This is a genomic window from Weissella sp. ESL1177, assembly GCF_058107185.1.
In genome coordinates this window covers 921,876-979,546 of the sequence record NZ_CM176591.1, presented here as the reverse complement: position 1 = coordinate 979,546, position 57,671 = coordinate 921,876, and the positions used below count along the sequence as shown (strand labels likewise).

General features: G+C 36.8%; 54 protein-coding genes (2 of these 54 cut by a window edge). 49 read left to right on the top strand and 5 right to left on the bottom strand.

Going from position 1 to position 57,671, the window contains the following annotated elements:
• The 14 genes from AC3B5D_RS04655 to AC3B5D_RS04590 form a co-directional block, all read left to right on the top strand.
• Positions 1 to 1,130 carry the 3' portion of an NFACT RNA binding domain-containing protein gene (locus AC3B5D_RS04655; RefSeq protein ID WP_489841148.1) on the top strand. It extends 565 nt beyond the left edge of the window, so the window shows 1,130 of its 1,695 coding nt (coding positions 566-1,695); its start codon lies beyond the left edge, outside the window; it ends in the stop codon at positions 1,128 to 1,130.
• Positions 1,131 to 1,261: 131 nt separating this feature from the next.
• Complete coding sequence (locus AC3B5D_RS04650; RefSeq protein WP_489841149.1) at positions 1,262 to 1,900, top strand: copper homeostasis protein CutC; 639 nt, start codon at positions 1,262 to 1,264, stop codon at positions 1,898 to 1,900.
• 54 nt (positions 1,901 to 1,954) lie between these two features.
• Positions 1,955 to 2,371: a MarR family winged helix-turn-helix transcriptional regulator gene (locus AC3B5D_RS04645; RefSeq protein WP_489841150.1), complete on the top strand. Its 417-nt coding sequence runs from the start codon at positions 1,955 to 1,957 to the stop codon at positions 2,369 to 2,371.
• Between the two features lie 179 nt (positions 2,372 to 2,550).
• Positions 2,551 to 3,417 carry a DegV family protein gene (locus AC3B5D_RS04640; protein WP_489841151.1) on the top strand — a complete coding sequence of 289 codons (867 nt, stop codon included), beginning with the start codon at positions 2,551 to 2,553 and terminating at the stop codon, positions 3,415 to 3,417.
• A 180-nt stretch (positions 3,418 to 3,597) separates the two neighbouring features.
• On the top strand, positions 3,598 to 4,443 hold the full coding sequence (locus tag AC3B5D_RS04635) for a DegV family protein (protein WP_489841152.1): 846 nt from the start codon (positions 3,598 to 3,600) through the stop codon (positions 4,441 to 4,443).
• Positions 4,444 to 4,630: 187 nt separating this feature from the next.
• The gene (locus AC3B5D_RS04630) at positions 4,631 to 5,503 is read left to right on the top strand and encodes a DUF459 domain-containing protein (protein WP_489841153.1); all 873 of its coding nucleotides are present in this window, start codon (positions 4,631 to 4,633) and stop codon (positions 5,501 to 5,503) included.
• Between the two features lies 1 nt (position 5,504).
• Positions 5,505 to 6,122: a YpmS family protein gene (locus AC3B5D_RS04625; protein WP_489841154.1), complete on the top strand. Its 618-nt coding sequence runs from the start codon at positions 5,505 to 5,507 to the stop codon at positions 6,120 to 6,122.
• Positions 6,119 to 6,340: a YozE family protein gene (locus AC3B5D_RS04620; RefSeq protein ID WP_489841155.1), complete on the top strand. Its 222-nt coding sequence runs from the start codon at positions 6,119 to 6,121 to the stop codon at positions 6,338 to 6,340. Before AC3B5D_RS04625 ends, AC3B5D_RS04620 begins: the two co-directional genes overlap by 4 nt.
• Before the next feature lie 18 nt (positions 6,341 to 6,358).
• Positions 6,359 to 7,231: a ribosome biogenesis GTPase YlqF gene (gene ylqF / locus AC3B5D_RS04615; protein ID WP_489841156.1), complete on the top strand. Its 873-nt coding sequence runs from the start codon at positions 6,359 to 6,361 to the stop codon at positions 7,229 to 7,231.
• On the top strand, positions 7,224 to 7,985 hold the full coding sequence (gene rnhB / locus AC3B5D_RS04610; protein ID WP_489841157.1) for a ribonuclease HII: 762 nt from the start codon (positions 7,224 to 7,226) through the stop codon (positions 7,983 to 7,985). The genes ylqF and rnhB overlap by 8 nt, the downstream gene beginning before the upstream one ends.
• A 52-nt stretch (positions 7,986 to 8,037) precedes the next feature.
• Positions 8,038 to 8,904, top strand: a complete 867-nt coding sequence (dprA, locus tag AC3B5D_RS04605) for a DNA-processing protein DprA (RefSeq protein WP_489841158.1) — start codon at positions 8,038 to 8,040, stop codon at positions 8,902 to 8,904.
• A 125-nt stretch (positions 8,905 to 9,029) separates the two neighbouring features.
• Positions 9,030 to 11,174, top strand: a complete 2,145-nt coding sequence (gene topA / locus AC3B5D_RS04600) for a type I DNA topoisomerase (protein ID WP_489841159.1) — start codon at positions 9,030 to 9,032, stop codon at positions 11,172 to 11,174.
• Between the two features lie 27 nt (positions 11,175 to 11,201).
• Positions 11,202 to 12,131: a tyrosine recombinase XerC gene (xerC, locus tag AC3B5D_RS04595; RefSeq protein ID WP_489841160.1), complete on the top strand. Its 930-nt coding sequence runs from the start codon at positions 11,202 to 11,204 to the stop codon at positions 12,129 to 12,131.
• Positions 12,132 to 12,194: 63 nt separating this feature from the next.
• Positions 12,195 to 13,076: an aldose 1-epimerase family protein gene (locus AC3B5D_RS04590; RefSeq protein ID WP_489841161.1), complete on the top strand. Its 882-nt coding sequence runs from the start codon at positions 12,195 to 12,197 to the stop codon at positions 13,074 to 13,076.
• A gap of 167 nt (positions 13,077 to 13,243) precedes the next feature.
• Here the strand turns inward: AC3B5D_RS04590 and plsY are convergent, their stop codons facing one another.
• Positions 13,244 to 13,867 carry a glycerol-3-phosphate 1-O-acyltransferase PlsY gene (gene plsY, locus AC3B5D_RS04585; protein WP_489841162.1) on the bottom strand — a complete coding sequence of 208 codons (624 nt, stop codon included), beginning with the start codon at positions 13,865 to 13,867 and terminating at the stop codon, positions 13,244 to 13,246.
• 196 nt (positions 13,868 to 14,063) lie between these two features.
• Between plsY and parE the strand changes: the two genes are divergently transcribed.
• The 3 genes from parE to AC3B5D_RS04570 all read left to right on the top strand — a co-directional run bounded on the left by parE (position 14,064) and on the right by AC3B5D_RS04570 (position 19,561).
• Positions 14,064 to 16,091 carry a DNA topoisomerase IV subunit B gene (gene parE / locus AC3B5D_RS04580; protein WP_489841163.1) on the top strand — a complete coding sequence of 676 codons (2,028 nt, stop codon included), beginning with the start codon at positions 14,064 to 14,066 and terminating at the stop codon, positions 16,089 to 16,091.
• A gap of 5 nt (positions 16,092 to 16,096) precedes the next feature.
• Positions 16,097 to 18,556 (top strand): DNA topoisomerase IV subunit A, encoded by a 2,460-nt coding sequence (parC, locus tag AC3B5D_RS04575; RefSeq protein ID WP_489841164.1) that lies wholly within the window; start codon positions 16,097 to 16,099, stop codon positions 18,554 to 18,556.
• A 78-nt stretch (positions 18,557 to 18,634) separates the two neighbouring features.
• A complete protein-coding gene (locus AC3B5D_RS04570) occupies positions 18,635 to 19,561 on the top strand; it encodes a manganese-dependent inorganic pyrophosphatase (protein WP_489841165.1) in 927 nt (308 codons plus the stop codon).
• 156 nt (positions 19,562 to 19,717) lie between these two features.
• Here AC3B5D_RS04570 and AC3B5D_RS04565 read toward each other — a convergent pair whose 3' ends face one another.
• Positions 19,718 to 20,335, bottom strand: a complete 618-nt coding sequence (locus AC3B5D_RS04565; protein ID WP_489841166.1) for a GntR family transcriptional regulator — start codon at positions 20,333 to 20,335, stop codon at positions 19,718 to 19,720.
• A 245-nt stretch (positions 20,336 to 20,580) separates the two neighbouring features.
• On the opposite strand from AC3B5D_RS04565, the gene AC3B5D_RS04560 reads away from it, so the two are divergent.
• The 7 genes from AC3B5D_RS04560 (at position 20,581) to AC3B5D_RS04530 (ending at position 28,153) form a co-directional block, all read left to right on the top strand.
• Entirely contained in the window at positions 20,581 to 21,843 is a 1,263-nt protein-coding gene (locus AC3B5D_RS04560; RefSeq protein ID WP_489841167.1) for a quaternary amine ABC transporter ATP-binding protein, read from the top strand.
• Position 21,844: 1 nt separating this feature from the next.
• Complete coding sequence (locus AC3B5D_RS04555) at positions 21,845 to 23,572, top strand: ABC transporter permease/substrate binding protein (protein WP_489841168.1); 1,728 nt, start codon at positions 21,845 to 21,847, stop codon at positions 23,570 to 23,572.
• An 18-nt stretch (positions 23,573 to 23,590) separates the two neighbouring features.
• Positions 23,591 to 23,764, top strand: coding sequence for a hypothetical protein (locus tag AC3B5D_RS04550; RefSeq protein ID WP_489841169.1), 174 nt, complete (start codon positions 23,591 to 23,593; stop codon positions 23,762 to 23,764).
• Between the two features lie 242 nt (positions 23,765 to 24,006).
• Positions 24,007 to 25,374 carry an FAD-dependent oxidoreductase gene (locus AC3B5D_RS04545; protein WP_489841170.1) on the top strand — a complete coding sequence of 456 codons (1,368 nt, stop codon included), beginning with the start codon at positions 24,007 to 24,009 and terminating at the stop codon, positions 25,372 to 25,374.
• Positions 25,375 to 25,714: 340 nt separating this feature from the next.
• A complete protein-coding gene (locus tag AC3B5D_RS04540) occupies positions 25,715 to 26,560 on the top strand; it encodes a MetQ/NlpA family ABC transporter substrate-binding protein (RefSeq protein ID WP_489841171.1) in 846 nt (281 codons plus the stop codon).
• A 52-nt stretch (positions 26,561 to 26,612) separates the two neighbouring features.
• A complete protein-coding gene (msrA, locus tag AC3B5D_RS04535) occupies positions 26,613 to 27,143 on the top strand; it encodes a peptide-methionine (S)-S-oxide reductase MsrA (protein WP_489841172.1) in 531 nt (176 codons plus the stop codon).
• Between the two features lie 74 nt (positions 27,144 to 27,217).
• Complete coding sequence (locus tag AC3B5D_RS04530; protein ID WP_489841173.1) at positions 27,218 to 28,153, top strand: diacylglycerol/lipid kinase family protein; 936 nt, start codon at positions 27,218 to 27,220, stop codon at positions 28,151 to 28,153.
• Between the two features lie 83 nt (positions 28,154 to 28,236).
• Here the strand turns inward: AC3B5D_RS04530 and rnjA are convergent, their stop codons facing one another.
• Together rnjA and AC3B5D_RS04520 are read right to left on the bottom strand one after the other, a co-directional pair.
• The gene (gene rnjA, locus AC3B5D_RS04525) at positions 28,237 to 29,916 is read right to left on the bottom strand and encodes a ribonuclease J1 (RefSeq protein ID WP_489841174.1); all 1,680 of its coding nucleotides are present in this window, start codon (positions 29,914 to 29,916) and stop codon (positions 28,237 to 28,239) included.
• A 3-nt stretch (positions 29,917 to 29,919) separates the two neighbouring features.
• The gene (locus AC3B5D_RS04520; protein ID WP_489841175.1) at positions 29,920 to 30,132 is read right to left on the bottom strand and encodes a DNA-directed RNA polymerase subunit epsilon; all 213 of its coding nucleotides are present in this window, start codon (positions 30,130 to 30,132) and stop codon (positions 29,920 to 29,922) included.
• Between the two features lie 257 nt (positions 30,133 to 30,389).
• Between AC3B5D_RS04520 and AC3B5D_RS04515 the strand changes: the two genes are divergently transcribed.
• From AC3B5D_RS04515 to map, 19 genes are all read left to right on the top strand, one after another.
• On the top strand, positions 30,390 to 30,872 hold the full coding sequence (locus tag AC3B5D_RS04515) for a hypothetical protein (RefSeq protein ID WP_489841176.1): 483 nt from the start codon (positions 30,390 to 30,392) through the stop codon (positions 30,870 to 30,872).
• Positions 30,873 to 30,917: 45 nt separating this feature from the next.
• Entirely contained in the window at positions 30,918 to 31,505 is a 588-nt protein-coding gene (gene def, locus AC3B5D_RS04510; protein ID WP_489841177.1) for a peptide deformylase, read from the top strand.
• Between the two features lie 5 nt (positions 31,506 to 31,510).
• A complete protein-coding gene (locus tag AC3B5D_RS04505; RefSeq protein WP_489841178.1) occupies positions 31,511 to 31,798 on the top strand; it encodes a UPF0223 family protein in 288 nt (95 codons plus the stop codon).
• 3 nt (positions 31,799 to 31,801) lie between these two features.
• Positions 31,802 to 32,587 (top strand): inositol monophosphatase family protein, encoded by a 786-nt coding sequence (locus AC3B5D_RS04500; protein ID WP_489841179.1) that lies wholly within the window; start codon positions 31,802 to 31,804, stop codon positions 32,585 to 32,587.
• Positions 32,588 to 32,662: 75 nt separating this feature from the next.
• On the top strand, positions 32,663 to 34,507 hold the full coding sequence (typA, locus tag AC3B5D_RS04495; RefSeq protein ID WP_489841180.1) for a translational GTPase TypA: 1,845 nt from the start codon (positions 32,663 to 32,665) through the stop codon (positions 34,505 to 34,507).
• 164 nt (positions 34,508 to 34,671) lie between these two features.
• Positions 34,672 to 35,895, top strand: coding sequence for an FtsW/RodA/SpoVE family cell cycle protein (locus AC3B5D_RS04490; protein ID WP_489839301.1), 1,224 nt, complete (start codon positions 34,672 to 34,674; stop codon positions 35,893 to 35,895).
• Positions 35,885 to 36,196, top strand: a complete 312-nt coding sequence (locus AC3B5D_RS04485; RefSeq protein ID WP_489839302.1) for a YlbG family protein — start codon at positions 35,885 to 35,887, stop codon at positions 36,194 to 36,196. Before AC3B5D_RS04490 ends, AC3B5D_RS04485 begins: the two co-directional genes overlap by 11 nt.
• Entirely contained in the window at positions 36,196 to 36,750 is a 555-nt protein-coding gene (rsmD, locus tag AC3B5D_RS04480) for a 16S rRNA (guanine(966)-N(2))-methyltransferase RsmD (protein ID WP_489839303.1), read from the top strand. Before AC3B5D_RS04485 ends, rsmD begins: the two co-directional genes overlap by 1 nt.
• A 7-nt stretch (positions 36,751 to 36,757) precedes the next feature.
• Positions 36,758 to 37,234, top strand: coding sequence for a pantetheine-phosphate adenylyltransferase (gene coaD, locus AC3B5D_RS04475; protein WP_489839304.1), 477 nt, complete (start codon positions 36,758 to 36,760; stop codon positions 37,232 to 37,234).
• A gap of 1 nt (position 37,235) precedes the next feature.
• Positions 37,236 to 38,300 (top strand): SepM family pheromone-processing serine protease, encoded by a 1,065-nt coding sequence (locus AC3B5D_RS04470; protein WP_489839305.1) that lies wholly within the window; start codon positions 37,236 to 37,238, stop codon positions 38,298 to 38,300.
• A gap of 268 nt (positions 38,301 to 38,568) precedes the next feature.
• The gene (gene lplA / locus AC3B5D_RS04465) at positions 38,569 to 39,567 is read left to right on the top strand and encodes a lipoate--protein ligase (protein WP_489839306.1); all 999 of its coding nucleotides are present in this window, start codon (positions 38,569 to 38,571) and stop codon (positions 39,565 to 39,567) included.
• Between the two features lie 16 nt (positions 39,568 to 39,583).
• Positions 39,584 to 40,720 (top strand): thiamine pyrophosphate-dependent dehydrogenase E1 component subunit alpha, encoded by a 1,137-nt coding sequence (locus AC3B5D_RS04460; protein ID WP_489839307.1) that lies wholly within the window; start codon positions 39,584 to 39,586, stop codon positions 40,718 to 40,720.
• 2 nt (positions 40,721 to 40,722) lie between these two features.
• A complete protein-coding gene (locus tag AC3B5D_RS04455; protein WP_489839308.1) occupies positions 40,723 to 41,703 on the top strand; it encodes an alpha-ketoacid dehydrogenase subunit beta in 981 nt (326 codons plus the stop codon).
• On the top strand, positions 41,696 to 42,976 hold the full coding sequence (locus tag AC3B5D_RS04450) for a 2-oxo acid dehydrogenase subunit E2 (RefSeq protein WP_489839309.1): 1,281 nt from the start codon (positions 41,696 to 41,698) through the stop codon (positions 42,974 to 42,976). The genes AC3B5D_RS04455 and AC3B5D_RS04450 overlap by 8 nt, the downstream gene beginning before the upstream one ends.
• Positions 42,977 to 42,979: 3 nt before the next feature.
• Positions 42,980 to 44,386 (top strand): dihydrolipoyl dehydrogenase, encoded by a 1,407-nt coding sequence (gene lpdA, locus AC3B5D_RS04445; protein ID WP_489839310.1) that lies wholly within the window; start codon positions 42,980 to 42,982, stop codon positions 44,384 to 44,386.
• Positions 44,387 to 44,420: 34 nt separating this feature from the next.
• Positions 44,421 to 45,218: an alpha/beta fold hydrolase gene (locus AC3B5D_RS04440; protein WP_489839311.1), complete on the top strand. Its 798-nt coding sequence runs from the start codon at positions 44,421 to 44,423 to the stop codon at positions 45,216 to 45,218.
• Positions 45,219 to 45,391: 173 nt separating this feature from the next.
• The gene (locus AC3B5D_RS04435) at positions 45,392 to 47,023 is read left to right on the top strand and encodes a peptide ABC transporter substrate-binding protein (RefSeq protein ID WP_489839312.1); all 1,632 of its coding nucleotides are present in this window, start codon (positions 45,392 to 45,394) and stop codon (positions 47,021 to 47,023) included.
• Positions 47,024 to 47,313: 290 nt separating this feature from the next.
• A complete protein-coding gene (locus AC3B5D_RS04430) occupies positions 47,314 to 47,949 on the top strand; it encodes an NAD-dependent epimerase/dehydratase family protein (protein ID WP_489839313.1) in 636 nt (211 codons plus the stop codon).
• A gap of 19 nt (positions 47,950 to 47,968) precedes the next feature.
• On the top strand, positions 47,969 to 48,772 hold the full coding sequence (map, locus tag AC3B5D_RS04425; RefSeq protein ID WP_489839314.1) for a type I methionyl aminopeptidase: 804 nt from the start codon (positions 47,969 to 47,971) through the stop codon (positions 48,770 to 48,772).
• 50 nt (positions 48,773 to 48,822) lie between these two features.
• Here the strand turns inward: map and AC3B5D_RS04420 are convergent, their stop codons facing one another.
• Positions 48,823 to 50,748, bottom strand: coding sequence for a sucrose-specific PTS transporter subunit IIBC (locus AC3B5D_RS04420; RefSeq protein WP_489839315.1), 1,926 nt, complete (start codon positions 50,746 to 50,748; stop codon positions 48,823 to 48,825).
• A 233-nt stretch (positions 50,749 to 50,981) separates the two neighbouring features.
• Here AC3B5D_RS04420 and AC3B5D_RS04415 point away from each other — a divergent pair, with 233 nt between their 5' ends.
• From AC3B5D_RS04415 to AC3B5D_RS04390, 6 genes are all read left to right on the top strand, one after another.
• Positions 50,982 to 52,457: a sucrose-6-phosphate hydrolase gene (locus AC3B5D_RS04415; RefSeq protein ID WP_489839316.1), complete on the top strand. Its 1,476-nt coding sequence runs from the start codon at positions 50,982 to 50,984 to the stop codon at positions 52,455 to 52,457.
• 44 nt (positions 52,458 to 52,501) lie between these two features.
• Positions 52,502 to 53,485 (top strand): LacI family DNA-binding transcriptional regulator, encoded by a 984-nt coding sequence (locus tag AC3B5D_RS04410; RefSeq protein ID WP_489839317.1) that lies wholly within the window; start codon positions 52,502 to 52,504, stop codon positions 53,483 to 53,485.
• A 307-nt stretch (positions 53,486 to 53,792) separates the two neighbouring features.
• A complete protein-coding gene (gene treR / locus AC3B5D_RS04405; RefSeq protein ID WP_489839318.1) occupies positions 53,793 to 54,500 on the top strand; it encodes a trehalose operon repressor in 708 nt (235 codons plus the stop codon).
• A gap of 13 nt (positions 54,501 to 54,513) precedes the next feature.
• Positions 54,514 to 55,005: a PTS sugar transporter subunit IIA gene (locus AC3B5D_RS04400; protein WP_489839319.1), complete on the top strand. Its 492-nt coding sequence runs from the start codon at positions 54,514 to 54,516 to the stop codon at positions 55,003 to 55,005.
• A gap of 14 nt (positions 55,006 to 55,019) precedes the next feature.
• A complete protein-coding gene (locus tag AC3B5D_RS04395) occupies positions 55,020 to 56,531 on the top strand; it encodes a PTS transporter subunit EIIC (RefSeq protein WP_489839320.1) in 1,512 nt (503 codons plus the stop codon).
• Positions 56,532 to 56,552: 21 nt separating this feature from the next.
• Positions 56,553 to 57,671 carry the 5' portion of a glycoside hydrolase family 65 protein gene (locus tag AC3B5D_RS04390; RefSeq protein WP_489839321.1) on the top strand. It continues 1,191 nt past the right edge of the window, so only the first 1,119 of its 2,310 coding nucleotides appear in the window; its start codon is at positions 56,553 to 56,555; its stop codon lies beyond the right edge, outside the window.

The window sequence follows — 57,671 nt, the reverse complement described above, 5'->3', positions numbered from 1 at the left end:
AAATTGATGATCTTGCCCAACAGATTCAACGTCATTTTCAAGGATTTGCGCATGATTCTGCAGTAGAATTAGCAAATGTCTTGCAACAATCTGGCAATGCTTTAGTTCTAGCACAAAAATGGTTAGATCAGTTTAACGAACCAAAACCACAATTGATTATGACAGCAAAAGGTGTTAATTTTGCACCATTTGAATGGCAAACGATGATTGGTGAGAAAGTATCGTTTACAACATTAAGTGATATGTTGGATGCGTATTTTGCAGAAAAATCTGAAAGAGATCGTGTTCAACAACAAGCTGTAATAGTATTGCGTACGGTGCGAAATGAATTGAAGAAAAATAAAAATAAGATAAAAAAGCAGCGTATTGAACTGGCTAATGCTGATCATGCAGATGAATTTCGTATAAAAGGTGAGTTATTAACAACTTATATGACGCAAATACAACGAGGCATGACAAAAATAACATTGCCAAATTATTATGATGATAATCAGCCGTTAACAATTGACTTATCTAATCAAATGGGTCCTTCTCAAAATGCCCAAAAGTATTTTACAAAATATAACAAATTAAAAAATTCTGTGAAATATTTAAATTCCCAGATTAATTTAGCACAGCAAGAAATTGATTATTTTGAAACGCTACTCGCACAGATTGATATTGCTTCCCCCAAAGATATTGCAGAAATTAAAGAAGAATTGACACAAGAAGGTTATTTACGCGTTCAACATAAGAAAAAGCAAAAAACAAAGGTCAGTCAACCTGAAAAATTTTATGCAACAAATGGGACACTCATTGAAGTTGGGAAAAACAACTTACAAAATGAGCGTCTGTCGATGAAAACAGCGGCAAAATCAGATATATGGTTGCATACAAAAGATATTCCTGGATCGCATGTTATCATTCATGATAGTAACCCATCAGAAGATACGTTGTATGAAGGCGCTATGTTAGCAGCCTATTTTTCTAAAGCTAGAAATTCAGCAAATGTACCAGTTGATTATTTACCAGTTCGTAAGCTCAGAAAACCCAATGGCTCAAAGCCAGGTTTTGTTATTTTTGAAGGACAAACAACGATCACTGTGACACCAGAACAAAAAATTGTTCAAAAATTACGTCAAAATAATTAAGAAAAACTTTAAGGTCAGGTTAATGACGTGTATTAACCTGCCTTTTTTAGTATCTTATTTATAAAACGAGTTTAAAAATAACATGACGATGGCACAAATAATTTTTAAAGTGTACAACGGAGGAACTGGCAATGAAAAGAGAAGTGGCTTTAGCAGATTTAAAGACAATGACAACTGCAATTGCTGCAGGCGCAGATCGAATTGAACTAAATGCAAATTTAGAATTAGGCGGTTTGACACCAGACAGTCAAACAGTTTCGCAAGCAGTCGCACTTTCTAAGCAAGCACATATTGATTTAGTTGTCATGATTCGTCCACGTCCTGGTGACTTTAATTACACACATTTTGAAATAGATAAAATGCGTCAATCAATTTTAACTTTCAAGAAACTAGGCGTTAAAACGGTAACTTTTGGTGCTGTCAATGAACAAGGTAAATTAGCTCGTGATAGTATGTTAAAATTATTAGAGGCTGCCAGACCAATGAAGGTTGTTTATCATATGGCTTTTGATAGCATTAATTTGGATTGCCAGAAACAAGCATTGCGTTGGTTGCAACAATATGGTGTTATTCGTGTGTTAACACATGGCGGTAATTTGGATATGCCAATTAATGAAACCTTACCTCATTTACAAGAAATTATTGCAATGAGTCCAGAGGGCTTAACGATTTTGCCAGGTGGTGGTATAACTTATCAAAATGCTAACCAAATAGCAAATGACTTGGGTGTTAATGAAGTGCATGGCTCTAAAGTAGTGAAGTTATTTTAAATTTCTTTGTATTTTTAGGTTGAGTAGCATTTGTGCAATAATTTGGAGGTTGATATGAAAACTATTCTTGAAGCACTTTGGCAGACTGATAAGCAGTATAAAATAGCCCTAACAAAGATTACAAAAGATCATGGTATAACGATTGCAGAGTGGCAATTATTAAAACATCTTGATGATAAAATTGATACACAAGATAAACTATCTGCTGATACTGGTTTAGATAATTCGACGTTGTCACGACAATTACATTCATTAACTAAAAAAGAATTAGTGGTTAGTGAAGCCATCGGTCATGACCATCGACAATTAATCTACCGATTGACATTACGAGGTACTGATACATTACATGCGATTAATGAAAAACATCAGTCTTTCCATGATAATGTCTTTCAGTTGTGGTCAGATGAAGAATTAAGTATGTTACAAATTTTATTAAATCGACTAGGTAAATCAATCAGTAAACCCTTTTAAAGTGTAAAAAATTGCATACTACTGAAATCAAGTTCGATTTATGATATGATTTATTATCGAGTGATTAAGTCATTATTGATAAGTATAACTTTGTAGAAATTTTTGAAGAACACATTAATAGTACTTAAAAAGGCAACGTTATCGTTAACGTTTAGATGACTTTGAAAGGATTTAGTGAAATGAAACTTGCAGTCGTGACTGATTCCACCGCATATTTGGATCGAGCAGAAATTGATAAATATAATATTAAAGTAATGTCAATGCCAGTCATTATTGATGGCGTAACATATCATGAAGGCATAGATATTACTACTGAGGAATTTTATGAAAAATTAGTGTCATCGTCAGAGTTTCCAACGACGTCTCAGCCAGCTGTTGGTGATTGGTTGTCGTTATTTGAATCATTAAAAAGTGAGGGCTATGAGGGTGCAATTGTCATAGACTTAGCTGCAACTATTTCGGGTACGGTTAATACCGTTGCTGGGTTAAATGGGATGGTTGATGATTTTGAAATTTTTGGGTATGATTCGAAAATTACGGTTCGTCTAATGGGACATTTAGTCCTTAAAGCAGCACAAATGGTTCAAGCAGGTAAGGACATTAATGAAATATTAAATGTGTTAGATGAGTTATCTGCCACAATTGATGAATGTTTCATTGTTGATGACTTACAAAATTTGGTGCGAGGTGGCCGTCTCTCGAATGCCTCAGCCTTTATTGGTACGATGTTGAAAATTAAGCCATTATTGACATTTGACAATGAGACAAATCATATTGTACCATTTGAAAAAGTTAGATCGATGAAAAAGGCTATGCAACGAGCTGAAGTTTTGTTTCATGAAGCCAAAGAAAAAGCTGATTATCCATTACGTGCAATTGTCATTCAAGGAAATGATGAAGTCGCTGGTCAAGCTTGGCATGATGAATTACAAAAAAAGTATCCAGATATGCGTGTTGAATATTCATATATTGGGCCGGTTATTGGTGCTCACTTGGGAAAAGGTGCACTTGCGTTAGCTTGGTTACGTGATCCAGACTCACTATAAAGAATGGAGCTGTTGTCTTTCTAAAGTAAGATATGACAGCTTTTTTAGTATTTTGACATAAACGTTATTGTTTAGTTATTAAAACTAGATTATCTTTTTTTGCATATTACTTCATTGAAAAAGCGAACTAAAGATGAGATAATTGAGTATATTGAAAAGAGAAAACGGGGAATTGATGTTATGGCCCAAGTAAAAATTGTGACTGATTCAACAGCGATGTTGTTACCTCATGAAATTGAAAAGTATGATATAAAAGTTATTCCGTTAACAATTACGATTGATGGTGTTACCTACCAAGACGGCATTACCATTACACCGGAAGAATTTATGGATAAAATGGCAGCTTCTAAAAATTTGCCACAAACTTCACAACCAGCATTGGGTATGTTTACAGAAGTCTATGAGCCACTTGTAGCAGATGGTTCTGCTGTTATTTCAATCCACCTAACAAAGGGATTGTCTGGCTCAGTTGATGCTGCTCGTCAAGCAGCTATGATGGTCGATGGGGATGTCACTGTCATTGACTCTGATTTAATTGATCGCTCACTTGGTATGGTTGTCTTGGCGGCTGCTAAGAAGGCAGCGAGTGGTGCAACTCGTAACGAGGTAATCGCCGAAGTAGAGTCTGTTAAAGCCAAAACAGAACAATATGTCATGGTTTCAAAATTGGATAATTTAGTTGCAGGTGGTCGTTTATCTAAAACTGCAGGTTTATTAGCAGGAATGTTAAATATTCATGTTGGTGCTCATGTGGTTAAGGGCAATATTATTGTCGAAGCAAAAGGACGTGGCACAAAGTCAACCAAAGCCTATATCAAAAAAATTACTGATTTACTACAGACCGTACCGAATGGTGTACACGCTATTGGTATATCAACCGCTGGTATTCCTGAACAACGTGAAAAATTAGGTGAACAATTGCAAGCATTATTTCCTAATGTAGAAATTGTTTTACAGCAGACGACACCAATCGTTGCTACTCATACTGGTGATGCTGCCATTGGTTTTAGTTACCAATTAAATTAAAAAAGATTGGTTCATCTCAGTAACAATCTTTAAAAATAAACCATCAATCTACGACATCTCATGGACAGGTTGATGGTTTTTTGTGTGAAAAATCATTGCATATTTTAGTCATTTTTTCTTGCGGGTAAAAATATGGTAAAATATCTAACTAGGTTATTGTTAAGCATTGTTGAAGGGAGTTGTTGGTATGCGACGTGCATTTTTTTTATTTTTATCAACGCTAAGTGTTGTCCTTTTTTGGGGAGCTACGACAGTCAATGCAGCCAACAAAGATGTCATTAGGCTAGTTGCAGTAGGTGATTCACTAACAGAAGGTGTTGGAGATACGACAGCTCAGCAAGGATATACAAAACGAACGGCAAAGCAATTATCTAAAAAATATGATGTTACTGTTAAAACAGCTAATTATGGTAAAGCGGGTGACCGCTCTGATCAGATTTTAAAACGTATTAAATCAAATCCGCAAGCTGTTGATCAATTAAAGAAAGCTGATGTCATTGTAATGACTGTAGGAGGTAATGACTTACAACAGACACTGTTTAAATCAGTTTTCGCTAAATCAGAAACAGATGTGACAAAGCATGTGGAAAGAGCGATGCCAAATTATACCCAACATTTGATGGCATTGACTGCTTTTATAAAGAAACAAAATAAACAAGCACCCATTTATTTATTTGGTAACTATAATCCTTTATATGTTTATTTAGCAAATCGAGATGATTTAAATGATGATGTTAAAATATATAATGATATTAATGCAAATTTAGCATCGACTGATAAACAAATATACTATGTTTCAACGTTTAAGACGCTTACTTTTGGCCAGTATACGACTAAAGCAGCGCGTGAAAAATTACGATCAGCAGCAGAAAAGGCTAATCGGGGTTCCTTAAATAATAAAATGGTGACAGAAACCTTACAAAAGCAAACAGACAAAGAATTAAATCAGTATATTACGACACAAGATCATTATCATCCAAATGACCTAGGCTATGATAAGATGAGTCAGTTACTAGTTAAAAAAATTATATTAAACAAGCAGGACTGGTTAAAAAAATAATATGAAACAAGAAAATATACGATCAAACATAGATTCAGTTGTGCGTCAAGCACAAAAGCGAGGGTACTTAAAGGGAATTCTTAGTACGTTAGTCGTATTAGTTATTTTAAGTACAGTACTTATTTTTATGCCTCAAAGTCATCAACATGTGACAGATTCACGTCCTGAGATTGGTCGTGCATCATTTGAAGTTAGAATTAGCCGCAAGGAATTAAACGCTTTAGTTGAAAAATATATAAATGCTGATCCGTCACTACGACATCAATTCCGTTTTGAGATGCAAAAACAAGGGATGATGTTATATGGCACTTATAAATTATTTGGACAGTCAGTTGATTTTGGTATGCGAATGACACCAGAAGTGACAAAAAATGGGGGTATTTTATTACATGCTGATTCAGTCGCTGTTGGTCAGTTACCGCTACCTGTTAAATATGTTATGAATTATTTTGGCAAAAAGATTGATTTACCTGATTGGTTAGTCCTTGATTCACAGAAGAAAACATTATTGATTGATTTAGGTAAGGCACCAAAAGTACAAGGTGTACGTGTTAAGGCAATTCAAATTAATCCTAAACAGGATAAGTTTGTGTTTAGAGGAGGATTTTCAGACAAATGAGACGTTCTTTTTTTCAATGGTTAATGACGCAAAGGAATCCGGTAACAAGTGATGAAGTTGAAAATTTTGCGAATGCAGCATTTTATGATACACAATTTCCAAAACATTCAAATAATTTTGATTTAATTTCACGATATCTCGAAGAAAATGCATCGTATTTACACAGTATGTCGATTTTTGATCAGGCATGGGCAGAATACCAAGCATCAGAAGAATAATAAATTGGAGGTATTAACATGTCACAAATTATACAATGGTTCCCTGGACATATGGCCAAAGCATTTCGATTGATGCGTGAAAATTTAAAACACGTTGATATTGTTTTTGAATTGGTTGATGCACGAATCCCACTTTCTTCACGTAATCCAGAATTAGATGAGGTCTTGGGTGATAAGCCAAGACTATTAGTGATGACAAAAACAGATTTAGCAGATGCTGAACGAACAAAACAATGGCAAAACTATTTTGAATCTCAAGGATTAAAGGTTGTGTCTTTAGACACACGTGGGCACAAGACACCCCAAATCATTACAAAAGCAGCCCGTGCTGTATTAGCTGATAAATGGGCTAATTTAGCTGAAAAAGGTGTCCAAGATAAAGCAATCAGAGCATTAGTTGCTGGTGTGCCTAACGTTGGCAAGTCAACTTTGTTAAATCATTTGGTGACAAAAAATGTGGCCATAACAGGTGACCGTCCTGGTGTCACAAAAAAATTACAATGGTTAAAAACACCGACAAATTTAGAGTTATTAGATACGCCTGGGGTACTATGGCCAAAATTTGTTGATCAAAGAGTCGGGCAACATCTTGCGATGACGGGGGCAATTAAAGATCAATTAGTTAATTTAGATGATATTTCGTTAGTAATGTTAAATTTTTTTAGGGATTACAATCCACAAGCCATTGTGGAACGGTATCACTTGAATTCAACCATTTGGGATGAACAGTCAGATGTTGATATCTTGCTGACTATAACGCAGAAACTTGGCTTTAAAGATGATTACGACCGTGCTTCAGAACGGTTATTACTTGATTTAAGACGTGGCAAGTTGGGTAAATATACGTTGGAATTACCAAGTGATAAGATCGGTGAAGTTATTGATGAATAGCGTAGAAACGATTGCTCAGATTAAAAAAAAGTTAAATGGTATACCCGATGAAAGTGATTTAAAGCGGTGGCAACAAGATCAACGGAAAGGTGTGCAAACTTTATTAAAACAATTTAAAAAACAGCAAAATAAATTGTTTTTACAGAAACAAGCATTTGAAAAGCGCTTGATTTTTGAAAAAGAAGCTTGGCGTGCTCAGCAAGTTGTTGCAGGCGTTGATGAGGTTGGTAGAGGTCCCTTAGCTGGGCCTGTTGTTGCTGCAGCAGTAATTATTGATGAGTCGTTTGATTTAACGATTGTGCATGATTCTAAGCAATTATCTGGCAAAATAAGACAAGCCATTGATCAAGAGATTAGAAATAAAGTTGTCGATTTTGCATTTGGTATTGTTGATGCTGCTGATATTGACCAATTAAATATTTATGAAGCATCAAGAATTGCAATGCTTCAAGCAGTTGAAAATTTGACACAACATGTGGATAGATTACTCATTGACGCAATGACGATTGATTTAGCTTTACCACAAGAAAAATTAATTAAGGGTGATGATCGTAGTATATCGATCGGAGCAGCTTCAATTTTAGCGAAAAATTATCGTGATAGTCTTATGAAACAATATGCAAAGCAGTATCCAGGGTATGGATTTGAACGTAATGCTGGTTACGGTACTGCTGAACACTTGTCAGCTTTGGCTAAGCTAGGTATTACGCCCATTCATCGTAAAACGTTTGCCCCTGTTAAAAAATATTTATAAATAATACACAAATCACGTTGATAAACGTCTCTATCATTTAAGGGAGGTTATTATGAAGCAACGTGATTTTTTATTATGGTTATTATTAATACCTGGTCTAACTATTAAAGGCCGATTTCGCATATGGCAATATATGACTGTTAATAAAATTGCTAATTTATCTTGGCAATTGATTCTGCAAATTAGTCGTATGAATCATTCACAGGTACAGCGAGCAGTAGCATGGAAAAAACGAGACAATTGGCATGCTGACTTGCAACAACTTAAACAAGAAAAGTATATTACCATTTGTGATTCAGAATATCCTAAGTATTTACATGAGTGTGTTGATGCACCAATTTGTTTATTTTATAAAGGAGATCTATCGTTATTAGCACATCCTCTTGTTGCAATTGTTGGTGCACGTCAAGCAACCAATTATAGTGAAGTGGTCTTAAATTCTTGGATACCACAGTTAATCGCCGCTGGATTAACAACAGTATCAGGATTAGCATATGGTGTTGACGAATTAACTCATCGCCATTCAATTAATGCGGGAGGAAAGACGATTGGTGTTATAGGCACAGGTTTAAATCATACTTATCCAAAACGACAGGATCATTTACAACGAAATGTGGGACAGACTGGTTTATTATTAAGTGAGTACTTACCCTGGGAAGGACCTAAAAAGCATCATTTTCCAGAACGTAATCGTATTATTTCGGGATTAAGTCAGGTTTGCGTTATTATTGAAGCACAACGACGGTCTGGTTCGCTAATTACAGCAATGTTGGCACTCGAACAAAATAGAACTGTCATGGCTTTACCTGGGCGTATTGATGAAAAGAATTCTCGTGGAACAAATGAACTTATTTTAGCTGGTGCAATCCCTGTCATATCAGCTAGCCAAATTATTTTAGAATTTCAACATTTTTACTAATTATTCAAATGATGTGGTAAGGAGTATTTGGCAAAATTTCGTTGTATAGTGTATAGTACAATATTGTTAGGTATAGAGACTAATTGAAAATAAAAAATAATTTATAAGAAAAGAGGTGCACGCAAATGGCTTCACAAACTGCTGTTAAAGAAAAAAAGACGCGTGCGGTGAAAGCAACAAGTACTAAAACAAAATCTCGAGCGAAGACAAAGTCCAAACAAAAGAAAAATTTGGTTATTGTCGAATCACCATCTAAAGCGAAAACAATTGAAAAGTATCTTGGTAAAAACTATAAAGTTGTTGCTAGTATTGGACATATTAGAGACTTACCAAAATCAACAATGGGTGTTGATATTGAAAATGATTATCAGCCAAAATATATTAATATACGTGGTAAGGGTGATATTATTAAATCTTTGAAAAAAGATGCTAAAGCAGCTAAGCATGTTTATTTGGCTTCTGACCCGGATCGAGAGGGTGAAGCCATTGCATGGCATTTGTCTCACATTCTAGATTTAGATTTGGAAGCTAGTGATAATCGAGTTGTTTTTAATGAGATCACCAAAGATGCTGTAAAAGATGCTTTTAAGCATCCACGAAAGATAGATATGGATCTTGTTGATGCGCAACAAGCTCGTCGAATTTTGGATCGTTTGGTTGGCTACTCATTATCTCCTATTCTATGGAAGAAAGTGAAAAAAGGATTATCTGCTGGACGTGTACAATCAATTGCCTTAGGGCTGGTTATTAAACGTGAACAAGAGATACAGGCATTTGAACCAGATGAATATTGGTCTTTAGATAGTACCTTTAAAAAGGATCGGACAAAATTTAAAGCGGTATTTTATGGATTTGATGGTAAAAAAGCTGGTTTACCTGATAATGATGCTGTGCAATCAGTTTTGAAACAAATTGATAGAACAGCACCATTTCATGTCATAAATGTTGTGACCAAGGATCGTAAACGAAATCCACAACCACCATTTACAACGTCGACAATGCAACAAGCAGCCAATACACAATTAAATTTTAAAACACGTAAAACAATGATGGCTGCACAGCAATTATATGAGGGTATTAATTTAGGCGGGAAGAATGGTACAGTTGGTTTAATAACCTATATGCGTACTGACTCTATTCGTTTATCAGAAACTGCTAAGTCAGAGGCTGCATCATTTATTAATGAAGAGTATGGTGCAGACTATGCTGCAACAAAACCAGTTCAAGGTAAGCAACAAGAAGGGGCTCAAGATGCTCACGAGGCCATACGTCCAACCTCAGTATTTCGAACACCAGCTTCTGTAAAGGATAAATTAACAAACGATCAATTTAAACTTTACCAATTGATTTGGTCACGATTTGTTGCTAGTCAAATGACACCAGAAATTTTAGCAACAATGGCTGTAACGATTGAACAAAATGGTGTCACTTTCCGAGCAAATGGTTCACAAACAAAATTTGCTGGTTTTACCAAGGCGTATCCAGCTGCAAAAAATAAGGATAATAAGTTACCGAGTTTGACGACAGGAGACCAAGTGAGTCTTGAAGTTATGTCTCCTGAACAACATTTTACGCAGCCACCAGCTCGCTATACTGAAGCAACATTAGTTCGAGCATTGGAAGAAAATGGGGTTGGTCGTCCATCAACATATGCTGCAACGATTGAAACGATTCAACGTCGTGCATATGTACGCTTAGATACTAAAAAATTTGTGCCAACGGAGTTGGGTGAGCTAGTTCAAAATACTGTACAAGAGTTTTTCCCCGATGTGACTAATATTAAATTTACCGCTCAAGTAGAAACTGATTTAGATAGTGTTGAAGCAGGAAAAAAATATTGGGTAAAAGTCGTAGATGATTTCTTCACGCCATTTTCAAAAGAATTAGAAACCGCTGAAAAAGAAATGGAAAAAATTGTTTTAAAGGATGAATTGGCTGGTTTTGATTGTGAGATTTGTGGTGCCCCAATGCTTAAAAAATTAGGACGTTATGGTAAATTCTATGCTTGTTCACGTTTCCCAGATTGTCGTAATACGAAGACAATTGTGGAAGAAATTGGGTTGCTCTGTCCTAAGTGTGGTATCGGACAAATTGTTGAACGTAAGACAAAACGTGGTCGGAAATTCTATGGCTGTTCGCGTTATCCGGAATGTGATTTTGTTTCATGGGATAAACCAACTGAGAAAACATTACCAGATGGGACAACGCCAAAAGAAGATGATGAGCAAAAAGATACTGAACAAGTAAAACAATCAGAAACTGCTAAATAAGTATGAAAATCGAGGTTGTTGGTAGTTATGAATAAAACTGAGAATGCAAAACAACTTTTTCTAAATTATTTACGAATTGAAAGACAATATTCAAGTGAAACACAAAGGGCTTATGAGAGTGATATTACTGAGTTCCTCGATTTTTTAGTAACGACCCAAGAAAAAGAAAAGATTGATTTAGCCAGTATTACAACTTTTGATGTACGTGTGTTCTTATCTAACCTTTATGAAAAGGGAGATGAATCAAGAACAATTGCTCGTAAGGTAAGTTCATTACGTAGTTTTTATCGCTTTTTAATGAATAATGATATGGTGGCTGATAATCCTTTTGTTGGAATTGTGTTAAAAAAGCCGGGGCAGCATTTGCCACGCTATTTTTATCAAAAAGAATTGACAAGTATGTTTGAGGTTGTTGAAAAAGATAAAACAGTGTTAGGATTACGTAATCAATTGTTACTAGAAATGCTTTATGGCACAGGTGCTCGTGTATCAGAAATAACTAATATGACGTTAACAAGCGTTGATAGCCAGGCACGTATTGTGACGATTACCGGTAAAGGGAATAAAACACGCATTGTTCCCTTTGGTCATTATGCTGAAAATGCGTTAAAACAATATTTAGCAGATAGTCGACCAATATTAGTACAGAGGCAAAAAAACATCACAGGTAATACAGATTGTTTATTTTTAAACCAACATGGCCGTCCTTTGACACCAGCAGGCGTTGAATATACTTTGAAGCAAATTGGAAAAAAAGCTGGTTTGACCCAGGATGTTACAGCTCATATGTTCCGTCATACATTTGCGACGGATCTTTTAAATAATCAGGCTGATTTGCGTACAGTCCAACAATTATTAGGACATAGTAGTTTAAGTACAACGCAAATTTATACACATGTGACAACGGATGCACTACAAAGGAGTTATCGTAATTTTTTCCCTAGAGCGTCAGAATAAAATTGGTAAAGACCAATTTTATTTGGTATGATTAATATAATACTTAGTTATTGCGGAGGGGTTATGTCAGTTAAACTTGAAAATGAGAATATCACCGTCACTATATCAGAAATGGGTTCAGAACTTACGAGTGTCAAGAGTCGTGAATCTGGATTAGAATACATGTGGACTGCAGATCCTAATTTTTGGGGTCGTCATGCGCCTAATCTATTTCCTATCGTTGGTCGATTAAAGGGTGATCGCTATAAATATCGTGATAAGACATATTTTATGACACAGCATGGTTTTGCTCGTGATAATGAATTTGATTTAGTTGAAAAAACCAATACTATGGCGAGATTACGTTTGGTTGATTCAGAAGAAACGCAATCGATTTATCCGTTCCATTTTCAATTTGATATTATTTATCGATTAACTGAACAAGATACTTTAGGGATTACTTATGTTGTGACCAATACTGATACCCATGAAATTTTCTTTTCCGTAGGTGGTCACCCAGGATTTAGAGTACCTTTAGAAGCAGGTGAAAAATTTACTGATTATTATGTGAATGTTGATCCGGAGCGTAAATATAGTCGTTCTAAGTTAGTTGGACCATATTTAGATAATAATTTAGATACAACTTTTAATTCAGATATTCCTTTACGTTTGCGCTACGATGATTATAAAGATGATGCGATTATTTTGCGATTAGATGGTAATCCAGTGTCTATCATCCTCGCAAAATTAAGTGAGTCTCACGGTGTGACAATGCATATCCAAGATGCAAAATTTGTAGGTATTTGGACACCATATGGTAAAGAGGCACCTTTTGTGTGTTTAGAACCTTGGTGGGGCATAGCTGATACAGTAGATGCTGATGGCATTATTAATCATAAATATGCCATTAACAGTTTAGCACCGGCACAAATATTTACAGGTTCATTTTCATTATCATTCTTTTAGCATTTAGAAGTGAAACATGATTTTAGAATTTGATAATTATGCGATGACAAAAGGCCGTCAACCTACCAGTTATGGTGAGTTGATGGCCTTTAATACGTTATAGCAAATGATAAACGTTTTAATATTTTCGTGTACCTGTAAAAATTAGGTAAGATTATTTTAATAAATTATTTTTTTGACAACCAGTAGCCAAATCCAAATGGTACTTTTGACTCAGTACCATGAAAAATGCGACTGATATTGCCACGATGCCGATAAAATACAAAAATCGTTAGCACTAAAGCAATTGTTGTTAACAGCCAGTCATGTAACCAAAAGGCAGATAATAATGTTACAGTAGCAAAACCAAGCATTGAACCAACTGATACCATGCTAGTGATAAGGATAGCAGTTATAAAGGCAATGACAGCAGCTAAAAACATTGCTGGACTATACAGGAGCAAAACACCGACTGAAGTGGCGACTGCTTTGCCACCTTTAAAGCCGATCCACATTGAAAATGTGTGCCCCAGAATTGCACCGAGACCGACGACCATAAATGTCCAATGGGGTGCTGGCCCCCAAATAGCAGCCATTGCGGCACCTAGGATACCTTTGCATAAATCTAAAATTAGTACAATGGTACCAGGGAGTGGCCCTAAAGTACGGAAAGTATTTGTTGTTCCGATATTGCCTGAACCTAGCTCAAGAATATTTTTTTTATAAAAAATTTTTCCAATCCAAAATCCTGATGGAATCGCACCAAATAAATAGGCCAATACAAAACTAATAATAAAATGAAAAACCGTCACAACGATAGCTCCTTAGATATTTTTTCATGATTGTCAGGTTCTTATTAGATAAAGAACGTTATCTATTCTAGCATGTTTATGGTATTTGTAACTTTAATTTTTTTTAATAGTATTGCACCAAAGGTTAGTTTTGAGCTATTATGAAATTTGAAACGCGTTAAAGCGCAAGTTAAATTTATATGAAAGGGAAACGTCCATGACAAAGAAAAATGATTATTCGGATGATTCCATTACAGTTTTAGAAGGGCTGGAAGCAGTTCGCAAGCGACCAGGAATGTATATTGGATCAACAGATAGTAAAGGATTACATCATTTAGTGTATGAAATCTTTGATAATGCTGTTGATGAGGCATTAGCTGGCTATGGTAATGAAATCAATGTAACCATTCATGAAAATAACGCCATTACAGTGGTGGATCATGGTCGCGGTATGCCTGTTGGTATGCATGCTTCTGGTAAGCCAACACCAGAGGTTATCTTAACAGTCTTACATGCTGGTGGAAAATTTGGTCAAGGAGGCTATAAAACTTCTGGTGGCCTACATGGAGTTGGTTCTTCTGTTGTTAATGCATTATCAAGTGATTTAGTGGTCACAATTGTTCGTGATGGTGTGAAATACCAAGAACATTTTGTGAATGGTGGTCACCCAGATGGTACCTTAAATAAAATTGGTAAAACTAAAGAAAAATCAGGAACGACCATTACATTTAAGCCAGACAAAACAATTTTTTCAACAACGATTTATAATTTCAATACATTGGCTGAACGATTACGAGAATCGGCTTTTTTGTTGCGTAATGTCAAAATTACATTAACTGATGAGCGACCTGGTCAAGAACAAACAGAAATTTATCACTTTTCAGAAGGTATCAAAGCATTTGTTAGTTATTTAAATGAAGACAAAGATACCCTAGGCGACATCATGTATTTTGATGGTACCGCACAAGGGGTTGAAGTTGAAGTTGCAGCACAATATAATGATGGCTTTTCAGAAACAATGATGTCTTTTGTTAATAATGTGCGAACGCCTGATGGTGGTACTCATGAAGCGGGATTACGCTCAGCTTGGACAAAAGCATTTAACGAATATGCTCGTAAAGTTAATCTGCTAAAAGAAAAAGATAAGAATTTAGAAGGTTCTGATGTTCGTGAGGGATTATCTGCAGTGATTTCATTGCGAATTCCAGAAAATATACTTCAATTTGAAGGACAAACGAAAGAAAAGTTAGGGACGCCAGAAGCACGGACAATTGTGGACAATATCATTACTGAACAACTGGGCTTTTACCTGATGGAAAATGGTGAATTTTCGCAAAGCTTAATTCGTAAATCGTTACGTGCACGTGAAGCGCGTGAAGCGGCTCGAAAAGCACGTGATGAAGCCCGCACAGGCAAGAAAAAAGGTAAAAGTGAGCGCTTACTATCTGGTAAATTAACACCAGCACAGTCTAAAAATGCAAATCAAAATGAATTGTTCTTAGTGGAGGGTGATTCCGCTGGTGGTTCAGCAAAACAAGGTCGTAATCGTAAATTCCAAGCAATTCTACCTTTACGTGGTAAAGTTCTTAATACTGAAAAAGCAAAGTTAGCGGACATTATGAAGAATGAAGAAATAGCGACCATTATTTATACGATTGGTGCAGGTGTCGGTCCTGAGTTTAAGGTAGAAGATGCACATTACGATAAAATTATTATCATGACCGATGCTGATGATGATGGTGCTCACATTCAAACTTTACTATTAACTTTCTTTTATAAGTATATGCGTCCGTTAATTAATGCTGGTAAAGTTTATATTGCTTTACCACCATTGTATATGTTGAGAAGGGGCAAAGGTAAACAACAGCAAATCGAATATGCTTGGACTGATGCACAACTAGCGGAAGCTGAAAAGAAAATTGGTCGTGGTTATACGCTACAACGGTTTAAAGGTCTTGGGGAAATGAATGCTGAACAACTATGGGCAACAACAATGGATCCAACACAGCGTACATTGATACGTGTCAAAATCAATGATGCAATGTTAGCTGAAAAACGCGTGACAACATTGATGGGCGACAAGGTTGAGCCTCGTCGTAAATGGATTGAAAATAATGTTGCTTTTAATTTCGTTGAAGAAGGTGATACCTTACTTGATGAAACGGCTCAGTCTGAAGAGACAAATACCCAAAGTAATGAATTTGTTGCGCCAATAATCGAGAGCTGGCAAGACAAAAAGGAGTAAATTGAATGGTAGAATCTGGAAACATTCAAGAATTAAGTTTAGAAGCAGTCATGGGTGACCGGTTCGGACGATATTCAAAATATATTATTCAAGAGCGTGCATTACCAGATATTCGTGATGGACTAAAGCCAGTCCAACGACGGATTTTGTATGCAATGAATAAGGACGGCAATACGTACGATAAGCAATTTCGTAAATCTGCAAAATCAGTTGGAAATGTCATGGGTAACTTTCATCCGCATGGTGATTCATCGATTTATGAAGCACTGGTACGGATGTCACAGGATTGGAAGTTACGTGCACCTTTAATTGAAATGCATGGTAACAATGGATCAATTGATAATGATCCACCAGCAGCAATGCGTTATACCGAAGCAAGATTATCCAAATTAGCAGGAGAAATGTTACGAGACTTGGATAAAGAAACGGTTGATATGGTATTAAATTTTGATGATACTGAATATGAGCCAACCGTTTTACCAGCGCATTTTCCTAATTTATTAGTGAATGGTGCGACGGGTATTTCAGCAGGGTATGCGACAGATATTCCGCCTCATAATATGGGTGAGGTGATTGATGCATTAATCTATCTTTTAGCTCATCCTAAAGCAACTTTAGATGATTTAATGGCTTTTGTGCAAGGACCTGATTTTCCAACCGGTGGTATTATTCAAGGGATTGATGGCATTAAGTCGGCTTATAAAAATGGGCGCGGTCGTATTATTGTTCGTTCAAAAACAGAAATTATTCCCTTAAAGGGTGGTAAATCACAAATACAAATAAGTGAAATTCCTTATGAAGTTAATAAAGCTAATTTGGTTAAGAAAATAGATGAAATCCGTCTCAACAAGGAAGTATCCGGCATTATTGAAGTCCGTGATGAATCTGACCGTGATGGTTTATCGATTGCCATTGAGTTGAGTAAAGATGCGAATGTCAATGGTATTTTAACTTATTTGTTAAAAAAGACTGATTTGCAAGTCACTTATAACTTCAACATGGTGGCGATTCATAACTTACGACCTGAACGGGTAGGATTAAAAACAGCTTTACAAGCCTTTTTAGACCATCAAGTTGAAATTATTACTAAGCGGACAACCTTTGATCTACGTAAGGCAAAGGAACGGCAACATATTGTCACAGGGTTGATTAAGGCACTTTCAATTCTTGATGAAGTGATTGCGACGATTCGTGGTTCTGAAGATCGTAAGCATGCAAAACAAAATTTAGTCGATCAATTTTCGTTTACACTCGAGCAAGCTGAAGCAATTGTTACTTTACAGTTGTATCGATTAACAAATACAGATGTGACACAGTTGCAGGCGGAATTCGAAGAGCTGTCAGAGAAGATTATGCATTATAATGCAATTCTTTCTGAACCAAAAACCTTGCGACAAGAACTACGACAAGAATTAAAAGTGATTAAGAAGAATTACAGTACACCTCGTTTGACTCAGATTGAGGCAGATGTGCAAGAGTTAAAATATGACCCAACAGTAACGGTAGCTGATGAAGATGTGGCTGTTTTGGTATCAAAAATGGGCTATGTTAAGCGGGCATCATTACGGTCGTATAAAGCTTCTGGTGATGATAATGGTCTAAAAGATGGTGATGACGCTATTTTCATTAATCGTGTGAATACACTGCAACATGTCTTCTTTTTTACTAACAAAGGTCATGTGATTTATCGACCAGTTCATGAACTACCAGAATTCAAGTGGAAGGACCCTGGGGAACATTTATCACAGACAATTAGTGGTTTTGTTTCTGATGAAGAAATTATTCATGTAGAAATTGTCAAAGATATAGATGCGTTATCAGGCACTTGGTTGAGTGCAACAAACGATGGCTATATTAAGCAATTTAATTTTAGCGATTTGATGCCTAAAAGTACTTATAAAAAACGTAGTACAACCTATATGAAATTGAAAACTGCCACAACAAATATTGTTGGCTTAGAACGTTTAACCATTGGCGATGCAGCAAAGCGAACAGTTGTTTTGACTTCGCAACATGCAATGGGGTTACGCTATGATGTGGCTGAGGTACCAATATCAGGAAATCGTACAGCTGGTGTGAAAGCAATGAACCTAGCAACAGATGATCAAGTGATTAGCATGGCAACGGCAATTGATGATCAGGCTTTAGCGATTATTACACAACGTGGTGCGTTTAAATGGATGCTGGTTAATGAGATTCCGGTAACAAGTCGTGCTCGTAAAGGTGTTGCGATATTACGTGAATTAAAGAAAGATTCGCACGAAATTGTGGCGACAGTAATTGTTGACCAGCAATCCCCTAAGCCATTATCGATTTATACGACGCGAGGAAAGCAATTTGATGTGATGCCAAATGATCACGCACTTGCCCAAAGATATAGTAATGGTAGTTTCATTATTGATGTGTCAGTCGATGGGCAACCAATTAATATGCAAATGTATCAAGAAATAAAAATGGTAAATTAAAATTTTTATAGCTGAATCCCCTTGAAAAAAGGTGTATTATTAAAATAATAAAAAAATAATGAATTGGAGAATTATCTGATGGCTAAGACATTGGTTTTTGGACACCAAAATCCTGATACAGATACAATTGCTTCTGCAATTTCTGCATCATACTTTTTGAACAAGGCATATCACATGGAAACAGAGGCAGTGGCACTTGGAACGCCGAATGCTGAAACAATGTATGCATTAAACTACTTTAAAGTGGCCACACCACGTGTTATTGAAAATGCTGATACTGAAGAGGTTATCTTGGTGGATCATAACGAAGCTAGCCAATCTGTTGCCAATTTGGCTGATGTGACAGTAGCTGGTGTGTATGATCATCACAAAATCAATTTTACTTCATCAGCACCTTTGTGGTTTATCAGTAAGCCATTAGGTTCTGTTGCAACGATATTGTATTATGAATACCAGAATGCAGGTATTAGTATTCCCGCAGACATTGCAGGGATGATGTTATCAGCAATTATTTCAGATACACTGTTGTTGAAGAGTCCAACGACAACGCCATTAGATGAGCCAGCATTGACAGGCTTAGCAAAAATTGCTGGGTTAGCTGATTATGAAGCCTACGGACTAGAAATGTTGAAAGCTGGTACAGATCTTTCTACGAAATCAGCAACTGATTTGATTGATGGTGATGCAAAATCATTTGAATTAGCTGGTAAGACGATTCGTATTGGTCAAGTCAATACAGTCGATGTTAATGATGTCTTTGCACGTCGTGATGAAATTGTTGCTGCTATTCAGGCAGAACTTGCTGATAAAGGCTATGACACGTTTGTATTTGTTGTAACGAATATTTTGGATTCGGATTCAGATATTCTTGTTTTGGGTGAAAATCAAGATAAAGTTGCAGCAGCATTTGGTGTTAGCTTAGTTGATGGTCGTGCGTCATTACCCGGTGTTGTTTCACGTAAGAAGCAAGTTGTACCACCGTTGACGACAGCATTTGAAGGATAAATAAAAAGAATTGTAGACCATACACTTAATAGTGAGTGTATAGGTCTGCAATTCTTTTTTTATTATAGAATATGGTGCTTAATGTTTTATTAGATATATTCACTATGTTAAAATGACATAATGAACGATGTTGGTTATTGGCTGATAACTGAATAGCTATTCATAAAATAATTTGTAAACATTTTGGACACTCAGTTCATTGCCAACGAAATAAATCGTATCATTTTTGAAGATTTTAGCATACGGACCAGGTGACAAGGTTAAATGATTTTCATGGAGAATGCCAACAAGTGTTGTACCGGTAATATGCCAAAAATTTAATTCGCTAATTGTTTTATTAAACATTGGTGATTCGTTACTAAGATGTAATTCGTAGGGTATGAATGGGTTATGTTGCTTATAGTACTGAGTATGTTCGATGAAATCATTTAAAGATTGTGTCAGGCTGTCTAATCCAGCTTGTTGATCAGCGATTTGATGTATTAAATCTGTCTGTAAATTTTGTAAATCTTGTGTATCGTTTTCAGATTTAATAAAATCTTGTGCTTTGTCACGTGAAATAATAATTGCACCGCTACCATGATGGGATTCAACGATACCAAGATCTACCAAAACGCTAATTGCACGGCGTGCCGTTTCAGCTGATACGCCGTAACTGGTTGCTAATGTAGAACGTGCGTGGATTTTTTCACCTACCTGTAGTCGACCATTATTAATTTGTTCGGCAATTCTTAGAGCGATGATACGATATCGAGGTTGTTTAATGGATGGCATAGATCGTCCTCCTAAATTAGTCATGTAATTTTAGAATATCATAGATTAGATGTAACGTCTGCTGCAAGTTAAATGGTTTAGTAATTGGTCATAGTTATTTTTAAGCTTTATATATGTTTAATTTAAACTTTTTTTATTATTGGTATAGTTTGTAATATTTGACCGAAGTGCCAACTTTGTGTTTAAAATAGAGTTGTCACTTAGCGGAAGTCAAAATCTTTCGATCAAGTAGGAGGAGAAAATATATGTCAAAGGTTAGAATTGAACACCTGACTAAGATTTTCGGAAAGCGTGTCAAGCCAGCTCTACAATTGGTAGAGAATCACGCATCAAAAACTGATATCTTAAAGAAGACAGGCGCTACAGTTGGTGTATATGACGCTAACCTGTCTGTTGAAGAAGGTGAAATTTTTGTTATCATGGGACTTTCTGGTTCTGGTAAATCAACGTTGATTCGCTTACTGAATCGACTAATTGAACCAACATCTGGGCACATTTACATTGATGATGAAGACGTTTCAAAATTAAATAAAGAAGAATTATTAGAAGTTCGTCGTAAGAAGATGAGTATGGTTTTCCAAAGTTTTGGTCTTTTTCCTCATCGGACGATTCTACAAAATACAGAGTATGGTCTAGAGGTGCAGGGTGTCCCAAAGGCTGAACGTCGAAAAAAAGCTGAAAAAGCACTTGATAATGCTAATTTGTTAGCATTTAAGGACCAATATCCAAATCAATTGTCGGGTGGTATGCAACAACGTGTGGGGCTAGCACGTGCACTGGCAAATGACCCTGAGATTTTGTTAATGGATGAGGCATTTTCAGCACTTGATCCGTTGATTCGTCGCGATATGCAAGATGAGTTATTGGACTTACAAGAACAATATCAAAAAACAATTATTTTTATTTCACACGATTTGAATGAAGCATTGCGTATTGGTGATCGAATTGCCATCATGAAAGATGGTGAGATCGTTCAAGTTGGCACCGGTGAGGAGATTGTGACACAACCTGCAAATGATTATGTCCGAGCCTTCGTTGAAGATGTTGATCGTTCAAAGGTGTTAACTGCGGAAAACATTATGATTCCACCATTCTTTACGAATATTGAGGTCGATGGTCCGAATGTTGCTCTTAAAAAGATGCGTACTGAAGAGGTATCTGGCTTAATTGCCGTTGATCGTAAGCGTCAATTCCGAGGCTTTATTTCTAGTGAAGCAGCTATTCGTGCTCGTACTGAAGGGCTATCATTGGCGGAAGTTGCTACGCAGATTCCAACAGTTGCGCCAGATATGTTAGTAATGGACATTATGCCAATCATTTACGATTCACCGACACCTTTGGCTGTTGTTGAACCGGATGGTCGCTTACGCGGCATCTTAATTCGTGGTCGTGTATTGGAAGCCCTTGCCGAAAATGGTCAGTCAGAAGAATCTGAGGCCGTTAAAAATGAAGTTGAAAAACATGCTGAATCTGAGACAGCTCAATTAGAGACAAAGGAGGAGGTATAATATGTTTGTTTTAGCAGATTTATTTCCTAAGTTGCCATTAGGACCATGGGTTGACTCAGGTGTTGATTGGTTAACGAAACACTTGAGTGGTCTGTTTGATGCCATTCAAAGTGGTGGAAATGCAGTGATGAATACCATGACGAATGCTTTGATGGCAATTCCAGTATGGCTATTCATTATTGGGATGACTATTTTTGCCATATTGATGTTTGGAAAAAAATGGGGCTTTCCACTATTTACATTTATTGGACTATTAATTGTCGAAAATCAGAATTTATGGTCTGATTTAATGAATACATTTACGTTAGTCATTATTTCTAGTTTGATATCAATTGTTATTGGTGTCCCATTAGGAATTTGGATGGCGAAGAACGAGACTGTTAATAAAATTGTTCAACCAATACTGGACTTTATGCAGACAATGCCGGCCTTTGTTTACTTGATCCCTGCAGTTGCATTTTTTGGTATTGGTGTTGTGCCAGGGGTCTTTGCCTCGGTTATTTTCGCATTACCACCAACAGTTCGTATGTCAAACTTAGGAATTCGTCAGGTACCTAATGATTTAGTTGAGGCAGCGGATTCGTTTGGTTCAACGGGAAAACAAAAATTATTTAAAGTGGAATTGCCACTTGCTAAAGGAACGATTTTTTCAGGTATCAATCAAACATTAATGTTAGCATTATCAATGGTTGTTATTGCATCAATGATTGGTGCACCTGGGTTAGGACGTGGTGTTCTATCCGCTGTTCAAAATGCTGATATTGGTAAAGGTTTTGTTAATGGTTTGTCACTAGTTGTACTAGCCATTATCATTGATCGATTCACACAAAAACTTAATCAAAAGCCTGCTGAAAAAGCGGAGCCAACAAAGCATCATTGGAAAGGCTGGACGGCACTAGTTGTTGCTATAGCCATGATTGGCGGTGGTGTTGTGACTTCATTAACTTCGGCTAATTCACATAAAGAATCAATTAATTTGGTTTATGTGCAATGGGATTCTGAAGTGGCTTCAAGTAACGTTTTAGCACAAGCAATGCGTCAACATGGTTATCAGGTAGAACTGACGCCATTAGATAATTCAATTATGTGGCAATCAGTTGCTAATGGCCAAGCTGATGCATCCGTTTCTGCTTGGTTACCATTAACTCACAAGGCACAATATAAGAAATATAAGAACGATATTGATTTGCTTGGACCTAACTTGAAAGGGGCAACGACAGGTTTGGTTGTGCCAAAGTATATGAACGTTAATTCAATTGGTGATTTGCAAAATCAAGCGGGTAAGAAAGTGACTGGTATTGAACCAGGAGCTGGTGTAACAACATCTGCAGAAAAAGCTTTGAAGGACTATGGCCTAGATAGTAAGGGTTGGCAAGTGACACCTTCATCATCAGGTGCAATGGCAGTTGCACTTGGTAAGGCAATCAAAGCAAAGCAAGATATTGTGGTTACTGGTTGGGAACCACATTGGATGTTCCAAAAGTATGATTTGAAGTATTTGAAGGATCCAAAAAAGTCATTTGGTGATGCCGAATCTATTAATACAATGACTCGTAAGGGGCTGAAGGAGGACAAACCGGATGCTTATAAGGTCTTAAAGAACTTTAAATGGACTAAAAAAGATATGGGTAAAGTGATGTTAGATATTCAAAATGGTAAATCACCTAAGCAAGCAGCAAATGCTTGGATCAAGCAACATCAATCAAAAGTTGATGCTTGGTTTAAGTAATAGGAGAAATGACATTATATGTTAACCGAACAAATTGAAGATGCCTGTATCTATTTTGTGGTATTCGCAATCGCAGTGGTCGTTAGTATCACGATTATGGCAGATAATTCACTGTTTGCACAGATTATGATGACACTTGGTGCTATGACCAGTACAGTCATGTTAGTCAGACAGTGGCGTAACAATTATTGAGGTTTTAACCATGACAATAAATTGTCATGGTTTTTTTGTGTGCAAAATTTGAATTTTAATTGACTTTATTGTGAAATACTTTACAATATACATGTGATGCATTTAACTTAATATTTACGTTTTATGTATGGCACGTTGATTTAATAGAGATTTTAAAGGTGATTTATTGTGAATAAAAGTATAAATAGATGCTTTTAAATACACAAATATCATCTGCTATAAATAATAGGGTAGGTAAGTTAATGAAGATTGCAGTTATTGGTAGTACGCATGCAGGCACGTTTTCAGCAACACAAATTAAGCAACAATATCCTGAGGCTGAAGTCACAGTTTATGAGCAACATACAACCGTTTCATTTTTATCATGCGGCATCGCTCTATGGATTGGTAATCATATATCTGATGAGCAACGAATGTTTTATGAATCGCCAGTATCAATGATAAAACAAGGAATTAATATGAAGATGCAACATCAAGTTATTGCAGCTGATTTAGCGTCAAAAAAGGTTGATAGTAAGAATTTAATAACGGGTGAAATAAATACTGAAATATTTGATAAAATCATTATTACGACAGGATCTAAACCACTTATTCCAGATATCAAAGGTATTCGTAGTAAGAATATTTATATGGTAAAATCTTGGGAAGATGCTAACCGCCTCAAAAAAGTCGCTAATGATGTGAAACGTGTCATTGTCATTGGTGCAGGTTATATTGGTGCTGAGGTTGCTGAACAATTTTCAGTGCTTGGTAAAAAGGTGACCTTAATTGATGGTTCTGAGCATGTGTTACCTAAAAATTTTAGTCCCGTTATCACTGACCGTTTGGCAGAAGCTTTTAAGGAAAATCAAGTTAGTCTGGCGTTAAATCAAATGGTAACTTCTTTTCAAGATTTGTCGACAGGTGGCATTCGAGTAACAACCGATAAAGGATCATATGAAGCTGATATTGCCATTTTAGGTATTGGATTTTTACCAAATACAGCATTATTTGAGGGTCAAATCGACATGCTAGATAATGGTGCAATCAAGACAAATGAGTATATGGAAACGTCAGTGCCCGATGTATTTGCCGCTGGAGATGCAGCAACTGTTTTTTATAATCCAACACAAGACTATGATTACATACCGTTGGCAACAAATGCTGTACGCCAAGGAATGATAGTTGCTCGCAATATTAATGGTCATCAACTTGCTTACTCGGGCACACAAGCGACCTCTGCGGTTGAATTATATGGTTATGCGATGTCAGCAACGGGAATGAATCAGCAATCAGCAGAGAATTATGGTTTTACTGCGGTTGAGACAGTTTATGAAGCAGATTATCGACCAGATTTTATGTTATCAACAACTTCGGTATTAACTACCTTAACGTGGGAAAAGACTAGTCGTCGAATATTAGGTGCAGCCTTTATGTCAAAACATGATATTTCTCTTGCAGCTAATGTGGTTTCTTTGGCTATTCAAAACCAAATGACTATTGATGATTTGGCAATGTCGGACTTTTTTTTCCAACCAAATTTCACACAGCCCATAAACTTTGTTGGTGATGTAGCCTTACAAGCGATTCATGAAGCTGATGAAAAACAAAGTATTGACTTAAAAATGTGAATCGTATAATATATAGTTCGTAAACAAAACAAATATTGAAACAAGTTGACCAGGGAAGTATACAATATCCGCAATTTAGAGAGTCATGATTTGGTGCGACATGATATGAGGAAGTTAGTAGAAAATGGCCTGTGATTGGGTATGATGAGTGGCAAGTCCATGAATGATACACGGATTGGTCGCCGTTATTGGACACACGTATAGGCAATGCATCATATCGCACCCTGCTCGCACGTTTGAAGTTTTGTTGAGTAATCAATGAAAAAAATAGAATGGTAACACGATAAGTCGTTTCTAGGTAAAACCTAGTAACGACTTTTTTATTTTTAAGGAGTAAAACATGAATACAAAAGTTAAACATGGTTTATTAGAAACGATTGTGGCAATTGGTATTGGTATTGTTGGCATTGGTGGAATTAATACAACGGTGTTAGCTGATAGTCATTCACGGACAGTGACAGTTGGTTTAGTTGGCGATTCTGATAGACAATTGTGGCAATACGTTAAAAAAGATGCTGCCCAAAAATACCATATAAACATTAAATTAAAAGTATTTACTGATTATGTGAAACCAAATCAAGCATTGGTTGATAAATCAATTGATTTGAATGCTATGCAGACAATTGCCTATTTCAATGAACAAAATAAGCATCTTGGTAATAAACTTGTCCCAATCGGTAAGACATATGTGACACCAATACGTATATATTCTGAAAAATATAAAAAGTTAGCTGACTTACCTCAAAAAGCCACGATTATTGTGCCAAATGATGGGTCCAATGAAAAACGCGCTTTAGATGTATTAGAGTCTGCAAAGTTAATCAAATATGACCATTCAAAAAAACTACCAGGTGTTAAAGACATCACAACAAATAAGAAACATTTTCATATCAAGGAAGTTAATTCTGAACAAACAGCATCTGCCCTTAAAGGTGTTGATGCGGGGGTCGTTAATACAAATTATGCATTAGATGCTAAATTAGATATTGACAAAGCATTATATACAGAACCAGTAAATAAGGCAAATAGGGGTTATATTAATATTATTGTGGCTCGCAAAGGTACTCAAAATAAGAAAATATATCGACAAGTTGTAAAAGCATATCAAACCGATCAAACAAAAGCACATATGAAGGCATTGTATGGATCAGCTGAAAAAGCAGCATGGGATATTAAATTGAAATAAAACAATAAAAATACATGAATAAGTGATGATATAGAATATGAGGAGAGAGATAATGACAGAAGAGACGGCAATTTTTGCGGGTGGTTGTTTTTGGTGTATGGTTGAACCTTTTGAAACGTTACCAGGTATCTTAAAAGTACGTTCTGGTTATACAGGTGGATTTAAAGATCATCCAACCTATGCACAAGTAAAGGCACATGAAACAGGCCATACGGAAGCAGTGAAAATTTGGTTTGATCCAGATATTGTGAGCTATGAAGATTTAGTCAAATTATATTGGCAAACCGCTGATCCAACTGATGCAATGGGACAATTTCAAGATCGTGGCGATAACTATAGACCGGTGATTTTTGTTAACTCGAATGAACAACTAGCTATTGCTAAGCAATCAAAAGAGGCATTAATCGCAAGTCACATTTTTGGTGATGATGAAATTGTGACAAAAATTGAGCAAGCAAAAATTTTTTGGGATGCTGAAGAAGAACATCAACAATTTTATCGAAAGCATGCTGATATTTATGCTGATGAAAAAAGGGACCGCGATGCATACAAGCAAAAGTTTTGGGGAACACGCAATAATTAAATTAGATGATATGAAATATTGATATAATTAGCTATACTTGTAGTTAGTGAATCAACGAAGGGATAACTATCAAAATGAGGTATAGCTTTTTTGTGAATCCAATTGCAGGTAATGGTTTAGCAAAGAAAAAATGGCGTATTTTACGAAAATATTTAGATAAATATGAATTTCGATATGATGTGCAGTGGTCTCAAATATCTGGTAATATGGCGCAACAATTGCAAACACTTGATTTAGACAAACAACAGGTCATTATTTTGGGTGGGGATGGCACGTTACATGAAGCCTTAAACGGGTTAGCTAAAAATAAAAAGCAGAGACAGCCGATTGCATATATACCTGCTGGATCGGGGAATGATTTTGCGAGAAGCCATCACGTGTCTCAAAATCCGATCGAAGCGTTTAAACGTATCGATCAGGCAGTTAGACGTCATGAAGTGACTATGCTAGATATTGGTGACTATATTGATAGACAAACGCATGAAGAATACTTTTTTGTAAATAATTTTGGTGTTGGTATCGATGCAACAACAGTTGCTTTAGCAAATCAATCTACTTTAAAACAGTGGTTGAATAAAATTCATTTGGGCAGTATCAGTTACTTGTTGTCTGCTTTTCAAAGTGTGCAACAGCAAGATGCATTTGAAGTAACATTACAATTATTGGATACCGGCAAAATAATCCATAATCAGCAAGGTTATTTATTAACAATTTCCAATCAGCCTTATTTTGGTGGTGGTATAAAAATTGCACCTGGCGCTAATGCCAAAGATGGCTTATTTGATATTGTGCTTGTTGATCGACCCAAAAATTTACGGCGTCTTCTATGGTTAGTTGGTGCTTTACTGAGGGGACATCATTATTTTTATAAAGAAGTGTATCATGTCCAAGCAGCTCAGATTCGTTTAAAAACAATCAAATTAGAATATAGCCATTTAGATGGTGAGATTCTGGCTGTTAAGACCTATGACGTGACATTAAAATCATTAAAATATCCATTTTTCTTATAAATAAAATATCTATAAAAAGCCGTTCAATACTATCACAAAAGAAAGCGTGATAGTATTGAACGGCTTTTAAAAAATATAAGAAATTAAATCATAATAAACATCGGTAGAATAAGTGGTCGACGTTTGGTTTGTTCAAACAAAAATCGTTGTAACTGTGAAACAACAGCATTTCGAATACTATGTTCAGTCGTCGCTGGTTCGTGCATAGCAGATAAAATCGCGTGGAAAATGACTTTACGACCTTCATTAATTAATTCTTCTGACTCACGCATATAAATGAAGCCACGTGATAAGATATCTGGACCAGCAGTAATTTCCTTACTCTTTAAATCAATAGTCGCAACGACTACTACTAGGCCATCTTCTGATAGCATTTGGCGATCACGAAGTACGGCAGTACCAACATCGCCAATACCATTACCATCAACGTAAGTATCTTGTGCAGGAATATGTCCAGCAATCCGAGCTTCATCAGGGGAAACGGCTAGTACATCACCATTATCTAAAACAAAAGTGTGATCTTCTGGCACACCAACATCATGGCCTAACCCTTCATGAACCTTTAACATCCGGTATTCACCGTGAATTGGCATAAAGAACTTAGGCTTCATCAATGAAAGCATTAATTTTTGTTCTTCTTGACCACCGTGACCAGATGCATGAATATTATTAATTTTTCCATGAATGACATTCGCACCAGCTTCTTCCAATTCGTTAATCACTCGATTGACTGACTGTGTGTTTCCTGGAATTGGTGAACTAGAAAATATAACAGTATCATCCGGCTGAATAGATATTTGACGATGTGTACCATTCGCGATTCGAGCTAAGGCAGCCATTGGCTCACCCTGAGAACCGGTACACATGATGAGTACTTCTTCTGGTGGTAGCTTATTAATTTCATGAGCATCAACAAGCATTTCTTCTGGAATGTCAAGATAGCCAAGAGCGAGTCCGTTAGTAACGGCACTTTCCATTGAGCGACCAAAAACCGCAATTTTACGACCATGCTGTAAAGCAGCCTGTGTTGCCATTTGAATACGTGACATGTTAGAAGCAAAGGTGGCGAAGATTATTCGACCATTAATTTCGTTGAATAATTTATCAATGGTTTTACCTACCCAACGTTCAGATTTTGAAAACTCTGGGCGTTCCGCATTAGTTGAGTCAGACATAAGCAATAAAACACCTTCTGAGCCAATGCGAGCCATTTTTTGTAAATTAGGTGGCTGCTTTGTTGTTGGTGTCAGATCGAATTTAAAATCACCTGTTTCGACGATGGTTCCAGCAGGTGTATGAACAGCAACCCCATAAGTATCAGGAATAGAGTGGGTCGTACGAAAAAATTCAACACTCATTTTATCAAATTTTAAAATGGTATCTTCATTAATTTCATGTAGTTCTGTACTGTTTAACAGACCATGTTCGTCTAATTTATTTTTAATAAGCGCAATTGCTAGCGGTCCGGCATAGACGGGGACATTGACTGCATTTAAAAAGAAATGAATCGCACCAATATGATCCTCGTGTCCGTGGGTAATAACAAGGGCTTTAATTTTATCTTTATTGTCTTTTAAATAGGTATAATCAGGAATGACATAGTCAATTCCAAGAAGTTCGTCTTCTGGAAATTTTACACCAGCATCAATAACGATAATTTCATCACCGTATTCAATACCATAAGTGTTTTTCCCGATTTCACCTAAACCACCTAAAGCATAGACAGCTGCTTCATTAGGTTGAATGGTTAAATCAGTTGTCATATATTAAAACTCCGTTAGTTTAAAGTCTGGATTTTGTTGTTCATAAGCCAAAGCTTTTTCTGATAGCTGTTCGATGTGTTCGACATTATAGTCTGTATTTTTTTCAACAGCTAAACGTGCGGTTGGTAAATCTGGTGCATCTAAGTAAAGAGAATGTGTGTTTTCACGCTCTGGACTTTGAAAAGTATTAGGTTGATAGTAAACTTTAAAAATCATAATAATAAAGTATCTCCTTATTTTTTATTCCGACTATTCGTATATAGCTAGTTTAGCAGAAAATCATAGTATCTGCTACTAACGACAAAATAGTTACGCAACTTGATTGTTAATGAAAAGATTTGATATAAATAATTTAAAAATTTTTTTGTATCAAGCCATTGTTAATTTATTTAATCGTTTTTTGTTTCAAATTCGGGTACACTAAACATAGTAATAAATGAGAAAGTTTATTTAAACTTTATGGAGGAACAGTCATGTGGATTTTATGGATTTTGATCATTATAATAACCATGATTATTGCCATAACGATTTATAGGCGCTATGGGCGTCGGTTAACTGAACGACAAATCATTGCTTCGCAGCAAACGGTCAATCATGGCATGACATATGCATTACAAGACTTACAAGATGTCTTATATTTGCTACCTGAAAAACATATTTCGTCAACTTTGGTTGCTAACATTTGGGGACATGAGGTCATGGCATTTGAATTTATTTTGCCAGTATCTGAGATGCAAGAGGTTGTTGTTGTCCGTCAAGCAGTTAACAATGCGTTAAGAGAATATACTCAAAAAAATAATTTACCCAGTGCTTCTGAAACTGATATGGCACTGTTAGTAACCGATGTTTGGTATGATAATCGCGTACCAGAATTACACATCGATGTGGCTCATATTGTTAATCAAGAAACTGCTGCGTATATAAGAGATTTAAGGAAGTTAAACCAGCCTGTTTAGAATTTGATATACTAAAAATAAGATAAAAAATAGGAGAGTCTGAAGATGTATTTGATGAACGAAATTGTACGTGATGGTGACAAGGTATTACGAGAGCGTGCTGCAAAAGTTGTATTCCCTTTATCTGACGAAATTAAGGAAGCTTCAAAGAATATGATGGATTACTTAGTTATTAGTCAAAATGAAGAAGCAAACGAAAAATATGGGTTACGACCAGGTGTCGGTTTAGCAGCGCCACAAGTTGGAATTTCACAACAGTTTTCATCTATCTTAATTCCTTCAGCTGATGTTGAAGAGTTGCAAGAAAATAAGGGAAATGAAGACCAATATTTCTTTAAAGGAACAATTTATAATCCTGTCATTACGCGTCAATCTGTTAAAATGGGTGCTTTGTCAATGGGTGAAGGCTGTCTTTCAGTTGATAATGATTTACCAGGTTACGTTGCTCGGTCATATCGGATTACGGTGAGATATCAAAACGAAAATGGTGATAAACAAGAATTAAAATTAGAAGGCTATCCAGCGATTGTCTTTCAACATGAGATTGACCATTTGCACGGAACACTATATTACGATCATATTAATAAGAAAGATCCATGGGCTCAAACTGATAACACACGTTATTTGGGGTGATTTATATGAAAAATTCGGATAAAAATTTTAGTTACCCACTGTTAGCTGGTTGGCATACATCTGACATTGTTACTGCTAGTAATCTTTATTCTGCGGTAGCAAACGCTTATGAAATCGGTATCGAGCGCCAGAAATTATTAGAAGCTTATACGGCTTTTAAATTGGTGGTACCTAGTAAAAGCGAGGAGAAACAGCTCGGTCGTGAATTTGAAAAATTATCTGGATATAGTATTTATAAGACAATTAATGCTGCACAACAGACTACTAGTCGACATTTTAGAATGGAGAACTAGCTTATGGATAAGGTACAACTAAAAAAGATGGACGAAACAGTCCTTGGGTGGCTCGATGATATTAGTCAAATAGTGATGAAACGGATTCATCAACGAATTCAAGTAGAAACCAAAAGCAGTCATCGAGATTTAGTAACAAATGTTGATCGAGAAATTGAACAATACTATGTCCAACATATTCGGACGTATGACCCTGAAGCAAAAATCTTGGGTGAAGAAGGTTTTGGGGATGCCGTAAAGTCGACAGAAGGCCGTATTTGGTTTGTTGACCCTATTGATGGCACAATGAATTTTGTTAAGCAACAAGCTGAGTTTGCAACAATGGTTGCTGTTTATGAGAATGGGGAACCAGTAATGGCATGGATTATGGATATTGCACAACATGATGTCGTTCATGGCGGCCCAGCGTTTGGCGTTTATCACAATGGCAAGCCACTAGAAACACCAACAAATTTGGGTTTAAAAGATGGTCTAATTATTCTGTCCGGTGCGCGATTATTATATGAAGAATATGGATTCACAGCATTAGCCAAAGCTGCAATTGGTTATCGTATTTATGGTTCTGCAGGCATTTCCTATTTGCACGTATTAACAGGGAAAGCGGTTGCATATCTTAGCCGAATGAGACCATGGGATTTTGCAGCAGGTGTTGCATTGGCAAAATCTTTGGGATTAAAAGTTGGAACAATTGACGAATACCCTATGAATATGTTAGTATCAGGTTCAGTACTTGTGGCAACAGAGAAAACATATCATGATATTATGACCATTCAAAAGGAGTGGTTATAATATTAGTGTTGTAGTTTTTCGCTTGTTACACCGATTACAGAAAAAAGTGACGTATGCGTCAAGGAGAATAGGATTTTGGCAAAACGCGAAAATATCCGCAATATTGCAATTATTGCTCACGTCGATCACGGTAAGACAACGTTAGTTAATGAACTACTTAAGCAGTCTGATACGCTAGATATGCGTACAGAATTAAGCGACCGTGCGATGGATACTAATGATCTTGAAAAAGAGCGTGGTATTACTATCTTGTCAAAAAATACAGCTGTTAAAGTTGGCGATAAGCAAATAAACATCATGGATACACCTGGGCACGCGGACTTCGGTGGTGAAGTTGAGCGTATTATGGGTATGGTTGATGGTGTTTTACTAGTGGTTGATGCCTTTGAAGGCACAATGCCACAAACTCGTTTTGTTCTAAAGAAAGCCTTTGAGCAAAACTTAACACCAATTGTCGTGGTTAACAAAGTGGATCGTCCAGGTGCTCGTCCAACCGAAGTTGTTGATGAAGTTTTGGATTTGTTTATCGAGTTAGGAGCTGATGAAGAACAACTGGACTTCCCAGTTGTTTATGCTTCAGCAATGAATGGAACGTCTTCATATGATCCAGAAATTTCATCACAAGAACACACGATGGCACCAATTTTTGAGACCGTATTCAAGACAATTCCTGCACCAGAAGATACATCAGATCAACCATTACAGTTCCAAGTGTCATTGTTAGATTATAATGATTTCGTTGGAAGAATTGGTATTGGTCGTGTGTTTAATGGGAAAATTAAAGTTGGCGATTCAGTTGCTGTTATGAAAATTGATGGTTCAACACAAAACTTCCGTGTGACAAAGTTGTTTGGTTACATTGGTTTGGATCGTATTGAAATTAATGAGGCCGAATCTGGTGATTTGATTGCTGTTTCAGGAATGGATGAGATTTCAGTCGGTGAAACAGTTGTTGATCCAGCTCATCCAGAAGCATTACCATTGCTTCATATCGATGAGCCAACATTGCAAATGACTTTCCGTACAAATGATTCACCATTTGCTGGTCGTGAGGGTAAATTTGTAACGGCTCGTCAAATTGAAGATCGTCTGCATCGTGAATTGCATACTGATGTATCATTACGCGTTGAAGACACTGATGAAGCTGGTGCATGGCTTGTTTCAGGTCGTGGTGAATTACACCTATCAATTTTGATTGAAACACTTCGTCGTGAAGGCTTTGAACTTCAAGTGTCACGTCCACAAGTTATTATTAAGGATGTTGATGGTGTGCAGTCTGAGCCTTTTGAGGCTGTTCAAGTTGATACACCTGATGAATACTCAGGAGCAGTCATTGATTCATTGAATCAACGTAAGGGTGAAATGCGTAACATGGAACCTACTGGTACAGGAACCACTCGTATGGATTTCTTGGTACCTTCACGTGGCTTGATTGGATACTCAACTGAATTTATGTCATTGACACGTGGATATGGTATTTATAACCACACGTTTGAGACATATGCACCAGTTGTTAAGAACTGGAATCCTGGTCGTCGTAATGGTACGTTAGTATCGATCAACCAAGGACAAGCAACGACATATGCGATTATGGGTGTTGAAGACCGTGGTACAATGTTTATTCATCCAGGTGATGATATCTACGAAGGTATGGTTGTTGGTATGAATAGCCGTGACAATGACATTTCTGTCAATGTTACAAAGGCAAAGAATCAAACAAATGTTCGTTCATCAAACAAGGATCAAACTGCTTCAATCAAGACACCTCGTGACATGACACTTGAGGAATCTTTGGAGTTCTTAGATGACGACGAATATGCAGAGGTAACGCCTGAAAATGTCCGTATCCGTAAGCAAATTTTGGTTACAAACGAACGTGAAAAGGCTGCAAAGCGTCGTAAAATGTCACAACAAGGCTAATTATTAATAATGTTAATGAACAGTTGTTATCCTATATAATAGATGACAACTGTTTTTTAGTATTGAAATCAACCATATTAAAGTAAAAGCCTGAATGATTAAGCATAGCTCGGGTGTAGATGTGATAAAATGGAAAAAGCTATTTATAAAAGGAGCTCATTAACATGGAAGCAATAAAAACCCATCCTCGCGAAGGAAAAAAGCGCCTTGGATTAATGGGTCGAATAAAAAACAAATTTCATTATTTAGACTTGTGGTTACTTATACCAATTATTGCAATTATGATTTTTGGTGATGCGATGGTTTATACTTCTAGTACAAATATGGCGATTGGTTCAGCTAGTAGTTTTTTAATTAAACAGGTTGTTTTTGGTTTAATGAGCTTGGTTATTATGCTAGTCATATTTACTTTAAAGATTAATTGGCAATCAAGATTTATTAAAGTATTTATATTAGCAACGAATGTCATTATTTTACTCGTCATGGCTTACACCTTAGGCTTTGGACCAGTCACATCTGGGGCAAAAGGCTGGATTTATATTGGTTCTTTTGGAATTCAGCCAGTGGAATATTTTAAAATTAGTATGATTTTGTACATTGCACATCGATTTTCCCGTAAGAAACCTGAGAGCAATAATTGGTTTCCAAAAATTTCATTTCAAGATTTGTTGATTCCTTTTTCTGGAATGATTATGGTTCTTTTGATGCCCGACTTTGGTGGCTTGATTATTTTGTTGATTGTTTTTTTAATTGTTTTAACGATGTCAGGTGTTAAGTTACGAAGTCTCCTAACATTGATTGGGATGATACTTGTATTTTATAGTGCAATTCCTTTTTCATTACCTTTGCTTGAAAAGTTACCCTTTTTACAATATCAGCTTTCCAGATTTGAAGCGTATGTTAATCCTTGGGTAGCTGGTGACTCTGGTCATCAATTGATTAATTCATATTATGCGATTAGTAATGGTGGTTTGTTTGGCCGTGGCTTGGGGAACAGTATTCAGAAAACAGGTTATTTACCTGAGCCAAACACTGATTTTATTATGGCCATTGTTGGTGAAGAATTGGGTGCCATTACAATTTGGGTGGTATTAATTGTGTTTGCCGTGATTATTTGGCGATTATTAGTCATGGGTATTCGTGCACAACGAATGCAACAAAGGCTGGTGTTGTATGGTGTAGCAACATATGTTGTCGTTCAGATATTAATTAATCTTGGCGGTGTTGTGGGTATTTTACCAATTACTGGTGTGACATTTCCAATGATTTCATATGGTGGTTCGTCGTTACTTTCATGGGGAATAACTTTTGGCGTTGCTTTAAATATTATTGGACAAATAAAATATAAAAATGAATTAGAAAGGGTGGACAATACAAATGGCATTTGAAATTAAACCACGACGTAGTGTGATTGTTTACTTAAAAAATGTACGCCAAGCTCGTCAGCTACGTCGTTTTGGAGTTGTTAATTATATTTCAGAGAAGATGAAGTATGCTGTTATTTATATGGATGAAAATGAAGTGGCAACAAAATCAAAATTAATTGAAAAATTAGGTTTTGTTTCATCAGTTAGTTTATCTCATTGGCCAGAAGTCGATACAACGGTAGGTAGTGACGGTGACTCATTTGAATTAATGATTGATCCCAATGAACTTTCGGATGAGCCAATAGACGAAGAGGAATTATAATGAGAATAGTCAGTGGTGATTTTGGTGGTCGACCATTAAAGGCAGTTCCAGGTAATGCAACACGTCCAACAACGGATAAAGTCAAAGAAGCATTGTTTAGTATGATTGGCCCTTACTTTGATGGTGGTCGGTCATTAGACTTATATGCTGGATCGGGTGGTTTAAGTATTGAAGGTGTTTCTCGTGGCATTAACGAAGCAGTTTTGGTTGATCGACAGTATGCAGCGATTAAGACAATCAAAGAAAATATTGCAATAACGAAACATCCGGAACAATTTCAAGTGATTAAAAGTACGGCTGAAACAGCGATACATCGTTTACAAGGCACGCCAGCGTTTGATATTTTATACTTTGATCCTCCTTATGCAAAACAAACAATTGTTAAAGATTTGGAGGCATTAGTTGCGACGAACTTAATTGCATCAGATGCGCTAATAGTAGCAGAAACAGATCAATTTGCTGATTTGCCAGAAACTTTACCAGGTTTTGAATTACTGAAACAAAAAGACTATGGCATTACCGTTATTACATTATATCGTTATATAGAAGGGTAAATACTATATGGTAAAAGCATTATTTCCAGGAAGTTTTGATCCATTTACAAATGGTCACCTTGATATTGTTAAGCGAGCTTCATTGTTATTTGATGAGGTTGTGGTTGGGGTTGGGACAAATATCAGTAAACAATATTTATTCTCCTCTGATGAAAAAATGGCACTGATTAAAAAGACAGTTTCTGATTTATCAAACGTTACAATTATTGCAATGACAGGCTTAACTGTTGATTTTATGAAGACGATTCATGCAGATGTCTTAATACGTGGTTTACGTAACGAAAAGGATTATTTATATGAGCGTGATATCGCACAAATGAATGATTCACTCCGACAGGTTGAAACAGTTTTCTTACTAGCCAAACCAGAACACCAATTTTTGTCGAGTTCCTTATTAAAGGAAGTGGCCAGTACGGGCACAGATATTGCCAGTTATGTACCTCATGATATTGAAATAGCATTAATGAAGAAATTAGGGTATTAGTATGTCAAAGCAATCAGTCAATAAAAACAAGAAACATAAAAGGTTAAAAATAGTTGGCTTAATCATGATTGTCCTAGTTTTACTAGGATTGATATGTCCATTACCACTTTATGCTGAAACGCCTGGTGAAGCTGATGATTTAAAGTCATATATTAAAATAGATGGGAAAAAACCACAAGTAGATGGTAAATACATGATTACTGCGGTTTATTTATCACAAGTTAATGGATTGGGGGCAATTATTGCTGCTTTAAATCCAACAGCAACAGTAATGACTAGTCGTGAAGCTAATGGTGGTTCTAGTGCGTCAGATAGTGCAGCAATTAATAAAATTTATATGAAATCAGCTGTTAACGAGGCCAAGGCTGTGGCATACAAAGCTGCTAAAGTTCCTTATAAAAGAACCTTTAATGGTATCTATGTGATGTCAGTTCAAGATAATTCTAATTTCAAGAAAAAATTGCGAGTTGGTGATACAGTTACAACAGTGGATAATAAGAAATTTAATTCTGCAAAAGGTTTTCAAACGTATATTAGATCACACAAAGTTGGCACAACTTTAAAAATTACCTATAAGCAGCACAATAAGTTAAAAACGGCAACTGGTAAATCCGTTGCTTTAGCTGGTACAAAGAAGTTACCAGGTATTGGTATTGCTTTAACTGATTCAGTGGATGTCACATCACCACGTAAAATTAGTGCCAATATGGGTGAAATTAGTGGGCCATCTGGTGGTTTAATGTTTGCATTGGAAATGTATGACGGTTTATCATCAGAAAACTTGGCGAATGGTCGTAAAATTGCAGGTACTGGCACTATTGATAAGGATGGTCAAGTTGGTGAAATAGGAGGCATTGATAAAAAAGTCATTGTTGCGCATGAATCAGGGGCTAAAATTTTCTTTGCACCATATTTGAAACCAACAAAGCAAAATTTGAAATATGAGACTGACGGTTTAACCAACTATCAGCAAGCTGTAAAAACAGCCAAAAAGTATGCGCCAGGTATGAAAATCGTACCAGTTAAAACATTTCAAGATGCATTGAACTATTTACGACATCATTAGATATAGATAGTTGCATATATGGTACACATTAAATAAAAAATGCTAAAAAAATTGTCGCTATTAGAACACATTTGTATGTGTTCTAATAGCGACTTTTTTTAATATAAAATAATATTAAAATAAATATTTTTTTATAAAATAATATGTTATAAATACGGTATTAAGCCAATTATACCTGTATAAAATGTATTTTTGTACGAATGAAAAATAGTGCTATAATAAATGTGTAGAAAGTTGTAAGCGCTTTCTTGGAGGGGGAACATATGTCGTGAGGTATATTAATTATTTAGGCACCGATGCCTATCAAAATATTGCGATGGATAGTTGGTTGTTATACAACCTCAAACCAAAGGAACCAGTTTTCACATTATGGCAGAATAAAAAAGCTGTCATTGTTGGTCAAAACCAAAATACTTTTGGGGAAGTCAATCAGGAATATGTTGATAAGGAAGGTGTACAAGTTGTTCGCCGAATGTCTGGTGGTGGCGCGGTCTATCACGACTTAGGCAACATTTGTTTTACTTTTTTCGTACCAGTTGAAAATAGTAGTCAGGTCAACTTTAAGCAGTTCGTTGAACCAATGTATGATGCATTACATTCAATTGGTATCGATGCCAAAATTACGGGTCGAAATGACTTAGAAGTAGATGGCAAGAAGGTATCTGGTAATGCACAGCGTTACGTTGGTGGTTACTTAATGCACCATGGTACGCTAATGTGGGACACAGATGTTGATGCAATGGTGCGATCATTAAACGTTGCTGATGAGAAATTTATTTCAAAAGCAGCAAAGTCGGTTCGCGCACGTGTTGGTAATATTAAGAACTATGCACCAGAAGGACAAACTTTGGCAGGCTTTATGGAGGCTTTGCGTTATTATTTATCTAATGAAGGTAAAGACGGCGAGTTAGTTCTGACTGATGAACAGATCGCAGATATTAAACGTTGGCGAGATGAGCGATTCTCAACTTGGGAATGGAATTATGGGAAGAGTCCTGAGTTTGATTTTATTAATCATGCGAAATATCGTGGCGGTAGTATTGATGTCAAAGCGAATGTTAAGGAAGGTAAAATTCAAGATATTGATTTTACGGGGGATTTTCTTGGTGTTCGCGATTGGCGTGAGATTAAAGATAAGTTTATTGGTCAAGTTTTTTCACCAGAAGCCATTCTTGAAGTTTTGAATGCTAATACAGATGGACAGTATTTCGGTGGTATTACTAATAACGAGTTAGCGGTATTGTTTACTGGAGACAGTGATAAGTAGAAAGGGGCTACATGCAATGGCAAGTATCGCAGATGCAAACAAGAAGGTTTTAGATTTTGATGGACAACTGCAAGCGCAAGATGATTTTTTTCCAACACTAAAGTTATTGGATAACGACGGAAAATTATTGGACAAAGCGGCTTACAAGCGTTCAGAATTAACAGATGAAGATTTAGTCGCAATTATGAAAAAGATGTTGTTTAGTCGTCAACTAGACATTCGTTCAACAAAGTTGGCTAAGCAAGGACGATTTGGTTTCTTTGCACCAACTGCAGGACAAGAAGCTTCACAAATGGCTTCAGCATATGCTTTTGGTAAGGAAGATTGGCTATTCCCAGGATATCGTGATATTCCTGAAATTGTTGATAAGGGTTGGCCTGTCTGGAAGGCTATCCTTTGGTCACGTGGTCATGCAAAAGGAAATGAGTTTACCACAGAAGATGGTGAGCCTGTTAACTCATGGATGCCACAAATTATTATTGGTGCTCAATATGTTGAGGCAGCTGGTGTTGCTTTGGGCTTGAAGAAGCGCAAGCAAGATGCTGTTGCATATGCTTATACAGGTGATGGTGGAACTTCACAAGGAGACTTTTACGAGGGTGTTAACTTTGCTTCAGCATACAAAGCAAATGCTGTTTTCTTTGTGCAAAATAATGGTTATGCCATTTCAACACCACGTGCATTACAAACAGCTGCACCTCATTTGGCAGCTAAAGGTTGGGCATCTGGTATTCCTAGTTTAGTTGTTGATGGTATGGATCCATTGGCAATGTATTTGGCAGCCAAAGAAGCTCGTGCTTGGACAGTCGCTGGTAATGGTCCTGTTTTGGTTGAGACATTGACTAATCGTTTGGAACCACACTCAACAGCGGGTGATGATCCATTACGTTACCGTACAAAGGAAGACATCGCAGAATGGTGGAAGAAAGAGCCATTGATTCGTATGCGTAAGTTTATGACCGAAAAAGGTGTCTGGGATGAGAAGCAAGAGGAAGATTACATCGCTGAAGTAGATAGTTATATTGATGAGCAAATTAAGATTGCTGATAACATTGAAAAGCAAAAGATTTCTGACTTCTTAAAGAACACTTTGGAAGTTCCAGGACAAGTGATGAAGGAACAGATTGAGCACTTTGAGAGCGAGGGTAAGTAATTATGGCTAAGAAAACATATATTGCAGCAATTCAGGATGCTTTAGATTTAGCTTTGGATAAAGACGAGAACACCCTAATTTTTGGTGAAGATGTTGGTGAAAATGGTGGTGTGTTCCGTGCAACTGATGGTTTGCAAGCAAAGTATAGTGACGAACGTGTCTTCAATACACCTCTAGCAGAGTCTGGTATTGGTGGGTTAGCAATTGGGCTTGCAACAACTGGCTATCGTCCAATTATGGAAATCCAATTCTTTGGTTTCTTGTTTGAAGTAATGGACTCTATTGCTGGTCAAATGTCACGTGCACGTTTCCGTTTCAATGGTACACGTAATATGCCAATCGTTGTTCGTTCACCATATGGTGGTGGAACAAAGACGCCTGAGATGCACGCTGATAACCTAGAAGGAATTGTTGCGCAAGTACCAGGACTTCGGGTTGTTATGCCTGCTAACCCTGCTGATGCAAAGGGATTACTATTGAGTTCAATTGAATCTGATGATCCAGTTGTCTTCTTGGAGAACTTGCACCTATATCGTTCAATGAAGGGTGAAGTTGCTGACGGTTACTACACAACACCATTGGACAAGGCAGCAATTGCTCGTGAAGGTTCTGATGTTACCATCGTTTCATATGGTGGTGCTGTACCTGTTTCACTAAAGGCCGCTGAAGAATTAGCTAAAGAAGGTATTGAAGCTGAAGTTGTTGATCTTCGTACAGTTTCACCAATTGATATAGAAACAATTGGTGAGTCTGTTAAAAAGACTGGTCGTGTTGTTGTTGTACAAGAAGCACAGCGTATGGCTGGAGTTGCAGCTACAGTGATGGCTGAAATTTCAGAGCGCTTTATCTTGAGTTTGAAAGCACCAATTGGTCGTGTAGCTGCACCAGATACAGTTTACCCATTCGCTCAAGCAGAAAATGACTGGATGATGAAGGCTGATGACGTTGTTGCTAAGGCCAAGGAGGTTGTAAACTATGACTGAGATTTTTAAGATGCCGGATATCGGTGAAGGAATGGCCGAAGGTGATATCACAAATTGGTTAGTTAAAGTTGGTGATACGGTTAAGGTTGATGATTCTGTTGCCGAAGTACAAAATGATAAGTTAGTGCAAGAAATTCTATCACCATATGCTGGAACTGTCACAAAGCTGTTTGTTGAACCTGACACGACAGTAGCTGTTGGTGATCCATTGATTGAATTTGATGGTGATGGTACTGGTTCTGCAGCTGGTGAGGCTGCACCTGCACCAAAGGAAGAAGAGAAGGCCGTTGAAGAACCGGCAGCACCAGCGGCGCCTGAGGCACCAGCTGCGCCAGCAGGTAATGTTGTTGCGACGAATGGTCAAATTTTAGCGATGCCATCAGTGCGTCACTATGCATTTGAAAATAATATTGATTTGTCACAGGTTCCTGCATCAGGACGTCACGGTCATATTACAATGGCTGATGTTACTGGGTTCAGCGGTTCGCCGGTTGTACCAGCAGTACCTGAACCAGCAGCACCTGAGATAAGTGCACCGGCACCAGAAAAGAAGATTGAAGTTGCTGATACTAAGTCAGGACGTCAACCAATGTCTGGTGTTCGTAAGGCAATTGCTAAGGCAATGTCCGTACAGAATACAACGATTCCAACTGTTACAAACTTTGATAGTGTTGAAGTTTCTAAGTTAGTTGCTCACCGTGCACAATTTAAGGAACCCGCTAAAGAGCAAGGTATCAAGTTGACTTACTTGGCATACGCAGTTAAAGCATTAGCTGCTATGGGTAAGAAGTTCCCTGAACTTAATGCATCAATTGATATGGATACTAATGAAATCATTTACCATGATACAGTTAACGTTGGTGTTGCAGTTAATGCGCCTTCAGGATTATATGTACCAGTTATTGCTCATGCTGAAAGTAAGTCAATTATGACAATTGCTACTGAAATTGCTGATTTGGCTAATGCTGTCCGTGAAGGTACAATTAAGCCTGCTCAAATGCAAGGTGCAACAATTACAATTTCTAACTTGGGTTCAGCTCGTGGTACATGGTTCACACCAATTATTAATAATAAGGAATCAGCTATCTTAGGTTTGGGTTCAATTTTGAAGGAACCAATTGTTGATGAAAATGGTGAGTTAGCTGTTGGACAAAACATGAAACTATCACTAAGTTACGACCACCGTTTGATCGATGGTATGTTGGGACAACAGTCAATGAATTACTTGAAGCAATTGTTGGCAGATCCTAGCTATATGTTGATGGAGGTATAAAAAATGGTTGTTGGAGCAGAAGCAACTGATGTTGGTACAGTTATCATTGGTTCAGGACCTGGAGGGTATGTTGCAGCGATTCGTGCTGCTGAATTAGGTCAAGATGTTACTTTAATTGAGCGTGACAATATTGGTGGAGTTTGTTTAAACATTGGATGTATCCCATCAAAAGCATTGATCAATGTGGGTCATCATTATCGTGATAGTCAAGAAGAAAACCCATTTGGATTATCGATGACAGGTAAGTTAGATTGGTCGAAGGCACAGGATTGGAAGCAACATAAAGTAGTTGAGCAATTAACTGGTGGTGTTGCAATGTTGTTGAAGAAGCATCATGTGCAAATTATCAATGGTGAGGCAACATTCAATGATAATGAAACATTGAATGTTGTACAAGAAGACGGTCATCAATTATTGCGCTTTGAGAACGCTATTATTGCGGCCGGCTCACGTCCAGTAGAGATTCCAAGCTTAAAGTTTGGTGGTCGTATTGTTGATTCAACTGGTGTGTTAAGCTTACCGGAAGTACCAAACCATTTAATCATTGTTGGTGGTGGTGTTATTGGTTCTGAACTTGGTGGTGCATATTCTAACTTAGGTGCTAAAGTAACGATCGTTGAAGGGTTAGATCATACATTAAATGGGTTTGATAAAGAAATGACAAGACCTGTTTTGAATGACTTTAAGAAGCATGGTGGTGAAATCATTACTTCAGCTATGGCCAAGGGTGCAACACAGACTGATAAGGATGTAACACTAACTTATGAAGTTGATGGCAAGGAACAAACAGTAACGGGTGATTATCTATTAGTATCTGTTGGTCGTCGTGCAAATACGGATACTTTGGGCTTAAATAATACCGATGTTAAAGTTGGTGACCATGGCTTAATTGAAGTCGATAACCAAATGAAGACCAGCGTATCACATATTTATGCAATCGGCGATATTGTTGCTGGACCAGCTTTGGCACACAAGGCAAGCTTTGAAGGTAAAGTTGCTGCTGCTGCTATTAGTGGGGCAAGCAATGCGCATGATCTACACTATTCATTGCCAGCAGTTGCTTATACACAATATGAACTGGCAACAACCGGTGAAACGCCAGATTCTGTGAAAGAAAAAGGATTGAATGCTAAAATTAGCAAGTTCCCATTTGCTGGTAATGGACGTGCCTTGGCAATGGATGCTGGTGTTGGATTTATACGCTTGATTACAGATAAGGATAGTCGTGCAATGATTGGTGCACAAATTGTTGGTCCATCTGCTTCGGATTTGATTTCTGAATTGTCATTAGCGATTGAGAATGGTTTGACATCAGAAGATATTTCATTGACCATTCATCCACATCCAACACTGGGTGAGGCGATTATGGACGCTGCTGAGGTTGCCGATGGTCTAGGAATTCATGTATAATAGTTAAAAATAATTGGATTGAGGTGAGTAGGCAGTGTCTTTTTTCAAATCAAATGACGGTGTTCGATTGCATTATCAACTTGATGGTGATAGCAGTCAACCAGTCGTGGTGTTACTCGGTGGCTATACAAGTATGATAACAACGTGGGTCGCACAGGTAGAAGCTTTTAAAGCTGCTGGATTTCGTGTTCTTCGTTTTGAGTATCGTAATCATGGTCAGAGTGAACAAACGGACAAAGGCTTACGCATTTCACGTTTAGCAATGGATTTGGCAAATTTATTAGATTATTTGCAAATTGATCGGTTTAGTCTTATTGGACATTCAATGGGAGCAATGGTAGCTAGTCAGTATATATCATTATTTGGAGATAAACGGGTAAATGTGATTATAACTGAGGATCAAACTCCTAAAATGTTAAATGAAGATGGTTGGCAGTATGGTGTCAGAGAGTCGTCCTTCGCTCGAATTGATCAGGTTGCAGATAGTTTTCCAACAACTAAATTAATTCGACAGACAATTCCAAAAGAGTTGAAACGTCAAGTTTCAGATGGTTATGTACCATTTAATTTTAGAAAGAATCGGCCATTGATGATTGATGGTATTGTACAAGATTGGCGTGATGTTATTCGTCATGAAAGTATGCCACATCTATTTTTGGCGGGCGGTGCATCACCAATGTATCCAGTAGCACATGCACAACAAGCACTTGCTTTGCAAAAGGTTGCTGGTTCAGATATCCATATTTTTGATGGTTCAGGTCATATCCCACATTTGGAGTTTCCGGAAGAGTTTAATGAGGTTGTCATAGATTTTATAAAAAAGTTTAGTTGAGCATGTTTTAACAAATGATTCTTGCGATACTGATCAGGTAAAAGGCGTTCGAATGTCATATTCGAACGCCTTTTTGTTCCTTTTAATAAATTAAAAAATAATTAGACAAATGAGAATTTGCATGATATTATAATAACACTATTAAGAAAAAGGTGTTTAAAGGGGTACTTGGGATGAAAAGAATTGGAAAAGCGGCTGCGTTAGCCGCATCTGTAACCATGATTGGGAGTATTGCATTACCAAACGTTGCGGTCTCAGCTGCATCAACAGGGAAAACGATTAATTGGTCAGAAGTAGCAGCATTACCCACAATGGATCCGGCTAAGTCAACTGATACTGTTTCAGCCGATGCATTAGGGGCTACTGGGTTACCATTGGTACAGTTTGGTAAAGGTAATAAATTAGAAAACGAAGCCGCTAAAAGTTATGAAAAGTCAGATGACGGACTAACGTATACTTTTCACCTTCGTTCAGGTTTGAAATGGGAAAATGGTGAAGCCTTAACAGCAAAGGATTTTGTTTATGGGTGGCAACGTTCTATTGATCCAAAAACAGCATCAGAATACGCTTATTTGTTAGAGAGCGTGAAAAATGCAAAAGCTATTGAAGCTGGAGACAAGCAACCTTCTGAACTTGGCATTCAAGCAGTTGATGACCATACATTGAAGGTGACATTGGAATCACCAGCATCATATTTTGTACAAGAATTAACGATGCCAGTATTTTTCCCACAAAATGAAAAGTTTGTGGAGGCACAAGGTGATAAGTATGGAACATCAGCTGCAACTTATCTTTCTGCGGGTCCTTATAAATTTAAAGGTTGGACTGGTTCAAACAATAAATATTCATACGTAAAGAATGATAAGTACTATGATGCAGCCAAGGTTAAGACGAAAAAGATTAATGTTCAAACAATCAAAGATCAAAATACTGGTTATAATTTGTATCAAGGCAAAAAACTAGACTTTACACCATTGTCACCAGACCAAGTGAAGGCCTCAAAGAATAAAAAGGGATACAAAGAAATTAAAACTGGAGCAACGCAAGCACTTCAGTTTAATCAGGAAAAAGTACCTGCATTTAAGAATGCAAAGATTCGACAAGCCATTTCTTATGCGATTAATCGTCAAACATTATCGGATAAAATTGTGACAGGTTCAGCTATTCCAGCAACAACTTATACACCTAAGGGTCTTGTAAAGAATCCTAATAATAATAAGGATTTTGCTACCGACGCTGAAGTTTCTGGCGCAATTAAGTTTGATAAAAAGAAAGCAGCCAAGTTGTTTAAAGCAGGTATGAAAGAAGAAGGTAAGTCAAAGTTATCTGTACAATTGTTGACAGACGATGACGATACTTCAAAACGTGTTGCTCAATTCTTACAAGAGCAGCTTGAGCAAAATCTAAAAGGTATGGATGTCTCGATTAAAACTGTACCAAAGAAGCAACGTTTGAAGTTGAGTACTGATGGCAATTTCCAAATGCTTAACTTTGGTTGGTTAGCCGATTATCCAGATGCTTCTTCATTCTTAGACTTGTATAAGTCAGACGCTTCTTATAATTATGGTAAGTGGAAGAATGATAAATATGATGCCTTGCTGAACGATGCTGAGAATAAAAACGCTAATAACAAGAAAGCGCAATATCAAGACTTCAAGAAAGCAGAGCAATTACTTGAAAAGCAAGCCGGTGTGGCACCATTGTATTACAGGTCAACCGCTTCATTGTTGAATCCTAATGTTAAAGGTGTGATTGCTAATCCAACGGGTGCACCATTTAATTATAAATATGCTGTTAAGAAATAGTCTTTATTGAAAAACGGGGCTGAGATATAAGTCGTTATAATCAGCTGAAAAAGGCGCTAATCTATCAATTTTGATTGGTAGATTGGCGCCTTTAAACGTGTCCCAAAAGACTGAAGCCTTACTGTAACAACAATTAGGTGCTTCCGGTTCTTCATTATACTGCGAACCAAAATCACCCAATTATCGTTACAATCGGCTTTAGGACGTCTTTTGTCGCACTTGCTTTTTTGATTGTGTTACACTATGTAGTAGCTTAGTAAATTTTGTTGTCAATATGAATGGAGCGACAAATGAAGATAATCATTATGGGTGGTACAGGCTATGTTGGTCAAGGAATTTTTTCAGCTTTAACACAAACTCATCATAAAAACGAATTAATTAGTTTTTCTCGGTCAGGTGCAAGCAACCGACATGATTTAGTGGCACAAGTCAATTATGTCGCTGTTGATTTAACAAGTCCTGGTGAATGGCAGCAAATCATTAAAACAGCAGATGTGATTGTCGATTGTGTTGGTATTTTTTTGCCTAGTAAACGAAAACAGACAAGTTATGAAAAAAATAGTATTAATCCTGCGAAAGTGATGATTGATGAGTTATGGAAACAGACCTCGTCAGCCAAGTTTATTTTCATTGCAGCAAATAATGCCCCTTTTTTTCTAAATGACTATTTGATTGCCAAACATACGGTTATTGAATACGGTCAGAAAAAGTTAGATAATCAATTTGTAGCCGTTTATCCAGGCATGATTTATGATCGACATCGTTTCATGAATTGGGTACCTGGTATATTATTACAATTTGCCATTAAACAATGTCGTATGCAGTTTTTAAAGAAATATCGACCAATAAAACGAACATTGTTTAGTCAGGAAATCGTTAAAATTATTTATGGGCAAGCTAGTACATTAACAGACATTATAAAATAAATCATAGAGGAGAAAAAAGTTGATTACATTAAAATCAGACAGAGAAATTTCGGGAATGGCTCATTCTGGTAAAATTTTAGCAGGTGCTCATCTTGCATTGAAAAATCAAATATATGTTGGTATGGATACATGGGAAATTGAAGAAATCGTTAATCAATATATCCTAGATCATGATGCCACGCCTTCGGAAAAGGGATTTGAAGGCTATAAATATGCAACATGTATTAGTATTAATGACGAAGTTGCACATGCGACGCCACGAAAAGGATTGAAATTAAAAAATCATGATATTGTGACAGTTGATTTTTGTGTTAATTGGCATGGCTATGAGAGTGATTCAGCTTGGACATACGTTGTTGGCGAAAGTACCCCAGAAATTGATCATTTGATGGATGTTACACATACGGCATTATACTTAGGAATTGACCAAGCACAAGTTGGTAACCGTTTGGGGGATATTGGTTTTGCTATTCAAGACTATGTCGAAAACAAGAATCATATGGGAGACGTGCGCGATTTGATTGGTCATGGTATTGGTCCGACTATGCATGAAAAGCCAGATGTTTTTCATTATGGCGTGCCACACAAAGGGTTACGGCTAAAAGCAGGTATGGTTATAACCATCGAACCAATGGTCAATGCTGGTGGTTCCTGGGAAATCAAGACTGAAATTGTACCTGATACGGGTTGGGAGTACTATGTCTCAGCAGACAATAGTTTGTCGGCGCAGTATGAACATACACTTGCGATTACAAATGATGGGCCCAAAATTTTAACATCACAAGATCCGGTTGGTGATGCCAAATATTTGTGGCATGAGTAATTAGATAAAAAAACGAGAATGTCATTCGAAAAAATGACATTCTCGTTTTTTTAAGCCGTAACGGCAACTAAGGAATCACCATGTTGGACGGTTTTTATTTCAATAGGTTCAACCGTAGCAAAGTCTGCTGTATTTGTTATCGCCATAATCACAGTAGTGTCATAACCAGCCTCCTTGATTTTCTCAATATCAAAACGACCTAATAAGTCACCTTCATGAACATGTTGTCCTTGAGAAACTTGTGAATCAAAATATTGCCCCTTTAAATTAACAGTATCAATACCTAAATGAATAAGCACCTCAGCGCCATCATCAGACTTAATACCATAAGCATGTTTCGTTTCATAAGCAACAGTAATCGTACCAGAAACAGGAGCATAAACGTCAGTATCAGTGGGCGTCAATGCTGCGCCATCACCCATTAGTTTTGATGAAAAGACTTGATCATTGACATCGCTCAAATGAACCACATCACCAGAAACTGGCGCTTTGATGATTTCATCAGCTAAGTCAGCTTTAACGGATGTCTCAGATGTTGGTTCTGAAACTGTTGATGTGTTTTTACTACCACCATCAACGACTGCAAACTTTGCATCATTTTTCTTACCATATAGATAAGTTAGCGTAAATGCAACAACAAATGAAATAACTTCACATAGTAGATAAGCTGGAATTGACTTTGCGTTGATTGATAGGAAGCCAAGAAAACCAGCTGAGCCAAGTGAAACCGCAACAACGTGCATGAAACCTGCAAAAGCTGCAGCGACGCCAGAACCGATTAGTGCACAGAAGAATGGGAATTTATACTTTAAGTTAACCCCAAATAAAGCTGGTTCTGTAATTCCTAACAAAGCAGAGACAGTTGCTGAAGATGATAGTCCCTTCATCTTTTTATTCTTAGTTAAAGCGAAGATACCAAATGTTGCAGCTCCTTGAGCAACGTTGGCCATTGAAGCAACCACAAAAATAAAATCACCATAGCCAGTATGGTTTTGGGTAAATGCTGTAATTAACTGTGTCTCAATGGCAGGGAAACTTTGATGGAGACCTGTTAGCACAATTGGTGAGTATAATAGCCCAAAAATACCTGTACCAACGAAACCAAGTGTTTGATAAACAAAGACAATACCGTCAGTAATACCGTTTGACAACAAACGCATAATTGGTCCAACAATAACGAATGTTAGAAAGCCCGTTACCATTAATGAAATTAATGGCGTAAATGTGAAATCAACAGCAGATGGTAATTTTTTGTGTAAGAATTTTTCAATTAATGACAAAATATAGACCGCTGCAAGTACCGGAATAACTTGATAATAATAGTTGTTTTGTGAAACAGCTAAACCAAAAATATTCCAAGTATGATTGGCAACTAAATCAGGTGACACCATAATCATAGCCAATGCAGCACCCAAATATTGGTTAGCACCAAAACGTTTAGCAGCTGAAATACCAACTAAGATTGGCATAAAAATAAATGGTGCAGCTGACATTAATTGTATCATTGCTGAAAATCCCTTAATGACAGGGAAACTTTCAACTAAAGCCTTTGGTCCAAATAAGCCAGCAGAAGTTAGAAAATTGTTTAAAGCCATTAATAGACCACCCGCAACCAAAGCAGGGATGATCGGTACAAAAATGTCAGATAACAACTTAATAAAAGCCATTATGGGATTAAATTTTTTGTCTTCTTGAGCGACGTTTTTGAGCTCATCAGTAGAAACAGGTGCAACGTTGGCAATGTTTATCAGTTCATCATAAACGTTGTTAACATCCCCGGGACCAATAATAATTTGATATTGGCCATTGGTTTTGAATGTTCCTTTGACATCGTCGTTTTTGTCTAAAGCCTCTTGGTTAATTTTATTTTCATCCTTAAGGACTAAGCGTAACCGCGTTGCACAATGTGCAGCAGCAGCGAAATTGTCTTTGCCGATAGCATCAACAATTTCACTAGCAACTTTTTTATGATCCATGTGTCCACTCCTTATAACTGAAAGCGTTTTCTTTTTTCTTTACACTTATTAGGATAACGCATTTTTATAATATGTCAAACGTTTGACATAAAAATGTTTTATATTTTTATTAATCCAACTATTCAAAGGTGATTAACGTGTCAAACGTTTGACATTATTCGTCATTTAATTTATCTTAAATATGACGATCAGCAAAATAGAAAGCGCTTCCAATAAAATAGGAGAATATTTATATGACATGGACAAGAGAAAAAAGATATCAGCCCTACAGTGCCTATTCAGAGGTAGTCAAACAAAATTTAGAAAAACAGGCTGCAACATCAATTTATAAACCTAGTTTTCATATTAGTCCAACGTCAGGCTTATTGAATGATCCAAATGGCTTTTCTTATTATAATGGACAATGGCATGTTTTCTATCAGGCTTTTCCTTTTGGTGCCGTACATGGCTTAAAATCATGGGTACATTGTATTTCAGATGATCTTGTCCACTGGCATAATTTAGGTGTTGCTTTACAACCTGGGGGTGAGTATGATTCTCATGGTGCTTACTCAGGTTCAGCACGAGTCATTGATAATCAGTTGTTCTTGATGTATACGGGAAATGTTCGTGATGGTGATTGGCATAGAAATAGTTTTCAAATAGGTGCTTGGATGGACGAACATAATGTCGTGACGAAAGTAAAAGATCCATTGATTACATCGCCTGATCATGTGACAGATCATTTTAGGGATCCCCAATTATTAAAAATTAATGACACTTATTATGCGTTAATTGGCGCACAAGATAAACAGAGTCTTCGTGGTGAATTTTCACTATATCAATCTAATAATTTAAAAGATTGGCAAGATATGGGCTATGTACAACATAATCTTGGTGATTTGGGATATATGATTGAGTGTCCGAATCTTGTTTATGTTGATGGTAAAGCAGTATTGATTTTTTGCCCACAAGGTATATCACAAGATGACCTGCTAGTAAATAATATCTACCCAAATGTGTATACAATCGGCAGGGATTTAGACTTCAAAACGGGTAAATGGCAAGCTGAACAACAAACGCTCACACAACTAGATGATGGCTTTGATGTCTATGCTAGTCAGTCTTTCAATGCACCAGATGGTCATGCTTATTTAATTAGTTGGATTGGGTTACCTGAAATTGACTATCCCACTGATAAAGAAAATTGGGCTCATTGTCTTAGCCTAGTAAAGCAACTAAGAATTATTGATCATCAACTTTATCAATTACCAGTACCAGCAATGTCAACATTAGTTGTTGCAGAACACGCATTACCAAAAAATCAGCGGCAATTAGTGACTGATGCAGGGCAACAATATGAGTTAGAGATAAATTTTGCAGCTGATCAAACTGGTAATTTATTGTTAGTCAGTGACGGCACGATAGATCATAGTCTTCAACTGAAATTTGATACAAATGATGAAGGCTATTTAACAGTTGATCGTTCAAACGTCGGTGAAAAATTTGCAACAGCCTACGGTGAAACGCGGCAAATAGCACTTAAAACTCATCAACCACTAACTTTGGATATCTTTGTTGATCATTCGGTTTGCGAAATTTTTGTTAATGGCGGTGAAAAAGTGATGACATTACGTTTTTTTGCACCAAGAAAACAGACAATGATTGCGTTTGCAGGACAAAATACGATAGAATATTCAGGTAGTTATTCATCATTACGCCATATGTAATCGTCTGCATTATGTTAGTCAATTAGAAATAAGGATGTGTCATTGTGAAACCAAAGTTATCAGATGTTGCTAAAGAAGCTGGTGTATCACCAACAACTGTTTCGCGTGTTATTAATAACCATGGTTATTTAAGCGCGCGAACAAAGCAAAGGGTTTATGATGCAATGGAAAAATTGCATTACCAGCCTAATTCATTAGCAAGATCTTTAAAGGGTAAAAAAACAAAAATCATTGGTTTGATCTTTCCGGGTATCACAAATCCTTTTTTTGCGGAATTGATTGAAAAATTAGAAAAACGATTGTTTTTAAAAGGTTATAAAGTTATTTTGTGTAATGCTGCAGACGATGTCGAAAAAGAACGTGACTATATTAAAATGCTAATAGCCAATCAAGTCGATGGTATTATTACTGGTGCGCATAATCTTGGTATTGAAGAATATCAAAATATTCATTTACCAATTGTGGCGTTTGATCGGCGGTATGCATCGAGTATGCCAACGATTAGTAGTGATAATTTACAAGGCGGTATTTTAGCAACACAGACATTATATGAGGCTGGTGCTCGTCATATTTATTTTATGGGTAATCCAAACCAAAAAGGAAATCCAACTGATAGACGCTTACAAGGTTATCGTCAACAGATGGCAAAATTGAATTTAGAGAGTCACGTGATGCCCATTTTCTTTGATGAGACAGCTAAAATTAAACAAGTATCTATTCAACGCTTTTTAGAAGCTGATCAAGCAGATGGTATTGTCTGTAGTGATGATTTAACAGCTGTGCTTGTTTTACAATCAGCAGTGGCATTACAAATTAAGGTACCTGATAAATTGAAAGTTATTGGATATGATGGGACCACATTTATGCAAACTTACTTTCCACAACTAACAACGATTGTGCAACCATTAGATGATATTGTCATGATGCTCGTTGAACGTTTGCTAAATCGCATGTCAACTGATGTTGATCGATACGAGGAAAATGACTTTATTTTACCAGTTTCGCTTTATCATGGAACAACAGTATAGATAAAACAAATACCGTTTTGAACAGTAAACATTTGACTGTTTCAAAACGGTATTTGTTTTTTTATATAAAAATAAGTCAAATTATTTGTTATCAATATGATAACTTAAGAGAAGTCAGTACTATTTTTAACAGGTAAAGTATCAAAATAATAACGATTATTTAAAAACCTGACTAGTCTAGAAAACCCCTGTTAATTATGGTTTGACTATACCTGACTAGTCTGGTTGGTAAAACCTTGATGCATAAGGCTTGAAAACGGTTTCATAGTCTTATAAACTAAAACTGTTGAAAGGCAGGAATAAATAAATGGAGAAGTATCAAAAAATTTATTATGACCTTTTAAAGGCATTGCAAAATAAAACATATTTACCAGGGGATTATTTACCTAGCGATGGTCAATTGGTAATACGTTATCAAGTTTCGCGCGAAACAGTTAGAAAGGCAGTCAAAGCATTAGCCAATGATGGTTATGTGCAACGATTACCTGGTCGTGGGTCAATTGTTTTGAATCGTAAACATTTTGTTTTTCCTGTTTCAACACTTGAAAGTTATCGTGAAATGGTTGCACAAGCACATTTGGATGCTAGAAATGATGTCATTACTATCGAAAGGGATGTTGCTGTTCCAGAAAACTTAACGATGGGTGAAGGGACGTCTATGCAAACGACATTGGTAGTTCGCCGGCGTTGGGTTGATGGTGAAGAAATGGTATTAGATTATGATTATATTAATCAGGATGTCGTTGCCCAAGTCCCTCGTGAAGAGGCTGAAGATTCATTATTCAATTATTTTGAAAACCAACTCGGGCTACAGATTGATTATGCAGTGAAACGAATGACTGTTGAAAATAGTACGATTTCTGATCGTCAATTACTACAAGTCAATGAACATATGGTAATGGTCGTTATACGAAGTGAAACGAGATTAGCAGATAATCGTATTCTGTCATACACGGAATCACGTCATCGTGCTGATCGATTTACAAGTGTTGAATTTGCAAGACGTCACAGATAGAAGGAGTTTATTTATGTTTGGGTTTGGAAAGAAGAAAACGGTAGCGAGTGATAATAATTTATATGCACCAGTTACTGGTAAAGTCATTGCTTTAGAAGCGGTTTCTGATCCTGTATTTGCTGGTAAGATGATGGGTGATGGTTTTGCGGTAGAACCAACAGGGCATGATATTGTCTCACCAGTTGCTGGTAAAGTAACGATTCAACAAGGTCATGCAGTTGGCTTGGAACGCGCAGATGGGCTTGAGATTCTTGTACATTTAGGAATCGATACTGTATCTCTAAATGGGGCACCATTTACAGCTAATGTGAAAGTTGGTGATATTGTTGCTGGTGGTGAGCCGCTAGCTGTGGTGGATTGGCAACAAGTTGAGGATGCCAATTTGCCAAAAACAACAATGGTATTAATTACCAATTCAAAGGACAAACTTGAAGAATTGTCCTTTGAAGAAGTCAATGATGTTTCTGCTGGTCAAAAAGTTGGCCAAGCAACTGCCATACATTAACAGGGGGCATAACAATGGCAAAGCAGAATTATGATGAATTAGCAAAAGATATTATTAAAGACGTTGGTGGTAAGCAGAATATTGATAAAGTGATTCACTGTATTACACGTTTGCGTTTTTATTTAAATGATGAAAAGCAAGCAGATACAGACGCCATTCAAGATTTGGATGGTGTCGCAGGAGCAGTTTACAATTCACAATTAGGCCAATATCAGGTCGTTATCGGTCAAGCAGTGGAAGATGTTTATGATAAGGTTATTGAACAATTAGGCGATGATGTCGTTGATCAAGAAGCAACAGATGCAGCAGTTGAAGCAACCGGTGGTCAACAAAAAAATAAGCCAAGTGGTTTTTTTGGCACGATTAAGTATGGATTCCAATTATTAATTGGAACAATTACAGGATCAATGATGCCAATTATTGGGTTATTAGCAGCATCTGGTATTTTAAAAGGATTCTTAACATTATTTACCTTTAATTTAGGGTGGATCAATGAATCTTCAACCACTTATCAAATAATTAATACGATGGGTGACTCAACCTTTTATTTCTTGCCAATTCTCGTTGGTTATACTGCTGCAAAACAATTGAAATCGGATCCAATTATTGTTGCAGCCATTGCAGGTGTACTTGTTCATCCAACGATGGTTGAGTTAGGTGCCAAAACCTCAAAGCATTTTGCTAATTTTCTTGGTGTAACAATGAATGCTAATTTCTTCGGATTACCGATTCATATTCCATCATATACGTATTCAATTTTTCCAATTATCTTTGCAGCGTGGTTGGCACGTCCAGTTGGTAACTGGTTTAAAAAAGTTTTGCCGTTAAGTCTACGTTCAATTTTCCAACCTTTGTTTACACTATTTATCGTTTCAACTGTCGTTTTAGTTGTCGTTGGACCGGTCATTACATTGATTTCATCAGGATTGGCTGCCTTTATTAATTGGATTGTGACTTTGAATCAAGCAATCGCTGGGTTACTAATTGGTGGATTATATCAAGTCTTGGTCATCTTCGGTCTGCACTGGATGATTGTCCCTTTGATTTCAAACGATATCGCCCAAACTGGACATTCTGTTTTGAATGGGTTAATTAATTTCACAATGATTGCACAAGGTGCTGGCGCATTAGCTGTTTGGGCAAAGTCAAAGATAACAAATATTAAGAGTTTAGCCTTGGCGGGAGCACTTTCAGGTTTTGCTGGTGTGACGGAACCAGCGATGTATGGAATTAATTTGAAATATGGTCGTGTTTTCTGGATGGCAAATATTGGTGGTGCTATTGGTGGTTTGATTGCTGGTCTATTGCATGTTGATATGTTTGGTTTCACCGGCTCGTGGATTGGTTTTCCATCATTTTTCTCAAAGACAAATCCTAATAACATTTGGTACTTTGTTATCGCCAGTGTTGTGACAACAATTGTGTCATTCGTTGCTGTTTACTTCTGGGGATTTAAGGATTCTGATGTACAAACTGCAAAGCAAGCAGAAAAGAAGAATGTCTTTAAGGACGCAGTGAATAATTAATTGAAATGAAAGGAATGATTAATGAGTCAAAAAGATTGGCAGTTAAACTATTCGGAATTGGCAACTGGTGTGCGATCATATGGTGAGGAATCGTTACTAACTCTTGGCAATGGTTATCTGGGTTGGCGTGGTGCACCTGTAATGACATCGTATAGTGATGATCATTATCCAGGTTTATATGTCGCTGGTGTCTTTAACCAAACGTCAACACCAGTAGCTGGTCGTGATGTTATTAATGAAGATATGGTTAATTTGCCTAATCCACAATTATTGAAAATTTATGTTGATGATGAATTAGTGACATTTAATCCAACAAAACGAACAACCACGTTACATTTCGATACAGGTATTTTGTCAGAAAGCTATACATTACCGACAATGAAGGGTGAATTGACCCTTAAAACAAGAAAAGTTGTTAATCCGCGACAAATGCATCAAATCGGGATGGAAGTGGCCATTAGTGGAGATTTTAATGCAGATATCACTGTGCAATTAATAATTGATGGTCAGGTTGAAAATAAAAATGTTAAGCGTTATCGTGATTTTGACTCTAAAGAGTTTCATGTGACAGCCTCAACGGCTAATAAATTGATTGCTGAAACGAAACAATCAGGTATTAAATTAGTTGTTGGTGCCAGAACGATCAGTGAAATGGCTGACTTCGCTATAACGACGAGCCATGAGCAAGTCATTGCAACCGGCGAGTTTCATTTATCACCGAATGAAGTGATTAACATTGAGCGTGTTATTGGTATTGCAACAAGTTATGAAGAAGAAGAACCTGAATCAATTGTTGATGAACAATTAAAACAGGCAACATTTAAAAGTATTCTGGCCGATTCTGTTTCCTATTGGCACGATGTTTGGTCTGAAGCAGATATTATCTTAGACAGTGCTGATCCAGATTTACAACGTATGGTTCGTATGAATGTCTTTCATCTTCGTCAGTCAGCACAACATAATGCCAATCAATATTTGGATGCGTCGGTTGGTTCAAGAGGATTAACTGGGGAAGGCTATCGTGGCCATATCTTCTGGGACGAAATTTTTGTTGTGCCTTATCTAGCTGCCAATGATCCAAAAACGGCAAAAGATATTCTAAAGTATCGTATTAACCGTTTGCCAGGTGCACAAAGGAAT

Bases quoted from the DNA above. Each gene is read 5' to 3' on its own strand.
- AC3B5D_RS04550 (WP_489841169.1), top strand. From the start codon at position 23,591: ATGTTAACCGAACAAATTGAAGATGCCTGTATCTATTTTGTGGTATTC.
- xerC (WP_489841160.1), top strand. From the start codon at position 11,202: ATGAATAAAACTGAGAATGCAAAACAACTTTTTCTAAATTATTTACGA.
- AC3B5D_RS04560 (WP_489841167.1), top strand. From the start codon at position 20,581: ATGTCAAAGGTTAGAATTGAACACCTGACTAAGATTTTCGGAAAGCGT.
- coaD (WP_489839304.1), top strand. From the start codon at position 36,758: ATGGTAAAAGCATTATTTCCAGGAAGTTTTGATCCATTTACAAATGGT.
- ylqF (WP_489841156.1), top strand. From the start codon at position 6,359: ATGTCACAAATTATACAATGGTTCCCTGGACATATGGCCAAAGCATTT.
- AC3B5D_RS04555 (WP_489841168.1), top strand. From the start codon at position 21,845: ATGTTTGTTTTAGCAGATTTATTTCCTAAGTTGCCATTAGGACCATGG.
- dprA (WP_489841158.1), top strand. From the start codon at position 8,038: ATGAAGCAACGTGATTTTTTATTATGGTTATTATTAATACCTGGTCTA.
- AC3B5D_RS04420 (WP_489839315.1), bottom strand. From the start codon at position 50,748: ATGGATCATAAAAAAGTTGCTAGTGAAATTGTTGATGCTATCGGCAAA.
- AC3B5D_RS04520 (WP_489841175.1), bottom strand. From the start codon at position 30,132: ATGATTTTTAAAGTTTACTATCAACCTAATACTTTTCAAAGTCCAGAG.
- AC3B5D_RS04645 (WP_489841150.1), top strand. From the start codon at position 1,955: ATGAAAACTATTCTTGAAGCACTTTGGCAGACTGATAAGCAGTATAAA.
- AC3B5D_RS04530 (WP_489841173.1), top strand. From the start codon at position 27,218: ATGAGGTATAGCTTTTTTGTGAATCCAATTGCAGGTAATGGTTTAGCA.
- AC3B5D_RS04640 (WP_489841151.1), top strand. From the start codon at position 2,551: ATGAAACTTGCAGTCGTGACTGATTCCACCGCATATTTGGATCGAGCA.
- treR (WP_489839318.1), top strand. From the start codon at position 53,793: ATGGAGAAGTATCAAAAAATTTATTATGACCTTTTAAAGGCATTGCAA.
- AC3B5D_RS04395 (WP_489839320.1), top strand. From the start codon at position 55,020: ATGGCAAAGCAGAATTATGATGAATTAGCAAAAGATATTATTAAAGAC.
- parC (WP_489841164.1), top strand. From the start codon at position 16,097: ATGGTAGAATCTGGAAACATTCAAGAATTAAGTTTAGAAGCAGTCATG.
- AC3B5D_RS04435 (WP_489839312.1), top strand. From the start codon at position 45,392: ATGAAAAGAATTGGAAAAGCGGCTGCGTTAGCCGCATCTGTAACCATG.
- rnjA (WP_489841174.1), bottom strand. From the start codon at position 29,916: ATGACAACTGATTTAACCATTCAACCTAATGAAGCAGCTGTCTATGCT.
- AC3B5D_RS04635 (WP_489841152.1), top strand. From the start codon at position 3,598: ATGGCCCAAGTAAAAATTGTGACTGATTCAACAGCGATGTTGTTACCT.
- AC3B5D_RS04400 (WP_489839319.1), top strand. From the start codon at position 54,514: ATGTTTGGGTTTGGAAAGAAGAAAACGGTAGCGAGTGATAATAATTTA.
- AC3B5D_RS04470 (WP_489839305.1), top strand. From the start codon at position 37,236: ATGTCAAAGCAATCAGTCAATAAAAACAAGAAACATAAAAGGTTAAAA.
- AC3B5D_RS04570 (WP_489841165.1), top strand. From the start codon at position 18,635: ATGGCTAAGACATTGGTTTTTGGACACCAAAATCCTGATACAGATACA.
- AC3B5D_RS04545 (WP_489841170.1), top strand. From the start codon at position 24,007: ATGAAGATTGCAGTTATTGGTAGTACGCATGCAGGCACGTTTTCAGCA.
- AC3B5D_RS04515 (WP_489841176.1), top strand. From the start codon at position 30,390: ATGTGGATTTTATGGATTTTGATCATTATAATAACCATGATTATTGCC.
- AC3B5D_RS04455 (WP_489839308.1), top strand. From the start codon at position 40,723: ATGGCTAAGAAAACATATATTGCAGCAATTCAGGATGCTTTAGATTTA.
- AC3B5D_RS04500 (WP_489841179.1), top strand. From the start codon at position 31,802: ATGGATAAGGTACAACTAAAAAAGATGGACGAAACAGTCCTTGGGTGG.
- AC3B5D_RS04620 (WP_489841155.1), top strand. From the start codon at position 6,119: ATGAGACGTTCTTTTTTTCAATGGTTAATGACGCAAAGGAATCCGGTA.
- rnhB (WP_489841157.1), top strand. From the start codon at position 7,224: ATGAATAGCGTAGAAACGATTGCTCAGATTAAAAAAAAGTTAAATGGT.
- AC3B5D_RS04490 (WP_489839301.1), top strand. From the start codon at position 34,672: ATGGAAGCAATAAAAACCCATCCTCGCGAAGGAAAAAAGCGCCTTGGA.
- def (WP_489841177.1), top strand. From the start codon at position 30,918: ATGTATTTGATGAACGAAATTGTACGTGATGGTGACAAGGTATTACGA.
- AC3B5D_RS04630 (WP_489841153.1), top strand. From the start codon at position 4,631: ATGCGACGTGCATTTTTTTTATTTTTATCAACGCTAAGTGTTGTCCTT.
- msrA (WP_489841172.1), top strand. From the start codon at position 26,613: ATGACAGAAGAGACGGCAATTTTTGCGGGTGGTTGTTTTTGGTGTATG.
- rsmD (WP_489839303.1), top strand. From the start codon at position 36,196: ATGAGAATAGTCAGTGGTGATTTTGGTGGTCGACCATTAAAGGCAGTT.
- topA (WP_489841159.1), top strand. From the start codon at position 9,030: ATGGCTTCACAAACTGCTGTTAAAGAAAAAAAGACGCGTGCGGTGAAA.
- AC3B5D_RS04485 (WP_489839302.1), top strand. From the start codon at position 35,885: ATGGCATTTGAAATTAAACCACGACGTAGTGTGATTGTTTACTTAAAA.
- parE (WP_489841163.1), top strand. From the start codon at position 14,064: ATGACAAAGAAAAATGATTATTCGGATGATTCCATTACAGTTTTAGAA.
- AC3B5D_RS04565 (WP_489841166.1), bottom strand. From the start codon at position 20,335: ATGCCATCCATTAAACAACCTCGATATCGTATCATCGCTCTAAGAATT.
- AC3B5D_RS04505 (WP_489841178.1), top strand. From the start codon at position 31,511: ATGAAAAATTCGGATAAAAATTTTAGTTACCCACTGTTAGCTGGTTGG.
- lpdA (WP_489839310.1), top strand. From the start codon at position 42,980: ATGGTTGTTGGAGCAGAAGCAACTGATGTTGGTACAGTTATCATTGGT.
- AC3B5D_RS04650 (WP_489841149.1), top strand. From the start codon at position 1,262: ATGAAAAGAGAAGTGGCTTTAGCAGATTTAAAGACAATGACAACTGCA.
- AC3B5D_RS04450 (WP_489839309.1), top strand. From the start codon at position 41,696: ATGACTGAGATTTTTAAGATGCCGGATATCGGTGAAGGAATGGCCGAA.
- AC3B5D_RS04625 (WP_489841154.1), top strand. From the start codon at position 5,505: ATGAAACAAGAAAATATACGATCAAACATAGATTCAGTTGTGCGTCAA.
- AC3B5D_RS04430 (WP_489839313.1), top strand. From the start codon at position 47,314: ATGAAGATAATCATTATGGGTGGTACAGGCTATGTTGGTCAAGGAATT.
- AC3B5D_RS04540 (WP_489841171.1), top strand. From the start codon at position 25,715: ATGAATACAAAAGTTAAACATGGTTTATTAGAAACGATTGTGGCAATT.
- AC3B5D_RS04590 (WP_489841161.1), top strand. From the start codon at position 12,195: ATGTCAGTTAAACTTGAAAATGAGAATATCACCGTCACTATATCAGAA.
- AC3B5D_RS04415 (WP_489839316.1), top strand. From the start codon at position 50,982: ATGACATGGACAAGAGAAAAAAGATATCAGCCCTACAGTGCCTATTCA.
- AC3B5D_RS04460 (WP_489839307.1), top strand. From the start codon at position 39,584: ATGGCAAGTATCGCAGATGCAAACAAGAAGGTTTTAGATTTTGATGGA.